Consider the following 57,671-nt stretch of genomic DNA (forward strand, 5'->3'; position numbering starts at 1 on the left):
ATGATCGCGGCTGGCGGCGGCCCGCCGGCATCGAGTTCTTCCGGTTCCTGCATCAGATAATAGGCAAAACCGGCATGAACGCTCAGCATGAGCAGCGCCGCGGCGGACCACAGCGTCACTTCCCCCAGACGGGAATGTCGGGACTGCGGGTAGCCGTTTTCAGTCATGGCGCGGTTCCTGGCGCCGTCGGCGCGGCAGGTTGGGCGGCATTGGCGGGCGACGACGCCGCACCGACATTTTCCAGACCCACCAGGGCGATCTTCAGGTAACCGGCATCCCTGAGCAGGTTCATGATTTCCATGAAGTGACCGTAGTCAACGGCCTTGTCGGCGCGCAGGAAAATGCGCGTATCCTTCTTGCCGCCCGTCTGCCTGTCGATTGCGGCCGCCAGTGCTTCCCGGGCAACGACATCATTGCCGAGGTTGAGCGAGAGATCGTCCTTGACCGTCAGATAAAGCGGTTCTTCCGGACGCTCCGCCGGCTTGGCGGTGGATGCGGGGAGATCGACATTCACATCCACCGTGGCCAACGGCGCAGCCACCATGAAGATGATGAGCAGAACCAGCATCACGTCGATGAAGGGCGTAACGTTGATCTCGTGGTTTTCGGAGAGATCGTCTCCGCTATTTTCGCGAATACCGCCAGCCATGACCGATCACCGTCCAACCAGCGACACTGCGGGCTTGCTGGTGCTGCCCGGCGGAATGCGGCGGAAATCGAGATCGCGGCTGACGAGGCGCTCCACGCCAGCGGCGGCATCCGCCAGCAGATGACGGTAACCGGTGATGGAGCGGGCAAAGACGTTGTAGATCACCACCGCCGGAATAGCGGCGACGAGACCGATGGCGGTGGCGAGCAGCGCCTCGGCAATGCCCGGCGCCACGACGGCGAGGTTTGTGGTCTGCGATTCCGAAATGCTGATGAAGGAGTTCATGATGCCCCAGACCGTGCCGAACAGGCCGACGAAGGGAGCGGTGGAGCCGATTGTCGCCAGAGCACCGGTTCCGCGCGACATGCGGCGACCGGCATGGGTTTCAATACGCGACAGCGCCGAGGAGACACGCTCCTTGATGCCACCGCCGTCCGTGTGTTCGACCACAGCATCGGAAAGCTGCATTTCATGGGTTGCCATGCGCAGCATGAGTGCCGCCGGTCCGCCCTTGTTTTCGACGGCATCGGTCGCTTCAGTCAGGGTTTTTGCCCGGCGAATGACCTTGAGCGTTGCGCCGGCGCGCACCCGCGCACCCGCAAGCTCGATAGACTTCGCCACCCAGACCGTCCAGGTGACGAGCGACGCAAAGGCAAGGCCGATCATCACGCCCTTCACGACCCAGTCTGCAGCCATGAACATGCCCCATGGCGACAGGTTGTGCGGGATATCCGCACGATGTTCGGCACTAGTAGGTTGGGCGCTGGCGGGCTCGGGGCTGACCGGCTCTACCGGAGTGGAGACTTCGTTCGGCGCAAGTGTTCCGTTCGTCTGAGGCGGCTGCTCGGTCTGCGTCGGCTGCGGCGCAGCACCTTCAGATGCGGACTGAGCGGGTGCAGGCTGGTTCGATTGCGGCTGGGCGGGTGCGGCAGCCGGCTGTTCCGGTGCGGTTGCGGACGGCGGCGTGACAGGCTGAAGTGCCGGAGCGCTTGGCGTCGCGGGCGTTTCCACCGGCGGCTGGGCGGGCTGAACCGTTTCCGCCTGAGGTGCAGGCTGGGCCTGGGGGTCGGATGCTGTCTGAGCTAAAACCGCGCCGGCACTCAGCCCGGCCAGCAGGGTAACTGCCGCAGCAAGGGAAACGTGCCGTGTTTTGTTTGCCCTGTTGAAGGATGCGGAAGAAGTGGAGGTCTCAGCTGACATAATTTTTATCCCGGATTTCCGTCGATGAACTCATCCGCAGATTGGCCGGTTCCTGAAAGCCGGGGTCATGAACGGATGCCGTCGTGAAAGCTTGACGTTCCGATAATAAACCTGAGTTCTTTTGACAACTATTATATTGTCAAAAGACGACTCGCAAACTCTTCTTTACAAAAAAGTGACCGCTCGGGTGGCTTCAGGTGTTTTGCGAAGGCGAAAATTGCGCCACCAGGGCATGCCGGTCGCCGGGATAGGTCACCCTAACGCTCGTAACATAGTCCGTCCCGTGCCAGGTGCGGCGATCTATGACCAGACAGGCCGCACCGGATGCGATGCCCAGCGCCACCGCATTCTTGCGATCGGCGGAGACAGCACTGATGCGATGTTCGGCAGCACTCCAGGGCACCATCTTCAACAGCCAGGTGCCCGGACCGGTCTGCGAAAAATCCGCAACTTCCGCCTCCGGGACGGCAGTGACATTTATAATGCGTTCTTCAAGGCAAAAGGGAACGCCGCCGGCAAAATGCGTGCAGGTGAGTTCCAGCACACGGGCATCGGCGGCAAGCGCCATTGCCGCACCGTCTTTTTCACCCGCGGGGCGCAGACGTCGCTTGTCGAGACGGTATCCGTAAACGAGGCCGAGCGCCTGAACTTCCCGCTCGATATCATGGATTTCCAGCACGGCCGATTGCGCATGGGGCTGGCGAACGAAGGTGCCGAGGCGTCGGCGTCTTTCGATCAGGCCGCGCTGCACCAACTCACCCAACGCCTTGTTCACCGTCATGCGCGAACAGGCATATTGCCGGGTCATCTCGTGTTCGAAGGGAATACGGTATCCCGGCGGCCATTCGCCCGACATGATGTGGCGCTCGACATCGTTGCGGATGCGCTCGTGCAGTGATTTCTCCTGAAGATCGGCACCTGTACTCCTCATCCCGATGCTTCTCTCCTCCCGGTTCGCTGGATCAACTATCCATGAGCAGCGGCGGCGATCGCCTCGCTGCGAATTTCCTCCGTCAGCTTCGCGCGCAGCTGCGAAAATTCCGGGCTGGCCTTGACGGTGTAGTGACGCGGATGCGGCAGGTCGACCGTCGTGATCGACTTGATGCGGCCCGGCCTTGCGGACATGGTCACCACACGCGACGCCATGAAGACCGCTTCTTCGATGTCATGGGTGACGAAAATGACGGTCTTCTGCTCGCGCTCCCAGATGCCGAGCAGCAATTCCTGCATCAGCCCGCGCGTCTGATTGTCGAGCGCGCCGAAAGGCTCATCGAGCAGCAGGATTTTCGGGCCGTTCGCCAGGGCGCGGGCAATCGCCGTTCTCTGCTGCATGCCGCCGGACAGCTGTTTCGGCCAATGGTTCTCGAAACCGTTGAGGCCGACCTTATCGATATAACTATCAACGATCTCCCATTTCTCCTTCTCGGCCACGCCGCGTTCGCGAAGGCCGAAGGCGACGTTTTCGCGGATCGTCAGCCAGGGAAACAGCGTGTAGGACTGGAATACCATACCGCGATCCGCACCCGGTCCGGTCACCGCCCGGCCGGACAGCAGGACCTCGCCTGTCGTCGGACGATCAAGCCCGGCGATGATGCGCAGCAAAGTCGATTTTCCGCAGCCCGACGGGCCGAGAATGGTAACAAAATCGTTGCGCGGGATTTCCAGATTGGTCGGCTGCAAAGCCAGCGTCGGCTGCCCGCCCTGCACGCCCGGAAAGGTGCGGCTGACGCCCTTGATAACGAGTTCATTCATCAGGCAAGCCTCCAGGCGAAAAGCTTCCGGTTCAGCGATTTGAACGCGAAATCGGAAATGAGGCCTATAACACCGATGACGATGATGCCGAAGATGATCTGCCCGGTCGCCATCAGCGCCTGACTGTTGATGATCATATAACCGATGCCAGAGGAAGCACCGATGAGTTCGGCGACGATGACATAGGTCCAGGCCCAGCCAAGAACGAGGCGGAGAATTTCGGCAATGTCAGGCGCATTGGCGGGAATGAGGACACGGCGAACGACACCCCGGTCTTTTGCGCCGAGTGTATAGGCGGCCTCCACCAGATCACGCCGCGTGCCGGCAACCGCCACGGCCACCATCAGGATGATCTGGAAGACCGCGCCGATGAAGATCACCAGCAGTTTCTGCATTTCGCCGATACCGGCCCAGAGAATAAGCAGCGGTATGAAGGCGGACGCGGGAAGGTAGCGTGCGAAGGATACGAAGGGCTCGAGCAACGCTTCGATCGGCTTATACGCCCCCATGGCGATGCCAAGCGGCACGGCGACGAGCGATGCCAGCACAAAACCGCCAACGACACGCCAGATCGTCATGCCGATATCGCCGGCAAAGCCCTGATCGGTCAGCAGATAGATGCCGTCTTTCAGCATGGTGATGGGGTCGGCCAGAAAGGTCGGCGATACGAAGCCGCCCAGCGTGGCAAGGCCCCAGGCGGAGAAAAACAGCACGAAGAACAGAATGCCGAGGGCAATTCTCGTACTGTTCCTGATGGGTTGAAGAGGTTGCATTCTGTCGCCTGTCTGGGAGAATTGGCGCGGCAACTGCGCCGCGCCCTCAAAGCGCCTTCACGCCTTTCATGACGTAGAAGATACGTGTTTGTCATTGGCGGCAACACTCCCGGCAAGGAGCGCAGCCGCCTGGGCGCGTTACTTGATGAAGGTCGTATCCGCGAGCGTCGAAAGATCGGGCTTCGACTTGATCACGCCGATTTCCAGAAGCAGATCGGCCGATTTTTCAGAGAAGGTCTTGAATTCACCCTCGAAGAATTTTTGATTAGCAGCCTTGTCCTGCCATTCCAGGAACTTTGCCGAAGCCGCAAAGGCCTCGCCTGCCTGCTTCACATCCGCGCCCATCGTCGCATAGGATTTCTCGGGGTCTGCCTTGATGAGGTCGAGCGCCTGGAAATAGCTGTCCGCCAGTGCTTTCGCCGCCTGCGGATTATCCTTCAGGAAATCCGGCGTGCAACCGAACGTGTCCATGACGGCGGGATAATCCAGCGTCGTGGCAAGGATTTTACCCTTGTCGGGCGCGGCGCGCACGGTGGAGAGATATGGCTCATAGGTCATGGCCGCATCGTTCTGGCCGGCGACGAATGCCTGCGCGGCCGGACCCGGCTCAAGGTTGACGACCTTCACATCTTTCAATGTCATGCCGTTTTCCTTGAGGATCCAGGCAAGGAAGAAATAGGGGGACGTGCCCGGTGTGGAAGCAGCAATCGTCTTGCCCTTGAGGTCGGCGACCTTTGAGACGTCGCTGCGCACCGCGATACCATCGGCACCGTGCGATTTATCCATCTGGAAAATCTGGGTGGACTTCACGCCATTGGCGTTCCAGGCGATCCATGTTTCCACCGTGGTGGCGGCGCACTGGATATCACCTGATGCGAGAGCCAGATGGCGGCTCGCCTGCGGTATCTTCTTGATATCGACCTTCAGGCCATTCTTTTCGAAAATGCCCGCCTGCTTGGCAAGTGTCAGCGGCGCAAAACCAGTCCAGCCGGACATGCCGATGGTCACCGATGTTTCCGCATGGGCGGAAGCGGATGAGACAAGCGCTGCAATTGCGGCGATAACCCAGGTATTTTTCATGATCTGACCCCTTTTGATTTATTTTTGTGCGACATTTTTTATCGCTTTATTTGAGGCATCGTAGGCAGGGTTTTTAGATTTGTCTAGACAAAGTAGAGGCACTTGGGCGCTTGCGGAAGGATTGCAAAAAGGTCGTCCGCCATCCTACACATAGAATGATACGGAACCGCATTGGCCCGCTATTTTCCTCTCGAGCTTTCCATGACCAGACAAAGACGTCGTAACATCATCAAGGCAAGGCGCACCGGAACCGGCATTGCGCTGGTTGCCGCCATTTCCTTCATCGCCGGCATGACGGATGCGGTGGGTCTTTACGTTTCTGGAGATTTCGTTTCCTTCATGACCGGCAACACGACGCGCGCCGCAGTCTCGATGGAGTCAGGCATATACTCCCACGCCGTCAAACTGCTTTTCGCCATCGTCGCCTTCGTGGCGGGCAACGCCGGCGGCATCGTGGTGGCGCATAAATTCGACCGGCGCATCTTTGCGGTTCTTATGGCGGTGGGCGGGCTGGTGGCGATTGCGGCACTGCTGCGCGACGAGGCTTCCGGTCTCGTGCAATTTTATCTCGTCGTTTTCGCCATGGGCATGGTCAATGCCGCCGTGGAGCATATTGAAGGCCTGCCGATCGGCCTCACCTATGTGACCGGCGCCCTTTCCCGTTTTGGTCGCGGCATTGGGCGTTTTCTTCTTGGCGAACGCAGCCTCGACTGGGGCATCCAGATCGTGCCATGGCTCGGCATGATCACTGGCGCAATCTGCGGCGCCGTGTTAGGCGCCACGTTGCATTCGGATGCGCTATGGGTGGTTGCGGCTTCGGTTTTCGCCATAGCCTGCGCTACCCTCGTCATTCCGCGCTCGCTTCGCCAACGCTATAATCAGAGGGTCAAAATCCGGCGGATTGCGCCGTAAAGGCTCCCACCATTACTTTCGCGAAATGGTGACGAATTTCGTGCCGCGCACGCGCACCGTCATCAGGCAGGGCTCCTTGTCGGTGCGTTCGCAATAACGCGGATGCATTTTCAGCACGAAGACCATGTTGCCGAAACGCTTGATGAAATCGTAGCCGTAAATCCGGGCCGTGGCGATCATCAGATAGCCGCCCTCTTTTACCTGGACGTAGAAATTGTAGGGGCATCCCTCGTCGTCACAGGCGCGGCCTTTTTCGCCGTCGCAATCCAGAACTCCGTGATTGACGACGGCATCCATCAAGCCGTCATTATTGATATCCAGCCGTGTGACGAAATCATCGCCGAAGGCAGCCACCTTGCACTCCTTGCGGAAATGGTCCTTTTCATAAATCTCGGGATCGTTCACCAGCTGCTGCTGTGCTGCCAGCGCCACCGGAAACATCAGGAGCACCAGTGTCTGAAGAGCGACAACGATAGCGATTCGCACGGCATTTTCCTTTGCATCCGTTTCGGTTATGGATGTTGCGATCATCCGGGCGGCCAGCCTAGAGTTTAGTGCTTGCGCGACACTGACGTGTTCGCGGCCCGTTGTTCCGGGGGGAACCTTTTCATGACACTTCTGGGTTTTCTCGACTATGCCGGTGTCGCCATCTTTGCCGCAACCGGCGCTCTGGCCGCCTCCCGCAAGCAGCTCGACCTGATCGGCTTCCTGTTTTTCGCAGCCGCGACCGGGATCGGCGGCGGCACGGTGCGTGACCTCGTGCTGGGCAGGGCGCCGGTATTCTGGGTGGTGAACCCAACCTATATTCTGGTCTGCGTATCGGTCGCGGTCCTGCTGTTCTTTACAGCTCATCTTTTCGAATCCCGATACCGGGTGCTGCTTTGGCTCGATGCCCTCGGCCTTTCAGCCTATTGCGTGATGGGGGCGGCCAAGGGTCTGGCCGCCAGCGGCTCCGCAACCGTTGCCATCGTCACCGGTGTTCTGACGGCCACATTCGGCGGCGTGCTGCGCGATATTCTCGCCGGAGAACCTTCCGTGCTTCTACGACCGGAAATCTACATCACCTGCGCACTTCTGGGGTCTTCCACCTTCATTGTCGTCTATTTCCTCGGCGCACCGCTTTATGCCGCGTCAGCCGCCGGTGTATTGACGGCTTTCGGCGTCCGGTCCGGGGCGCTGATCTTCGGATGGACTTTCCCGCCCTACAAGGGCAAGCCCGGCAGACGGCCGGAAGATATAATGAAATAAGCTACCAAAACCCTCTGAAACAGAAATGGCGCCCATGGGCGCCATTTTCATTTCAGGTATCAGCCAGAAGCTTCAGCCGCGCTTGCGACGAAGGCGGATGACCACGTCCACATGGGCGATTTCCATGCCTTCGGGCGCTTCCGGCAGATTGCCGATGTGGAGATTATTGACGGGAATGTCGAGAACCTCGTTCTCACCTTCAACGAAGAAATGGTGGTGGTCCGACACGTTGGTGTCGAAATAGGTGCGGGCACCTTCTACGGCCAGAACGCGGATCAGACCGGCTTCGGTGAACTGATGCAGCGTATTGTAAACCGTGGCCAGAGAAACAGGCACGCCAGCGGTAACCGCCTCGTCATGCAGTTCCTCAACCGTCAGGTGACGATCACCCTTTGCGAAGAGAAGATCGCCCAGAGCCACACGCTGGCGCGTGGGCCGCAGCCCCGAGCGCCGCAGCCTTGTTCCGATATCCAATGTGGCGTCAAATGCCATGCAATCCCATTCCAAGCACAGGGGTGAAATTCACCAATTGCATTAGCATATATCTTTTGCAGCGAATGCTTTCAATAGTTTCAGCGTCGCCGAGTGTCGCAAATGGCTGCAAACCGGCCATTCTTGCAAATTTCCTCTGGTTCCTTCCCGATGGTTCCTGTATGCGGACGGCACATTGAGGTAATGACTTCTGCAAAGAAGGTTCTGAAGACAAAGAATTGGGGCGAAACGGCCTTTGCCCTTGCAGCGCTTCATTTTGAACCTAACTTGCTCTAGTGAAGTCAATCAACACCAGTAACTGGGGAAGTGAAAGCGGTATGGCAACGAGGCAATCAAGTTACAATTACGAGGAGATCCTGTCCTGCGGTCGCGGCGAATTGTTCGGCCCGGGAAATGCCCAGCTCCCATTGCCCCCCATGCTCATGGTTCACCGCATCACCGAAATTTCCGAGACCGGCGGCGCGTTCGACAAGGGTTTCATCCGTGCGGAATACGATGTCAGCCCCGACGACTGGTATTTCCCCTGCCATTTCCAGGGCAACCCGATCATGCCGGGGTGCCTGGGCCTTGACGGCATGTGGCAGCTGACCGGCTTCTTCCTCGGCTGGCTGGGTGAGGAAGGCCGCGGCATGGCGCTTTCCACCGGCGAAGTGAAATTCAAGGGCATGGTTCGCCCCGAGACCAAGCTTCTCCAATACGGCATCGATTTCAAACGCGTGATGCGCGGACGTCTCGTCCTCGGCACCGCCGATGGATGGCTGAAAGCCGACGGAGAAACCATTTATCAGGCGACAGACCTTCGTGTAGGACTGTCGAAAGAAAAGACCGCCTGAAACAGACGGAATAAGTCTTGGCAAGGCCGGGCGGCTTCGGTCATCCAGCCGAAATCTTAAGAAAAGGTCCCTTTCATGAGACGAGTTGTTGTCACCGGCCTCGGTATTGTTTCTTCCATCGGCGGTGATGCCGCCGAAGTCACCGCATCGTTGCGCGATGCCAAATCCGGCATTTCATTTTCGCCGGATTTTGCTGAACACGGTTTCAAGTGCCAGGTATGGGGCAAGCCGTCTCTCGACCCGACCGAGCTGGTCGACCGCCGCGCCATGCGCTTCCTGTCGCAGGGCGGTGCGTGGAACCATGTCGCCATGAAGCAGGCGATCGCCGATTCCGGTCTCGAAGAGAGCGACATCAGCGGCAATGAGCGCACCGGCATCATCATGGGTTCGGGCGGTCCCTCCACCCGCACCATCGTCGAAGCTGCCGATATAACGCTGAAGAACAACAGCCCGAAGCGCATCGGCCCCTTCGCCGTGCCGAAAGCCATGTCGTCCACCGCGTCTGCAACGCTCGCCACCTGGTTCAAGATCCACGGCGTCAACTATTCGATCTCGTCGGCCTGCTCCACCTCGGCGCATTGCATAGGCAACGCCGCCGAGATGATCCAGTGGGGCAAACAGGATGTGATGTTTGCAGGCGGCCACGAAGACCTAGACTGGTCGATGTCCAACCTCTTCGACGCCATGGGCGCAATGTCGTCCAAATATAACGAAACACCTTCTCTCGCTTCGCGGGCCTATGACGTCAACCGCGACGGTTTCGTCATCGCCGGCGGTGCGGGCGTGCTGGTTCTCGAAGAGCTGGAGCATGCAAAGGCACGCGGCGCCAAGATTTACGCCGAAATCGTCGGTTACGGTGCAACCTCCGACGGTTACGACATGGTGGCTCCATCAGGCGAAGGTGCGATCCGTTGCATGCGGCAGGCGCTTGCCACCGTTAAGGGCGATATCGACTACATCAATACCCACGGCACCTCGACGCCGGTTGGCGACAGCAAGGAAATCGGCGCGATCCGCGAAGTCTTCGGCGACAAAATCCCGCATATCCAGTCGACCAAGTCCCTCACGGGCCACTCGCTGGGCGCTGCCGGCGTGCAGGAATCGATCTATGGCCTCTTGATGATGCAGGAACGTTTCATCGGCGAAAGCGCGCATATTTCCGAGCTCGACCCGGAATTTGCTGGCGTTCCGATCGTGCGCAGCCGCATCGACAACGCCAAGATCGACACCATCCTTTCCAATTCCTTCGGCTTCGGCGGCACCAACGCCACGCTGGTCTTCCAGCGTCACAACGGATAATTGCCAATGAACGGCATCATGCAGGGTAAACGCGGCCTCATCATGGGCGTCGCAAACAATCACTCTATCGCCTGGGGTATTTCCAAGGCACTTGCGGCGCAGGGCGCAGAACTGGCCTTCACCTATCAGGGCGAAGCGCTCGGCAAGCGCGTAAAGCCGCTCGCCGCAGAACTGGGGTCTGACTTCATCGTGCCTTGCGATGTCGAAGATATCGCCTCGGTCGACGCGCTGTTTGAGGCGATCCGCGAAAAATGGGGCTCGCTGGATTTCGTCGTGCACGCCATCGGCTTTTCCGACAAGAACGAGCTGAAGGGTCTTTACGCAAACACGACCCGCGACAATTTCAGCCGCACCATGGTCATTTCCTGCTTCTCATTTACGGAAATTGCCAAGCGCGCCGCCGAACTGATGACGAATGGTGGCTCGATGCTGACGCTGACCTATAATGGTTCGCAACGCGTCATCCCGAACTACAACGTCATGGGCGTCGCCAAGGCGGCACTCGAAGCGTCCGTGCGTTATCTCGCTGCCGACTACGGCCCGCGCGATATTCGCGTCAACGCCATCTCGGCCGGTCCGGTCCGCACGCTGGCCGGTGCCGGTATTTCTGATGCACGTGCGATTTATGCGTGGAACCAGAAGAACGCGCCGCTGAGACGGACGGCGGATATCGAGGATATCGGCGGATCGGCGCTTTACCTGCTATCCAACCTGTCGCGCGGTGTAACCGGCGAGTGCCACTATGTGGATTGCGGCTTCAATATCACCTCGACACCTACACTCGAGGTTCTGTCAAAAGCTGACGCGGAATAATAACCCGTTTCTTCCCTTCGAAAAAGCCTGGCAATATGCCGGGCTTTTTTACATTTGGAGCCTGTGTCATTTTCGTGAATTGCTAAAGTAGAAACTGTCCGGGTAACTGAATTTAAACACCGGCTGGTTATGGTCTGCAACAAATTCAACGGTTGCGCTTGCCGCATATTCTAGAGATCGACACATATGCGACTGGCCAGACTGACGCCATTGCTGAAAAAACTCGGGGTCTCGCGCGAAGGGACAGCGGCTATTGAATTCGCGATCCTCGCCATTCCCTATTTCCTCGTCGTTTTTGCGATTATCGAGACCTTCATCGCCCTGATGGCGGAACAGGTCGTCGTGAATGCTACGGAAACCATGGCGCGGCGTCTGCGCACCGGACAAATCAGCAGTTCGATTTCGAAAGAGGATTTTCGCAAGAGCTTCTGCAACGAAGTTTCGGTCATGATCACCTGCTCGCTGGATGAGATCAAAACCGAACAGAAACTTTATATCGACCTTCGCTCCTTCACCGCCTTCAAGGATATTCCGACCACGGTACCCCTGAAAGCTTATGGTGAATATTACGATCTCGATACGGCGCAATTCGGCTTCAAGCCGGGCGGGCCGGAAACAATCAATATGCTGCGCGTTTATTATCGCTGGCGTGTCATCGCCGATATCATCCGCCCGTATCTCACAAAAATACGTCCAGCTGACGGGTCCATGCCCTCGCATTTCCTTATTGTCGCGACCGACGCTTTCGTGAACGAGAAATATACTACAAGCGGGGGCTCATGATGGCAGGGCTGATAGCCGCCGTGGCGAACGGCAGACTTCATTTTACCGCGCTCGTCACACGCTTCGTAAAAGATCGCCGTGGTGTGGGCGCCGTGGAATTCGCAATTCTCTTCCCGATATTGCTCGCCCTTTATGTGACATCCTTCGAACTCACCATAGGCTACAATACCTATAAGCGGGCAAGCAGCGCTTCGGCGACGATCAACGACCTGATCTCCAAAACGGGCTCCGTCGACAAGGCCTACCTCAAAAACATGCAGAATGTTGCGGCGGCTGTCTTCGCGCCTTACAGCACCACCGGTTTGAAGCTGAAGATCAGCGGCATAACGATCGACAAGCAGAAACAGGCAAAAATTGCCTGGTCCTGGGATGAGAAAGACCAGAGACCATATGCGGTGGGATCGGCAGTGACGGTTCCTAACCGCCTGCTCATCGAAAACAGCTTTCTCATTCACGTCGAACTTTCAATTCCGCATGAATTGCTGATGTTCATGCCCGACATCGCTTCGTCAGGCGTAAGATCGATCACCATCGGCCGTGATTATTTCTTCAAGCAGCGCGATGCGGAGGTCACCTGTACCAATTGCTGAGCCATAAGGCGCGGCAAGGGTGACCACCCGCATAATCCGTTTCTAATAAACGTCACGCAGATAACGCTTTTCGCGCTTCAGGCGGTTCACATAATCGGCTGCCGCTTCGGCAGAAATGCCGGCTTCGTCAGCGACAATCTGATGCAGGGCGTCATCGACATCCTTCGCCATGCGGGTCGCATCACCGCAGACGTAGAAATAGCCGCCCTCTTCAAGCCATTGATAAAGCGCCTTGCCATTCTGCCGCATGCGGGTCTGGACATAGATTTTTTCTGCCTGATCCCGCGAAAAAGCGAGATCGAGGCGCGTCAGCACGCCATTACGGCTCATTTCACCAAGCTCGCTTTCGTAGATGAAATCCGACTGCCGGTGCTGATCGCCGAAAAACAGCCAGTTCTTGCCGGCAGCACCCCTTGCCTGCCGTTCCTGCAAGAATGCCCGGAATGGTGCGATGCCGGTGCCCGGTCCCACCATGATAGCAGGTGCATCATTGTCCTGCGGTACGCGAAACGCCTTGTTGGGTGAAACGAAAATACCGGCATTCTGACCCGCCTCCACCCGGTCCGCCAGATAGGTGGAGCATACGCCACCACGCTCGCGGCCCTCGGCACGATAACGCACGCTGGCGATCGTCAGATGAACGCTGTTTTCCGCGACCAGCGGGCTGGATGAGATGGAGTAAGCGCGATGCTGCAGCGGCTTCAGGAAGGTCACGAATTCGGCGACGTCGAATACGGGTTTTCCGCCGAGATTGAGCAGGTCGAGAATGTCCTTGCTCCAGAGAAAGGCGGCAAGCTGCTCCCTGTCTCCATTGGCAAGGATATGGCTCAACTCGTCATGTCCCGCACGCTTGCCGATTTCGGCCACCAACTCACGCGAAGGCGTCGATATCTCGAACATGTTCAGAAGTGCATCGCCGATCGGCCGGTCGAGCCCGGCGACCTCGCCATCCGCACTCGCTCCAAAGCATTCGAGCAGAGCGCCGACCAGTTTCGGGTCGTTAAGAGGGACGACACCAAGGGCGTCACCGGCCTCATAGTCGAGGCCGCTTGCCCCAAGATCGAATTCGTAGTGGCGAATCTCCTTGGACGAGGCCGGGCTGGAAAGAAGGCGATTGACGCTCACCCGTGACGAATAGGGATTCTTGCGACCCCAGCCCTGTTTTGCCCGCGCGGGCGGCTCGGCGACCACAGGCGCGGCAATGGCTGCATTGTCCCCACCGATGGCGAGGGCAAGCGGAAGCGTCTCGCCGATCCAGGCGGCGGCCGCATACTCAAAATCGATATCGCAATCGATACGCGTCTTCATGCGCCTGCCGCCGAGTTGTTCGAAACGCGTATCGATGAGCTTGCCCGCCTGGCAGAAGCCGTCATAACCGGTATCACCGAGCGCAAGAACAGCGAAATTCATCTCGTCGAGACGCGGCGCGGCGTCAGTGGCAAGCGCCTCCCAGAACAGCTGGGCATTATCCGGCATCTCGCCTTCGCCATAGGTCGATGTGACGACGATGACGCGCTTCATGGAGCTGAGACTATCCATGGAAACGTCGTCCAGCGCCGTTACAACGGGCTGCATTGCCTGCACACGAGCGGCGGCGGCGATATCCATCGCCAACGCCTCGGCATTGCCGGTTTGAGTGCCGACAAGGATGTTCAGCACGCTGGCCGCCGCTTTGGGGGTAGCAGCGGCCACCGATGTCTCCAGACCCATGGCCGTGCGGGAGTGGAGCCCGGCCAAAAAGCCGGCGAGCCAGACGCGCTGGTCGCCATTGAAGGGCGCATCCTGTGAAATGTAAGGTATCTTCATCATGCTGCCCTGTTCTGGCTAGATGCGGTGGCAAGGTCTGGAATGGCGCGAGCGGCGAAAAGCTCCTCAAAGCCCGGCAGGCGGCCGATCTTCTCGATGTTTTTGCGGTTCTGCTGAATGATCCAGCCATAGGTGCCGGGGCTGTCCAACGACCAGATATTCCGGCGCGCCAACGCCTGCTTGTAATCATCGAGCCGCTTGGCGGCGATCATCACCGCAAGCTGTTCGTCACTGTGGTCGGAAAGCGCCTCGCGGGCATATTTCAGCAATCGCTGCATCAGCGCGTAATCTTCCGTGAGGATGAGATTGCGCACGGCTTTTTCTACTGCCAGATCAGAGGGGCCGGACGCCATCGGCAGCCGTTGCAGGGCGATGGTCTGCGCCATGCTCAACACTGTGTAATTGTTGATGAGCGCATACATGTCTTGCGTGTCGGTCTCACTGTGACCCGGCACCGTTCCATTCAACACGGCCTTACGGTCGCGATAGGCGAGCTTGAACTTGCGCAGTTGATGGGCGGCAAGCGCAGATGCCAGTTCCTCCAGCAGTTCCTTGCGGGGCTTGGCCTTCAGAATTTCGTCGCTGTCCTGATAAAGCAGCAAAGCGCGCGGCATGCCGTAGACGAAATTGTGCTGTTCGCTTTCCCAGTTTTCCAGAAGCCATGCGGCCTTGGCCGAGCCGGTTTCCGCGACATGCCAGGTCAGAAGCTGGTGAACGGCCAGATTGTGGATCGCTGCCTGTTCATCTTCACCGGTGATCGAGCCGAGCAGGATGGAATCGTGGCTGACCTTCTTCGGCAGATCGCCATAGGGATCGTACTGATAAACGAAGCCGCCGCTCATGCCGTTGCCAAAACCCTTGCCGAAACTGCCGAGGTTGAGAACCGCGCCGTTGGTCATGTATTCGCAGGCGAAATCGCCCACACCTTCGACCACGGCGGTCGCACCGGAGTTACGCACCGCAAAACGGTCACCCGCCTGCCCTTCTACAAAGGTGCGGCCGCCGGTTGCGCCGAACAGCGCGAAATTACCGACCAGCACATTGCCGCCCGCCTCTTGCGAACCGCCACCGGGCGAGCGCACAACAATTGTGCCGCCGCAGGCGCTTTTGCCAACACCGTCATTGCAGGTGCCGGTATGCACCATGACCATGCCGTCATTGCAGAAAGCGCCGAAGGACTGGCCGGCGGAACCTGACGTATCGATGCGCACCGAACCCGCTTCCAGAAAACGACGGCCGCGTGCATCCCGCTTGACAGCCGGAAGCGCATCCAGCTGCTCGTCGGAAAGCTCATGGTTCAGCATGCGTTCGATATCGACGGCAAGCTGGCCGCCGACGCTCTTGTTGCAATTATTGAGGAAACGGTTGCCACCAAGCTCGATGTTTTCACGGCGGCTGTCGACCAGCGCCGAACGCACAAGATCGATGAAGGCATCGTCGAGTGCGAAGTCTTTTTCCATGTAGACGGGGCTGTCGATCTTCACCTCTTCGACCACCGCAAGCATCGCCCGGAGGTCAAGCTGGCCGACGCTCGCCGGATGATCGAGGAGGTGAAGAAGATCGGAACGGCCACGGGCGTCCTGCAGCGAAGCGACCCCAAGCCCTGCCAGAATCTCGCGCGTTTCATGGGCGATGTTCATGAGGTATTGCGCCAGCGCTCGCGGATCTCCGTTGAAGGCTTCCTGATTGGTGGTGAGACCGGCCGGGCATTTGATGTTGCAATTCTTCGCCATGACGCATTTCAGCATCATCAGCGCCGTCGTGCCGAATTCGAAACTGTCACCGCCGAGAAGCGCTGATTTCACCACGTCGCTTGCCGTCTGGTGCGCGCCGGAGCAGCGCAACAGCACTTTGGCGCGCAGGCCGGTGGCGCAGAGCGCCTGATGCACCTCTGCGATGCCGATTTCCGCAGCGCGGCCGGTATATTTGAGGCTGGTGACGGCTGCGGCACCGGTGCCGCCGGTATTACCGGCGACGTTGATGACATCTGCCCCCGCCTTGGCGACGCCGACTGCAATCGTGCCGATGCCTTCGGACGACACGAGCTTGACAATGACGCGCACGCGCGCCGCCTTGGCGTCGTGGATAAGCTGGGCGAGATCCTCGATCGAATAGGTATCGTGATGCGGCGGCGGCGAGACCAGCTCGACGCCCGGCGTGCCGCCGCGCGCCGCCGCAATTTCCACCGTGACCTTGGGAGACGGCAATTGCCCGCCTTCGCCGGGCTTTGCGCCCTGGCCGATCTTGATCTCGATCTCTTCCAGCATCGGATCGGCAAGATAACCGGCCCAGACACCGAAGCGGCCGGAGGCGAACTGCTTGATGCGCGAGGCACGGATGGTCCCGTAACGGGAGATGTGCTCGCCGCCCTCGCCCGAATTGGACATGCCGCCGACCATATTGGTGCCGTGGGCAACCGCCTCATGGGCAGCCGCGACCAACGCTCCATGGCTCATCGCACCCGATGCCAGCGTCTTGGTGATCTCGCTTGCCTTCTGAACGGCACCGAGCGGAATGCTGTTCGGTGCGGTGCGGATCAGCGACAGATAGGCGGAGGCTTCACCCTTCGCCTGAACCATGAGCGCGCCGCCTTCCAGCCAATGGCCGGGAATATCCGCCCCGAAGCGGTCGAGCAGCGATTGGCCAAGTGCGGCCAAGCGGGCAAGTTCGTGGCCGTGTGGCCCGGTCAATTGCAGCCGGAACGAGCCGTCCCCCGCCTCTTCGCAGCACAATCCGCGCACCATAAAGCTGTTATTGCCCTGCCGGGAAAAACGACCCATTTCCCGGCGGAATTCTTCGGCCGAACCGGCAAAGGTCACATCGGCCGGCAGTTCCAGAACATCGCGCAGGGCGGCGGGGCGGCGCGCCCGTTCTTCCGCCATCATGCGGGCGAAGGCGCGGTAACCGGGCGTGACCTCGAATTTATCGATCGCCTCCGGGGTCAGCCGGTCGAAGCTGTTGTGATAATAGGCAGCATCGTTGAGCCCAAAGGCATCCTCCAGCCGGTTGAGCGGCAGGAGGCGCAGCGCCTCCTCGTTTTCGGTTCCCTTGTCAAAAGCGATCTTTTCCTCGGTCATATCAACGAAGCCGCGAACCGCCGTGGTTCCATAGGAATGGCCGGCACCTTCGGCGCGCTCCTTGAACAGACCGAGCAGCGGAATGTCGTTTTCATCCTTCACCGACAATGCTTTGCGGTGCCAGTCGGCGACAGTCTGAGCGATGACGGCGAAGGTGACGCCGCCGACCGGCGTCTTCACATTCGGGAAATAACGGTTCAGCACCGGATCGCTGGTATCGAGGAAGTTCGGCTCGAAGAATTCGCCGCCGATATAACTTTCCGCGGTGCACAGGCCGACTTTGCCCATGGTCTTCATCAGCGACTTTTCAGCCGCCTTGGCAAACCGCATAAACGCCTTGTCGGCATCGGCGCCGAATTTCTCCTCTGCACGGAACTGCACGCCGAGCGGATAGACAGCCGACGCGCCAAAGCCGAGACCGGCTGCGATGTGATGCGAGGAGGAAAACTGCCCGCTTTCGACGATCAGGGAAACGCGCAGCCGCAGACCTTCCTCGATCAGCCGCTGATTGATGGCGGAAACGACCATGATCATCGGCAGAGCGGCGCGGCTTGCCGAAACATGGCGGTCGGTGATGACGGCAATGCCGCCTTCTTCCACCGCGAAAGCCGAAACCTCGTCGCAGAGGCCATCTATTGCCTGCCGCAAGGCTGCTTCATTGGCGTCCGGTGCATCGAAGACCGGCGTATAGAGCACCTCGAAACGACGAACGGGTGTCTCGGGCTGTTCGCGAATGCGCAGCATATCGAGGTGGGTGAGGATCGGGGACCGTACGACGATCTGGCGGGCCTTGGCCGCACCGCTGTTCGGCTTTGCACCGAGAGCAACGCGTAGCGTCATGCCGTCAGCCTCGCGGATGCTGTCGAGCGGCGGATTGGTGACCTGTGCGAAACGTTGCGAGAAATACTTCGCGACGCCACCTTCCTGATCGGAAAGCGCATTGATGGCATTGCCGTAACCCATCGCCGAAATCTTTTCCGCGCCGGATGCCAGCATCGGATCCATCAGGAACTTGAAGCTTTCCTGATTGTGCGAATAGGCGACATAACGCTGATGTCGTTCCAGATCGCCATTGTAGCGAAGCGGTGAGCCCTGTTTGTCGGCGGGCACCTCCGGCAGATCGCCAAGCATTATGCGCGCTTCAGATAGTAGCGACGAATAGTCCCGCCGCGATGCCAGAAGCTCCAGCGCCTCAACGGTGGAAAAGGCGCGACGTTCGGCGTGGTCGTAATAAAGCATGCCGCCCGCCTCGATACGACCACGGCGGATGACGCTTTCAGCCGGAAAGGCGATCTGCCCGGCCTCAGACATGACACAGAGATACTCTTCCGTCTCGACGGTGCGCAGCGGGCGCAGGCCGAGGCGGTCGAGCCGCGCGCCGATGATGCTGCCGTCGCCGAAGATCAGCGCGGCCGGGCCGTCGTTCTTTTCCTCATAGAGCGAGAAATATTCCAGCATCGCCTTGACGTCCGGCGACAGCGTGTCGTCATTTTCCCAGGCCGGCGGCATCATCGAGACCACGGCGGTCACGAGGTCGAGACCGTCCTCCATCACTCGCGCCTGCAAGGTCTGGTCCAGACGGCAGCTATCCGACTGACCCTTGGGCCTGACGATGCTGGCATTCTTCGCCAGAGCCACCGCCGCTTCAGAGAGCCGGTTCTTCTTGTCGGTATTGAGTTCGCCATTATGCGCCATCAGGCGGAAGGGCTGCGCCATGGAAGGGTGCGGATCGGTATTGGTAGAGAACCGCGTGTGGAAATACATTGTATGCACTTCATGACGCGGGTCGGTCAGGTCGCAGAAATAGGGCATGACCTCCTGGGCGTTCAGACGGCCTTTCAGAACCTGCGTGCGCGCGCTGAGCGACAGCGGGTAAAAACCCGCAAGCTCCGGCACGGTGTAAGCGAGCGCTTCGATGGCGAGCAGTGCCTTGTGGATGCGCCAGTCGAATTCAGCAATGGTCGCGCATTCCGCTGGTGCCGAAAAGACCCATTGGCGGATCGGCAACTGATAAGGAATAGCGGCGGGACGGATCGCCGTATCATTCACCGGCACATCGCGCACCAGCAGGACCGAAAAGCCCTGCTCTTTAAGAGCGCTGCCGATGATACCGACGGCCTCATCGTGGAAAGCGGGGTTCTGCGGCAGGAAAAAATTGCCGACGCCGAAGCGGCCGGCCTGCAGCGTATCGTACCCCGTCAGCTCGCGGAAAAATGAGAGCGACAGATCGAGCGACACGCCCGCACCATCCCCCACACCTTCCGCCGACATGCCGCCGCGATGCGGCACGGCACAGAGCGCTTCATGGCCACGCTTGAGCACATCATGCGTCTGCACGCCGTCCTTGCGGGTGATGAAACCGACGCCACAGCTGCTTTTTTCAAAAGCCGCATCGTAAAGGCCGAATTTTTGCTCCGTCACACTCAAGGCACTCTCCTCTCGTTGCGCATTCCGCGCGGCATCGCCCTCTTTTCCCGAAACCCGGCGCGTCAGCCGGCACTCTGCGGGCGGAGCCGCAGGCGACCTGGCTGCTCCTCTTTTTTTGGCTATCGGCGTTTAATGGCGCGAACGGTCGTTTTGCGGCCGTCAAACGGCGTGGCGGCAATGGCCGCTTTTTCGCAAATAATGATCGTCGTCGTTCGCATCGCGTTCCCTGGTGGCCGGCATTTCCGGCAATGAGACACACTGAATTACGTCAGTATTGCTTACATAATATTTCATGATGGGTCGAGTCAAGATTAAAATCGGCCGCGCGCAATAAAAAAACAAAAACGCCGCGAAATCCGACAGGATTCCGCGGCGCGATGGCTGCAGGGATTGTTAAATTGCCCGGTTCACTCCGAAGGCATCTCCAGCGTTCGGCTGAACCATAGGGCAACCAACGTACAGAGCGCGCCCGACATCAGGTAAATTCCGACCGCGATCAGTCCGAATTTGGACGAAAATCCAAGCGCGACGAGCGGCGCGAAACCCGCGCCGATTAGCCAGGAAATATCCGAGGTAAGCGACGCGCCGGTATAACGGTATTCGCGGCTGAAGCGGGATGCGAGTGCGCCGCCCGCCTGACCGAAGGAGAGGCCAAGCAACGCGAAGCCGATCAGAACAAAGAAATAGCGGCCGATATCGCCCGAGCCGAGAAGAACGGGCGCCACGAGGCTGAAAAGACCGATAAGGACGGCCGCAATGGCCAGAAGCTTCCGCCGGCCGATCCTGTCGGCCAGAATGCCCGACACGACAATCATGCCGCCAGCAATGATGGCGCTGACGAATTGCACAAACAGGAAGTCCGAAACGCGCTGATTGGTGTTGAGGGAGACCCAGCTCAGCGGGAATACCGTGACGAGGTGGAAGAGCGCAAAGCTTGCAAGCGGCACGAAGGCACCCGTGACCACCACCGGAAACTGCGAGCGCAGCATCTTGAACATCGGGCGCGGTTCCAGCTCATGCTGTTCCAGCATGGCCTGGAATTCCGGCGTGACGATCATGCGCAGGCGGGCAAAAAGCGCGAGAACATTGAGCGCCAGCGCCACGAAGAAGGGGAAACGCCAGCCCCAAGCGAGGAATTCCGCATTGGAAAGCTGTGTAACGAAAACGATGAAGAAGGCGCTGGCGAGACCGAAGCCCATGGCTGCGCCAATCTGCGGCATCATCGCATACCAGCCGCGCTGCTTCTGCGGGGCGTTCATGGCGAGCAGCGAAACGAGACCATCCCAGGCACCACCAAGGCCGAGACCCTGACCGATGCGGAAAACCGCCAGAAGGACGGGAGCGAGCATGCCGGCTTCCGCATAGGACGGCAGGAAGCTGATCGCCATCGTGGAGCCACAGAGCGTGAACAGAGCCGCCATCAGCTTGACGACGCGGCCGAACTTGCGGTCGATCTGGAGGAAGATCAACGAGCCGATCGGTCTTGCGATAAAGGCCAGAGAAAACACCGCAAAGGAATAAAGCGTCGCGGTCAGCGGATCGACGAAGGAAAAGAAGACATGCGGAAAAACGAGCGCGGAGGCGATGGCATAGATGAAAAAGTCGAAAAACTCCGTCATTCTCGCAAGAATGACCGCAATGGTGATGCGATCCGGATCGACCTTGACCGGATCGGTTCCATTTCTGTTCGCTTCCGGCGCCTGCCCAAAAGATGGGGCAGCATTGGTATAACTCATAATATTCCTCCTGCGTCATGGACGAACCATTCCCTGTAACGCTCCGGCTCCTCTTCCGTTGCGTTACGATGCGACGGATTGTCACACGCACCCTCCGTAACGTCAATTGAAGTTTGATAAGAAAGGCTTGCCCCGCAAGCGCGCTATGCGATAATGCACCCGCTCCGCCTACGAACGCAGCTCTGCCCCGCACATGGTGCATCGCGAAAATTTCGCTGCACCGCGACAATATACCTCATTCAAAAAATGATGTTCGGCAATTAATCGCAGCATAATCCAAACTGTACGAGTTCAGAGAACGTGCGCATGATCAAAAAATTCCCGTCTGCCCTTCTGGCAATCCCGGTACTGCTGCTGCTCAGCGGCTGTAACCTCGTGGTGATGAACCCTTCAGGTGACGTCGCCATCCAGCAGCGCGACCTCATCATCACGTCCACGGTGCTGATGCTGCTGATCATCGTCCCGGTGATCGTCCTGACGCTGTTCTTCGCATGGAAGTACCGTGAATCGGCGAAAGCCGAGGATTACGATCCCGAGTGGCACCACTCCACGCGCCTTGAAATGGTGATCTGGTCGGCCCCGGTCGCCATCATCCTGATGCTCGGCACCGTGACCTGGATTGCCACCCACCGTCTCGACCCCTATCGTCCGCTGGAGCGCATCGACGAGAACCGTCAGGTTTCCGCCGATATCAAGCCGATCACGGTGGAAGTGGTGGCCATGGACTGGAAGTGGCTGTTCTTCTATCCCGAACTCGGCATCGGCAGCGTCAATGAATTCGCAGCCCCGGTCGATGTGCCCATCAATTTCAAGATCACCGGCACGACCGCGATGAACTCCTTCTTCGTTCCCGCACTCGCCGGCCAGATCTACGCCATGGGCGGCATGCAGACCAAGCTGCACGCCGTCATCAACAAGGAAGGCGTCTATGACGGCTTCTCGGCCAACTTCTCCGGCCCCGGCTTCTCGCACATGCGCTTCAAGTTCCATGGCCTCAGCCAACAGGGCTTCGACCAGTGGGTTGCCAAGGCGAAGGAAGGCGGCAAGGGCTTCGGCCGTCAGGAGTATCTGGAATTCGCCAAGCCTTCGGAACGTGAGTCGGTGCAATATTTCGCCTCGGTCGATCCGCAGCTTTACAGCGCCATCCTCAACCGCTGTGTCGAGCCCAACAAGCTTTGCATGCGCGACATGATGCATATCGACGCCAACGGCGGCGGCGGCAAGGAAGGCATCGACATCGCCAAGGCGCTGAACTCCGTCATCTGCACGCCGCTTGCGCCTTATGGCATGGCCAGCGGCCCGCAATCCACTCCGGCTGCCATCAAGGGTCAGATTTTCGAACCTGCGGCGCTGCCTGAAACGAAACAAGTCGCTGGCTGACGATACGTCCCGGCATTCTTCGGCGCGGCCTGGCTGCGCCGACCTTACGTCTTAGAATCGCAAGAGGCTGAAAATGATCGTCAATTCCGATCAAACGTCGTTCCTGTTCGGGAAGCTGACATGGGAGTCCATCCCGCTTCACGAGCCCATTCTTGTCGCCACCTTCGCGGCTGTGGCTCTGGGCGGCATCGCCGTCGTCGGCGCCCTCACCTATTTCCGGCTGTGGGGTTATCTCTGGAACGAATGGTTCACGAGCATCGATCATAAGAAGATCGGTATCATGTACATCATTCTGGCGCTCATCATGTTGCTGCGCGGTTTCGCCGACGCCGTCATGATGCGTGTCCAGCAGGCGATCGCGTCGGGCGGATCGGAAGGGTATCTTCCGCCGCACCATTACGACCAGATCTTCACGGCCCACGGCGTCATCATGATTTTCTTCATGGCCATGCCGATGATCACGGGTCTGATGAACTTCGTTGTGCCGCTGCAAATCGGCGCCCGCGACGTTTCGTTCCCCTTCCTCAACAACTTCTCCTTCTGGATGACCACGGCTGGCGCCGTCATCACCATGATCTCGCTGTTCGTGGGTGAATATGCGCAGACCGGCTGGCTCGCCTATCCGCCGCTTTCCGGCATCGATGGCAGTCCGGGCGTCGGGGTGGATTATTACATCTGGGGTCTGCAGATCGCCGGTGTGGGAACGACACTCTCAGGCATCAACCTGATCGTGACGATCATCAAGATGCGCGCGCCTGGCATGACCATGATGCGCCTACCGATCTTCGTCTGGACATCGCTGTGTTCGAACATCCTGATCGTGGCGTCCTTCCCGATCCTGACCGGCACGCTCGCGCTTCTCACCCTCGACCGTTACGTTGGCACCAATTTCTTCACCAACGATCTCGGCGGCAACCCGATGATGTACGTCAACCTCATCTGGATCTGGGGCCATCCCGAAGTTTACATTCTGGTGCTGCCGGCATTCGGCGTCTTCTCGGAAATCGTTGCGACGTTCTCCCGCAAGCGTCTCTTCGGTTATGCCTCGATGGTTTATGCAACTGGTGTCATCACCATCCTCGCCTATATCGTGTGGCTGCACCACTTCTTCACCATGGGTTCGGGTGCGAGCGTCAACGCCTTCTTCGGCATCACCACGATGATTATCTCGATCCCGACGGGCGCAAAAATCTTCAACTGGCTCTTCACCATGTATAAGGGCCGTATCAATTTTGACGTTCCGATGCTGTGGACGATCGGTTTCATGATCACCTTCGTCATCGGCGGCATGACCGGCGTTCTTCTTGCTGTTCCGCCTGCGGATTTCGTGCTGCACAACTCGCTGTTCCTCATCGCCCACTTCCACAACACCATCATCGGTGGCGTGGTGTTCGGTGTGCTCGCGGGTATCGTCTACTGGTTCCCGAAGGCCTTCGGTTACCGTCTCGATCCGTTCTGGGGCAAGCTGTCCTTCTGGTTCTGGTTCATCGGCTTCTACTTCGCCTTCATGCCGCTCTATATTCTCGGCCTGATGGGCATCACCCGCCGTATCAGCCAGTTCGAGGACAATTCGCTGCAGATCTGGTTCCTGATTGCCGCCTTCGGCGCCTTCCTGATCGCGCTCGGCATCGCCTCCTTTGTCATCCAGCTCATCGTCAGCTACCTGAAGCGCGATCAGCTGCGCGACGTGACCGGCGATCCCTATAATGGCCGCACGCTGGAATGGTCGACATCATCGCCGCCGCCCGCCTACAACTTCGCCTTCACGCCGGTCATTCATGACGTGGATGCCTGGGCGGACATGAAGAAGCGCGGTTACAGCCGTCCTCTGGAAGGTTACATCCCTATCCATATGCCGAAGAATACCGGCACGGGCGTCATCATCAGCGCCATCAGCGTCGTCCTTGGCTTCGCTCTGGTGTGGCATATCTGGTGGCTTGCGGCTCTTTCGATGCTCGCCATCATCGCAGTCTCGATTGCCCACACCTTCAACTACAACCGCGAATACTACATTCCCGCCTCCGACGTTTCGATCGTCGAGACTGAACGTAGCAAGCTGCTTGCGGAACAGGCGTAACGAATATGGCTCATGCACCTGCACAAAGCGTCGATGGCGCTGAACCACCGGTCTTCTACCTGAAGGAAGACCACCACCCGGAGAACGGCACGTCGCTGGGCTTCTGGCTCTACCTGATGAGCGACTGCCTCATCTTCGCGACGCTGTTTGCCACCTATGCCGTTGTCGGCCGCAACTATGCGGCCGGCCCTTCGGGTGCCGACCTGTTCGACCTGAAGCTCGTTGCCATCAACACCGGCTTCCTGCTTTTTTCCTCCATCACCTATGGCTTTGCCATGTTGGAAATGGAAAAGAAGAAGGTGAAGACGACGCTGATATGGCTCGGCGTTACCGGCCTCTTCGGCCTCGCCTTCCTCGCGGTCGAAATTTACGAGTTCCATCACCTGATCGCGGAAGGCGCCGGCCCGCAGCGTTCGGCCTTCCTGTCCGCGTTCTTCGCGCTGGTCGGCACGCACGGTCTGCACGTCACCTTCGGCGTCATCTGGCTCGTCACGCTGATGGTTCAGGTCGGCAAACACGGCCTCATCCCGGCGAACAAGCGCCGTCTGATGTGCCTGTCGATGTTCTGGCACTTCCTTGACGTCATCTGGATCGGCGTCTTCTCCTTCGTTTACCTCATGGGAGTTCTTTGATGAGTTCCGAAGCACACGCACATCACGACGCGCATGGCGACGACGACCATCATCATGATGGCGCAAGCCACGGCACGTTCAAAAGCTACATGATCGGCTTCGTCCTGTCGGTCATCCTGACGGCGATCCCGTTCTGGCTGGTCATGGGCGACGCTCTGGAAAACAAGACGCTTCTGGTCATCGCGATCATGGGTCTCGGCGTCATCCAGATCTTCGTGCACATGATCTACTTCCTGCACATGGACACCAAGTCAGAAGGCGGATGGACCTTCATGGCGCTGATCTTCACCGTTGTGGTGCTGCTGATCACGCTCTCGGGTTCGCTCTGGGTCATGTACAACATGAACAAGAACATGATGCCGCTGCACATCGAGGATGTGAAAAACCTGCCCTGAGCAGCCATAATCAGCGGCCTGCCGGACCTCCGACAGGCCGTTCCGCGCCAACACATAACCCCATGAATCCTGGCGCGATTTATGGGGTTATTTGCTGGAGGAAGCGCATGCGGGTGCCAAGCGCCCGCCGGAGCCGACGATCCTGCTGCCAGAGGCGCTTCGCAAGGACCATGAGATGAGCGAAATCGCACCCCAAAACCGGCGTATCCGCCCTGCGGCAATCGTCGTTCTGTTTTTGACCGTTGTCCTGACGGGCTGCCTGCTGGCACTTGGAACATGGCAGGTCCAGCGCCTTTTCTGGAAGCTCGACCTGATTGAGCGTGTCGAGGCCCGCGCCCATGCCGAGCCTGTCGATGCGCCTGCCCCCAGTGAATGGCCGGCCCTCACCGATCCCGCCGATTATGAATATCGCCGTGTGAAACTGTCCGGCACGTTTCTCAACGACAAGGAGGTTCAGGTCTACACGGTCACGGATCTTGGCCCCGGTTACTGGGTCATGACCCCGCTACGGCGGGCCGATGGCTCAAGCATCATCGTCAATCGCGGCTTCGTACCCTCCGACAGGCGCGATCCGTCCTTGCGGCCGGAAGGTGAAGCGGCCGGAAACGTCGAGATCGTCGGGCTGATGCGCGCGCCGGAAACCGGCGGGCTTTTCCTTCGAACCAACGATCCTGCAAATGGCCGGTGGTATTCCCGCAATATTCCCCAGATCACGCAGGCATCCGGCGTCTCTGACGTGGCGCCGTTTTACGTCGATGCGGATGCCACGCCCAATCCCGGCGGCCTGCCGGTTGGTGGCAAAACCATGCTCACCTTCCCGAACAGCCACCTCTCCTATGCCGTCACCTGGTATATTCTCGCCGCCATGGTGGTTGCGGCCGGCTGGTACGTGCTGCGCAACCTCAACGCACCGAAATCGAAACGGGATGCTGATTGAACCACTGGTTTTACCGGATGGTTCATAAAAGCGCTTCCTTCTTCACGTTTTGCTGATCTATAACGATAGTTCGGCCTGACATTGCCCGTCGGCGCATTTTGTTTCGGTGAGTTATGGCAAGAGCATTTCTTCTCGTTCTGGATTCCTTCGGTGTCGGCGGTGCGCCTGACGCAGAGCACTATGGCGATCTCGGCGCGAACACACTCGGTCACATCGCCGAGTTCTGTGCCGCAGGTGCTGCCGACAGGGCGGGGCTTCGATCCGGGCCGCTGAAGCTGCCTAACATGTGCTCGCTTGGCCTTCTGGAGATCGCGCGTCAGGCAAGTGGCGACATTCCCGCCGGCATGGAGCCCCCGGAACGTATTTTCGGCCTGCATGGCTCAGCCAGCGAAGTCTCGAAGGGCAAGGACACACCATCAGGTCATTGGGAGATTGCCGGTACGCCTGTGACCTTCGACTGGGGTTATTTCCCCACGGAGGGCGACGCCTTTTCCCCGGAACTGGTTGAGGCCATCTGCAAGCAAGCCGATATTCCCGGTATTCTCGGCAATTGCCATGCTTCCGGCACTGACATCATCGCGCAATTCGGCGAAGAACATATCAGGAGCGGCAAACCAATCTGCTACACCTCTTCCGATTCCGTGTTTCAGATCGCCGCGCATGAAACCCATTTCGGGTTACAACGCCTCATCGCGCTCTGTGAGACCGTGCGGAAACTGCTCGATCCGCTGAATATCGGCCGCGTCATCGCCCGCCCGTTCATCGGCGAGACAGTCGCCTCCTTCGAACGCACCGGCAACCGCCGCGACTTCTCCGTGCCACCGCCCGAACCGACGCTGCTCGACCGGTTGGTAGAGGCGGAGCGCAAGGTGCACGCGATCGGCAAGATCGGCGATATCTATGCGCATCAGGGCGTCTCGCGCATCATCAAGGCCAATGGCAACGCCGCCCTGATGGATGCGACATTGCAGGCCATCGACGAGGCCGAAAATGGCGATCTCGTCTTTACCAATTTCGTCGATTTCGACATGCTTTATGGCCACCGTCGTGACGTTGCCGGTTATGCGGCTGCCCTTGAGGCTTTTGATGCGCGCATCCCGGAAATTCATCGCAAGATGAAACCGGGAGACATCGCCATTCTCACCGCCGACCATGGTTGCGACCCCACCTGGCGGGGCACGGACCATACACGCGAACGGGTGCCGATCATGGTTTTTGGGCCGGGCATCCGTTCCCGCGATGTCGGCATCCGTTCAAGCTACGCCGATATCGGCGAAAGCATCGCCCACCATCTTGGCATCGAGGCCGGTTCACACGGCAGGAGCTTCATTTGACATCGCATTTGCTGAAAGCGGAAATCCACTGCCATCTTGAAGGTGCGGCACCGCCTGCCCTCGTCGCGAAACAGGCGGAGAAATACGGCATAGACACCAGCCGCTTCCTGCGTGACGGCCAATATGTCTGGTCGGATTTCGCCGAGTTCATCCAGTGCTACGATGCGGTGGCGCAGGTGTTCAAGACGGATGAGGACTATGCGGTCCTGACCGAGACCTATCTGACCGAACTGGCGCAAGCCAACACGATCTATAGCGAGCTGATCATCTCGCCCGACCATGGCGACCGTATCGGACTTGGTGCAGACGCCTATCTCGCCGGTATTGCCGAAGGCATCCGGATCGCAAAGGAAAAGACCGGCATTGAAACGCGCATCATCGTCACAGGCGAGCGGCACTTCGGTCCTGAACGGGTTATCGCAGCGGCCGAATATGCGGCGCGTGCGCAACATCCGCTGGTGACCGGCTTCAACATGGCAGGCGAAGAGCGTATGGGTCGGGTTGCCGATTATGCGCGTGCCTTCGATATCGCCCGTGATGCGGGCCTCGGGCTCACCATCCATGCGGGCGAGGTCTGCGGGCCGGAAAGCGTTGCCGATGCACTCGATCTCGTTAAACCGGCCCGCATCGGCCATGGCGTGCGCGCCATCGAAGATGCCGCTCTGGTGGCCCGGCTTGTCGAAACGGGCACGGTTCTGGAAGTCTGCCCCGGGTCGAATATCGCGCTCAGTGTTTATCCGGATTTCGCCAGCCATCCGCTGAAGGCGTTGCGTGACGTCGGGGTGCGCGTCTGCATCAATTCCGACGACCCGCCGTTCTTCTTCACCTCGCTTGTGCGGGAATACGAGCTGGCCGCAGACACGTTCGGTTGCAGCGATGCCGAGATCAACCGCATGACCCGAACCGCGCTGGAAAGCGCCTTCGTGGACGAGACGACGCGCGAGCAGCTGCTATCGAGACTGGATCGCGCCTGACGCGGCGGTTGGCGGGGTAAAACCGCGAAGAAGGCTTGCGAAAAGCCCACTTTCGGTGAATGACAGGGGCACAAGATCAAAAAGGAAGGCCAGTTTCATGGACGGCGTCACAGTCATCGAACATCCGCTGGTGCGGCACAAACTTACCATCATGCGCAAGAAGGAAACGTCCACGGCCGGCTTCCGTCGCCTGCTCAGGGAAATTTCGACGCTGCTCTGCTATGAAGTGACGCGCGACCTTGAAATGACGATGGAAACCATCGACACGCCGCTCGAAACCATTCAGGCTCCGGTTCTGGAAGGCAAGAAGCTGGTTTTCGCCTCTATCCTGCGCGCTGGCAACGGCCTTCTGGAAGGCATGCTCGAACTGGTGCCCTCGGCGCGCGTTGCCCATGTCGGTGTGTATCGTGACCACGATACGCTGGAGGCCGTCGAATATTACTTCAAGGCTCCCGAAAGTCTCGACGCTCGTCTGGTCATCGTTGTGGACCCGATGCTGGCGACCGGCAATTCCTCGATTGCCGCTGTCGAAAAGCTGAAGGAACGCGGCGCAAAGAACATCCGCTTCCTGTGTCTGCTGGCAGCACCGGAAGGCATCAAGAATTTCCGCGAGGCGCATCCCGATGTGCCGATCTATACCGCCGCAATCGACAGACATCTGAACGAGAAGGGTTATATCGTCCCCGGCCTCGGTGACGCCGGCGACCGCATGTACGGCACCAAATAACGCCGTTCATCTTCGCTTAACCGTTTGAGCCATTCGCCGTCCGATACGCGGCGAATGGCTTTTTCTTTTAAGATTTCAGCATGTTTTGCGCCTATTCTGTCCGAGGATAACCTTGGACTTTGAGGAGCAACGACTTGCTGGCGCGCACGATTTTTCTGCTTATCGGTCTTTCGGTCAGCGCCACGCAAATTCCGGCGCTGGTGGAAAAGTTTCAGCCGCGCCCCGAAACCAGCGTGGAAAAATCGGAAGCCACACCCGAACCCGCCAAGCCGGAGCCGATTTCGCTGGGCGGCGTTAATTTGAAGGCAGATTCCCGCGGCCATTTCAACGCTGCCTTCCGCATCAACGGCAAGTCTTTCGACGGCCTTGTCGATACCGGCGCTTCCATGGTCGCCATCAACGAGACGATCGCGAGGCGTCTGGGTTTTGGCGTCAACAGCCTCGATTTCAAATATGCGATCTCAACGGCGAACGGCCAGACCATGGCGGCGCATGTGAAGCTGGACCGCGTGGAAATCGGCCCGATCCGCGTTCAGAATGTCGATGCCATGGTTCTGAAAGACAATGCGTTGAGCAACATGCTGATCGGCATGAGCTTTCTGAAACAATTGTCGTCCTTCAAGGTATCGGGCGGCGAATTGCGGCTTGTCAGGTGATCCGCTCGAGGATCGGCGCGCTGGTTTCCGGTGCGCTGTCAGCGATCTCAAAATAGGCAGCTATGCTTTTGACGGCACGTTCCGCCTCTTCCTTTGAAGCCGCATGGACAATGGCAATCGGCTCGCCCTTTTCCACCTTAACGCCAAGTGGCAGGATGTTCGAAATACCGACTGCCGGATCGATCATATCCGACGGCTTTCTCCTTCCCCCACCAAGCTCGACGACAACCATGCCAAGATCACGCGTATTGCAGGATGCAAGCCAGCCGCTTCGCGCAGCCGGAACCGTGAGAACGACCGGCGCGGACGGCAGATAACGGGTTGGATCCTCAACGAAATCCGAAGGCCCGCCCAGTGCTGAAACCATCCGCGCAAAGATTTCCATAGCCCGACCGGAGGACAGAGCGACCGCAGCCAGCGCCTCGCCTTCCTCCAGCGTGGCAGCCTTTTGAGCCTGTACCAGCATTTCTGCGGCGAAGGACAGGACGACCTTTTCAAGACGGGTTCCGGTCTTGCGACCGGCCAGAAAATCAAGGCAGTTGACGATTTCGACCGCATTGCCGGCGGCATCGCCAAGCGGCTGGTTCATGTCGGTTATCAGGGCCGTCGTCGGAAGACCTGCACCATTCGCCACATCGACCAGCGCACGGGCCAGATTGCGGGCATCCTCCACGCTCTGCATGAAAGCACCGTTGCCGACCTTCACGTCGAGAACCAGCGTCTCAAGCCCCGCCGCAAGTTTCTTCGAAAGGATGGAGGCAGTGATCAGCGGGATGGAATCGACGGTCGCGGTCACATCGCGAATGGCATAAAGGCGCTTATCGGCGGGTGCGAGATCACCCGTCTGGCCGATGATGGCGCAACCGACCGCCTTCACCGTCCGGCGGAACAAAGCCTCGTCAGGCATGACATTGTAGCCGGAGATGGCTTCCAGCTTGTCGAGCGTGCCGCCGGTGTGGCCGAGGCCCCTGCCGGAAATCATCGGCACGGCGAGACCGCAGGCGGCGACGATCGGCGCGAGCATCAGGGAGACGTTATCACCAACACCACCGGTCGAGTGCTTGTCCGCCACCGGCCTGCCAATATCGCTCCATGAGAGGACATCGCCGCTATCGCGCATGGCGAGCGTCAGCGCTACCATTTCGTCGCGGTTCATGCCGCGGAAAAACACCGCCATGGCAAAGGCGGCCGCCTGCCCTTCCGATATGCCATCTTTCGACAGCGCTGCGATGAAAGCCGCAATCTCCTGCGGCGCCAGTGACAGGCCATCGCGTTTGCGGCGGATGATCTCCTGCGGGATCAAGCTCAATACCCGCTGGCGGCCTTGGCCGGTTCGCCGCCAGCCAGCACGTTCAGCACATCGTCAAGAACGCCCGAAGCGCCGAAACGGAAGGTTGATGGCATGGCCCAGTTGGGTGCCATGATGGTTTCCGCCAGCCGCAGGTAAAGCGTGGCGTCTTCCACCGTACCGATGCCGCCGGCGGGCTTGAAGCCCACTTTTTGGCGGCTGTCACGGATGGCCTGCAACATGATGTCGGCGGCTTCCAGCGTGGCGTTTATTGCAACCTTGCCGGTCGAGGTCTTGATGAAATCGGCCCCTTCGGCAATGGCGAGTTCGGAGGCGCGGCGGATCAGGGCTTTGTCTTTCAACTCACCCGTTTCCAGAATGACTTTGAGCAGTACGGGCGCGGCACAGGCTTGACGCACGGCCGCTACCATCTCTGAAACTGCCTTTTCATCGCCTTCTATGAATTTGCGGTAGGGAATAACCAGATCGATTTCGTCGGCGCCGTCGCGGATCGCAGACTCGGTTTCCGCCACGACAGTGGCGACATCCAGATCGCCAGAGGGAAAGTTGACGACAGTGGCAATTCGGATCGCGTGTTCTTTTCCGAAAGCAGCGCGTGCCTGCGCCACGAAACGCGGCCAGATGCAGATCGCGGCCGTGTTGCCATAGTCCGTATGCGCCCGCTGGCACAAAGCGGCAATCTGCTGCGGCGTGCAGTCTTCCCTAAGATTGGTCAAGTCCAGCAAGGACAGAGTGAGGGCAGCCGCTTCGCGCGGACGCTGGAGTTCCATGGTCACGCTCCTCCTGCGATCATTTCCTTCAGAATAGCGGCAAGTCGCTTGCCGCCCACGGGAGCCATGTCCTTGGTTTCTTCATGGCTCAGTTCCGCGCCAGTCATGCCGGCACCGTAATTGGTAATAACCGATGCGGCGGCAACGCGCATCCCGAAAAAGCGCGCAAGGATGACTTCCGGGACCGTGGACATGCCGACGGCATCCGCCCCGAGAAGCCGCGCCATGCGAATTTCCGCGGGCGTTTCGAAGCTCGGGCCGGAGAACCACATATAGACGCCGCCGAACAAAGGCACCGTCGCCCGGATCGCGGCATTGCGCATGGCCAGCATCAAGTCCGGATCGTAGGCCGTGGTCATGCCGACGAAGCGGCGGTCGCTTTCCTCGCCAATCAGCGGGTTCATGCCGGAATAATTGATATGGTCAGTGATCTGCATGACGGAGCCGGGCGGCATATCCTGCCTGACCGACCCTGCCGAATTGGTGAGGATGACCGATTGCACGCCGAGGCCGGCCAGCGCCTCGATGACCGGGCGCATCGCCGCCGGATCGCCCTTTTCGTAGAAATGCACCCGACCGGATAACATCATGACCGGCTCGCCACCGAGATAACCGGCGACCAGTTCTCCAGCATGGCCGGAAACGCCACCGGCGGGAAACCCGGGAAGATCGGCATAGGGCACGCGGACGGGGTCGCTCACCTCTTCCACAAGCGACCCCAGGCCGGAGCCGAGAACGATGGCGACGCGCGGCATCAGGCCATTCAGGCGCTCCACCAGAATATCGATCAAACCATCCGTCATCAGGGCAGCTCGGTCTTGAAGACGGAGGGCAACAGCTCTTCCATGGTCATGACCTTCTGGACGCCGGTTTCGTCGCAAAGATAGATCTTCGTCTCCGGCGTGGCGAATTCGGCGATCTTCTGGCGGCAGCCGCCACAGGGCGAGCAGAGCGGCAGCTTTTCGGCGATGACGGCGACTTCGCTGATCTTTTTCGCCCCGCCCATGATCATGGCGCTGATGGCTGATGGTTCCGCGCACCAGCCCTGTGGGAAGGAGATATTCTCGATATTGGCACCCTTGTAGATTTTTCCATCTTCGGCGCGGATCGCCGCGCCGACCGGAAATTTCGAATAGGGCGCATAAGCGAAGGCCATGGCCTCCACCGCAGCCTCGAACAATTCGTGGGACTTGGGGTTAGAAGACATGGGTTTAACGCTCCTTCGCATAGGCAACGCCACCGGCCTTGGGTGGCTTGGCGACGCCGATGAAACCGGCAAGCAGGATGCAGGTCAGGATATAGGGCATGGCCTGGAAAATCTGCACCGGTACTTCCCCAATACCCGGCACGGATTTGCCCTGCATGAAATTAGCGAAGGCATCGAGGAAACCGAACAGCAGGCAGGCGAACATGACCGGCACCGGCTTCCATTTCGCAAAGATCAGCGCCGCGAGCGCGATATAACCCTTGCCGGCAGACATGTTGGCGATGAAGGCTGCCGACTGCGCGACAGCCAGATAGGCGCCTGAGAAACCGCAGAGGAAACCGGCGACGATGACGGCGCGGTAACGCATCCACGTCACCGAAATGCCCGCCGTATCGACAGCACCCGGATTTTCACCGACAGCGCGCAGCCGCAGGCCGAAGCGAGTGCGGTAAAGCACCCACCAGGAGAGCGGCACCGCCAGAAAGGCAAGATAGGTGAGGATATTGTTGCCGGAAATGACATTGGCATAAAGCGGGCCGATGAACGGCACTTCGCGCATCGCATCCGCGCCGGGCAGAATAATCGGTGTAAAACGGCCCTCGCCCGGCAATTGCGGCGTGCGGCCGCCCTGCCCGAACCACGCCTGGCCCAGCACCACCGTCAGACCGGCGGCAATGAAATTGAGCGCGACGCCAGACACGATCTGGTTGCCGCGATTGGTGATCACGGCAAAGCCGTGGATCAGCGAGAACGCGATCGAGACGCCAATGCCGGCCAAAAGACCGGCCCACGGGTTTGCCGTGAGATAGGCGACACAGGCGGAAGCGAAGGCCGCCGCCAGCATCTTGCCTTCAAGACCGATATCGAACACGCCGGCGCGTTCGGAAAACAGCCCGGCAAGTGCGGTGAACAGAAGCGGGATGGTGAGACGGACGGTCGAGCCGAGAATGCTGACCAGCATATCGAAAAAATCCATATCAGCTCACCCCTTTGCCAAACGCTGGTAGATGTGGACGATCGTCGGCCGGTACATATATTCCAGCGCACCGGCGAACAGGATCACCAGACCCTGGATGACCACGATCATCTCGCGGGTAATGTTCGGCATTTCGAAGGAAAGATCCGCACCGCCCTGATAGAGAATGCCGAACAGTAATGCCGAGAAGATGATGCCGAGAGGATGGCTTCGCCCCATCAGCGATACCGCGATGCCGACGAAGCCCGCACCTCCGACGAATTCCACCTGCAGTCGCGCTGAAGCGCCCATGACCGGGTTCAGGGCCATCATGCCCGCCAGACCACCGGAAATGAGCATGGCGATGATGACGGTGCGTGCGTAGGGAATGCCGGCATAAATGGCGGCGGAAGGGCTGACGCCGAGCGTGCGCATCTCATAACCAAGCTTGGTGCGCCAGATCAGTACCCAGACGAGAAAACACATGACCAGAGCGATAAGGAAGGAGACGTTGAACGGCGCCGGCCCGAGCTTGAGGCCAAACCACGCCATCAGCCAGTCCAGCTTCGGCAGTTGGCCGCCAGGCAGGAAGGTGCGCGTTTCCGGCGCCATCTTGCCCGGCACGATCAGCACATTCACCAGCAGGTAAACCATCAAGGCCGCAGCGATGAAGTTGAACATGATGGTGGTGATGACGACGTGGCTGCCGCGTTTGGCCTGCAGCCAGGCCGGAATAAAGGCCCAGGCCGCGCCGAAAACCGCAGCGCCGATGACGGCGAAGGGCATCGTCACATACCATGGCACGTAACGATCAAGCGCCAGCGCCACCAGCGCCGCACCCAGCCCGCCAATATAGGCCTGACCTTCGGAGCCGATGTTGAAAAGGCCGGCATGAAAGGCGACCGCAACAGAGAGGCCGGTGAAGATGAAGCTCGTCGTATAAAACAGCGTGAAGCCGATGGCATCGCCGCGGCCGAGCGCGCCTTCGATCAGCAGACGAAGTGCTGCCAGCGGGTTTTCGCCGATGGACCAGACGACGAGCCCGGAAATCAGAAAGGCGGTTATGACATTCAGCAGCGGCAACAGGCCGTAGCTGATCCAGTTTGGTAGGGGTGCGGAAGCGGTGCTCATTCATGCCTCATGCGGCGATGCCGGCCATCATCAGGCCCAGCGTCTGTTCTTCGGCTTCCGCCGTTTTTTCTCCAACGACCCGGCCAGCGAACATCACCATGATCCGGTCCGAAAGGGAACGGATTTCATCGAGTTCGACTGAAACCAGTAAAATCGCTTTGCCGGCATCACGCATTTCGATGATGCGCCGATGGATGAATTCGATAGCGCCGATATCCACGCCGCGCGTCGGCTGGCCGATGATCAACATCTTCGGGTCGCGTTCGATTTCGCGGGCGACGACAATCTTCTGCTGATTACCGCCGGAAAAATTGGCGGTCTTCAGCTGCGGGTTCGGCGGGCGGATGTCGTATTTCTCGATCTTTTCGACGGCATCCTTGCGGATGGCCTCAGGGTTCAGGAAAGGCCCCCTGCCGTAACGCTCGTCATGGTGATAACCGAGGATGGAGTTTTCATATTCCTCAAATTTCAGCACCAGCCCCATATGATGGCGGTCTTCCGGGATATGCGCGAGGCCGAGCTTGCGCAGGATCGCCGGATCCGGACGATCCACCTTCTGGCCATCCACCCATATCTCGCCCGAAGAGGGCTTGCGTATGCCGGCGATGGCTTCCAGCAGTTCCGATTGACCATTGCCGGCGACCCCGGCGATGCCGACGATTTCACCGGCGCGGACATCGAGCGAAACATCGTCGACCATGGTGACACCACGGCTGTCCTTGACGGTGAGATTGCGGATGGAGAGAAGAACCTCGCCCGGCGTCGTCTCGCCCTTTTCCACCCGCAGCAGCACACGGCGGCCGACCATCAATTCGGCCAGTTCCTCGACGCTGGTTTCGGAGGTCTTGCGGGTCGCTACCATTTCGCCGCGGCGCATGACGGAGACGGAGTCCGTGATCGCCATGATTTCGCGCAGCTTGTGGGTGATGAGGATGATGGTCTTACCCTGCTCACGCAGAACACCGAGGATCTTGAAAAGGTGATCGGCCTCAGCCGGCGTCAGAACGCCGGTCGGCTCGTCGAGGATCAGGATTTCAGCGCCACGATACATGGCCTTGAGGATTTCGACGCGCTGCTGCAGACCAACGGGCAATTCCTCGATCACCGCATCCGGATCGACTTCCAGCCCGTAATCATCCTCCAGGCGCTTCAGCTCCTTGCGTGCACCGGCCCGGCCTTTGGCCAGCAATGCGCCGCCCTCAGCACCCAGCATCACATTTTCAAGCACGGTGAAATTTTCCACCAGCATGAAATGCTGATGGACCATGCCGATACCGGCACTGATCGCGGCCTGACTGTCACGGATCGTAACGGGTGCGCCGTTCACGCGGATTTCGCCGGCATCTGCCTGGTAAAAACCATAGAGGATCGACATCAAGGTCGATTTTCCGGCGCCATTTTCCCCGATGATGCCGTGGATCGTGCCCTTGGCAACGGTCAGATTGATATTCTTGTTGGCGTGAACGGCACCGAATTTCTTGTCGATGCCCACGAGTTCAATTGCTGGGTCCATATTCAAACCGAAACCTCTCCGAAGGCTGGATATGAAAAGGGCGCAAGATGAAAATTCATCATGCGCCCCAGTTGCATATCATATCATTTCGGGCAGGAATTGTCCGCCATATAGTCGTGGACCTTGACTGCGCCGGAGATAATGTCGGCCTTCGCCTTGTCCACGGCGGCAATCATCTCAGGCGTGATCAGCGCCTTGTTGTTGTCGTCCAAAGCATAGGCCACGCCGTCTTCCTTGACGCCGAGCGCCACGATACCGGGGGTGAACTTATCGTCCTTGGTATCCTTATAGGCATTATAGACGGCCAGATCGACACGCTTGACCATGGATGTCAGAACGGAACCCGGATGCAGGTGGTTCTGGTTGGAATCGACGCCGATCGAGAACTTCTTGTTGTCGGCGGCGGTCTGCAGCACACCGATACCGGTCGCACCGGCTGCCGCGTAGATCACGTCCGCACCCTGGTCGATCTGGTTTTTGGTGAGTTCGCCGCCGCGCACCGGATCGTTCCAGGCAGCACCCGTGGTGCCGGTCATGTTCTGGAAGACTTCGATCTTGTCGTTGGCCGCCTTGGCGCCCTGTGCATAACCACAGGCGAATTTACGGATCAGCGGAATATCCATACCGCCGATGAAGCCGACCTTGCCGGTCTTGGAAGCCATTCCCGCCAGAAGACCGACGAGGTAGGAACCTTCATGCTCCTTGTAGACGACGGAGCGGACATTCGGCAGCTCGACAACGGAATCGACAATCACGAATTTGGTGTCTGGGAATTCGGCTGCAACCTTTTCCATGGCCGAGGTCCAAGCGAAGGACACGGCGATGACGGGGTTGAAGCCCTTGCTGGCGAAGTTGCGGATGGCCTGTTCACCCTGCGTGTCGCTGGTCGGCTCAAAGTCACGGTACTCGATGCCCGTTTCCGCCTTGAACTTTTCAGCGCCGGCCGCAGCGGCTTCATTGAACGACTTGTCGAACTTGCCGCCCGTGCCATAGACCAGCGCCGGCTTGACATCCGCAGCGAGCGCAGAAGCCGACATTGCGGCAAGCGCAAAAAGCGTCAGAAGGGATTTTTTCATTGTGCAGCCCTGTTGTTGCAATTGATATTATAAGGGTCCTCCCGCAAACCCGTTTACCGGGAATGTCTGCGGAACCGCCAGCCGTTATACCGGCTGTGCTTGCCTCATATCCTTGCATGGCTCAATGAAAAATTCATCCGGTTTTTTTGACCCGGTGGAAAAACTTTTATCTGGCGCTTTTTTGGTCTTTCCACCGGGTCAATCTGCAAAAAATCTAGTCGATATTGCAACTTACGCCGGTTCCGCGCAGGCCGCAGTAACCACCCGGGTTCTTGGCAAGATATTGCTGATGATAGTCCTCAGCATAATAAAATGTTTCAAGCGGCCCGATTTCGGTGGTAATGGCCCGGCCATGGCCTGCCGCCTCCAGAGCCTGCTGAAAAGCGTCGCGCGCCTTTTGCGCCTGCTGCAGCTGGCCTTCGGTCGTTGCATAAATGGTCGAACGATAGGTCGTACCCACATCGTTGCCCTGCCGCATCCCCTGGGTCGGATCATGCTCCTCGAAGAATATCCTGAGCAGGCCCGACAAAGAGATCACAGCCGGATCATAGACGACCTTGACGACTTCAGCATGGCCTGTCTGGCCGGTCGTCGTCTCCTGATAGGTCGGATTCTCGGTAAAGCCGCCGGCATAACCCACCGCCGTTACCCACACGCCCGGCGTCTGCCAGAACAACCGTTCCGCGCCCCAGAAACAACCCATACCGAGATAGATGATTTCCAGACCGTCGGGATAAGGCCCCTTCAACGGCCGACCATTGACGAAATGGTTCTCCGGCACGACAAGCGCCTCTTCACGACCCGGCAAAGCAGTCTCTTCGGTCGGCATCGTCGTCTTTTTTGAAAGCGTATCGAACAGGAACATCGGGACCTCCGTGCGGCCAATATCGCCGCTTCTCATGGTTCACATCTGCGGGCGCCAACGTCGTTCAGGCTGACAAATCAGACCGGCAAGCGCCTCATCACCTTGTGCTTCCTGTAACCGGCCATCCAGCAAAGCAGCGACAGGACGAGGAAAAAAGCAAATGCGGGCAGCGCCGACAGCGCATTTTCAATGAAGCGCCACGCTTCAGGGTGAATATAGTGACCCACGGCGGCTTCCACCATGGTGCGCGAGGCAGGAAGAAAATAATTCCAGACGGACAGGATGCCGGTAATATTGACCGAGGATGTGGAAACCGAGCGGATCGAATCAAGCACACCCAGAAAAACCGCCGCGAGAAGGAGAAGAAAGCTCAAAAACCGCAAAAAAGCTTTCATCGGGACACCTCGGTTATGGTCCGCCTCTTCAACGAACATGTTTTGAAACATATAGTGCATCGATAAAGGTGGTAAAACCCGTTTGCAACCGCATCTAAATGCAGGAAATTGCCGACATTTCAAAAAACTGTCAGATTCGTGTTGATCCCTGCGAATTCATCGGTATATATCGCGCCGTTCCAGTGATTTGCATTCTTCAAAACATGCAGATTTGAAAAAAGGACAGGTGGCCGAGTGGTTTAAGGCGCACGCCTGGAACGCGTGTGTGCGTGAAAGCGTACCGTGGGTTCGAATCCCACCCTGTCCGCCATTTCACCTCATCTTTAGCCGCCGGCGTTGCTCCAAGCCATTACCGGATCTATCTTCAGGATATCCGGCCACGCGTAACGTCAAAGTCGCGTTTTCCCGCTTCCGCAAGCGTTGACGCCTATGCTTCTGCACATACTGAGGTTTCCTGCGCTTTTTGCTGCGCTTCCCCCTCTCTTGCGCCTTGCAGCAGGAAAAATCGCTCCTTATATACGCCGCAGAACTGCAGCGAATGTTGCAAATCCAAGTCAAGGAGTTGCCACAAGAATGCCTCACGGGGTTCCGGCAGCTCGCTTCAAGGAGAGAAGAGCATGGCAAAAGTAATCGGTATCGACCTTGGCACGACCAATTCCTGCGTCGCAGTGATGGACGGCAAGGACATCAAAGTCATTGAAAACGCGGAAGGCGCACGCACCACGCCGTCCATGGTGGCATTTTCCGACGATGGCGAACGCCTTGTCGGCCAGCCGGCCAAGCGGCAGGCGGTCACCAACCCGACCAACACCCTGTTTGCGGTCAAGCGCCTCATCGGTCGTCGTTACGAAGACCCGACCGTCGAAAAGGACAAGCACCTCGTCCCCTTCGAAATCGTCAATGGCGACAATGGCGACGCATGGGTGAAGGCACAGGACAAGAATTATTCCCCTTCGCAAATTTCCGCGATGATCCTTCAGAAGATGAAGGAAACGGCTGAATCCTATCTCGGCGAGAAGGTCGAGAAGGCCGTCATCACCGTTCCGGCCTACTTCAACGACGCCCAGCGCCAGGCAACCAAGGATGCGGGCCGCATCGCCGGTCTTGATGTTCTGCGTATCATCAACGAGCCGACTGCTGCCGCACTCGCCTACGGTCTCGACAAGAAGGACGGCAAGACGATTGCCGTTTACGACCTTGGCGGCGGCACCTTCGATATTTCCGTTCTGGAAATCGGCGACGGCGTCTTCGAAGTGAAATCGACGAACGGCGACACTTTCCTCGGCGGTGAAGACTTCGACATGCGTCTGGTCGAATATCTGGCCGGCGAGTTCAAGAAGGATCAGGGCATTGACCTGAAGGGCGACAAGCTGGCTCTGCAGCGCCTCAAGGAAGCTGCCGAAAAGGCGAAGATCGAACTTTCGTCTTCGCAGCAGACCGAAATCAACCTGCCGTTCATCACGGCTGACGCCACCGGTCCGAAGCATCTGACGCTGAAGCTGACCCGCGCCAAGTTCGAAAGCCTGGTTGACGATCTGGTGCAGCGCACCGTTGCACCGTGCAAGGCTGCGCTCAAGGATGCCGGCGTTACCGCAGCCGAGATCGACGAAGTCGTTCTGGTTGGCGGCATGAGCCGCATGCCGAAGGTGCAGGAAGTCGTCAAGCAGCTGTTCGGCAAGGAGCCGCACAAGGGCGTGAACCCTGATGAAGTGGTTGCCATGGGCGCCGCCATTCAGGCGGGCGTTCTGCAGGGCGATGTCAAGGACGTTCTGTTGCTTGATGTGACCCCGCTGTCGCTCGGCATCGAAACGCTGGGTGGCGTCTTCACCCGTCTGATCGATCGCAACACGACGATCCCGACGAAGAAGAGCCAGACCTTCTCGACCGCCGAAGACAGCCAGTCGGCCGTGACCATCCGCGTTTCGCAGGGCGAGCGTGAAATGGCGCAGGATAACAAGCTGCTCGGCCAGTTCGACCTCGTCGGCCTGCCGCCATCGCCGCGCGGCGTTCCGCAGATCGAAGTGACCTTCGACATCGACGCCAACGGCATCGTGCAGGTTTCCGCCAAGGACAAGGGCACCGGCAAAGAGCAGCAGATCCGCATCCAGGCCTCCGGTGGTCTGTCCGACGCCGACATCGAGAAGATGGTCAAGGACGCCGAAGCCAATGCCGAAGCAGACAAGAAGCGTCGCGCCGGTGTAGAAGCCAAGAACCAGGCCGAAAGCCTTATCCACTCCACCGAGAAGTCGGTGAAGGAATATGGCGACAAGGTTTCCGAGACCGACCGTAAGGCCATCGAAGACGCCATTGCCAGCCTGAAGACATCGGTTGAGGCTTCCGAGCCTGACGCCGATGACATTCAGGCGAAGACCCAGACCCTCATGGAAGTGTCCATGAAGCTCGGGCAGGCGATCTACGAAGCGCAGCAGGCCGAAGCCGGCGATGCTGGCGAAGACGGTAAGGACGACGTCGTCGACGCCGACTATGAGGAAATCAAGGACGACAAGAAGTCCGCCTAATCGCGTGACTTCTAGTCTCCTGTCTATATATGCAAGACATCCGGCTGCCGACGTGCAGCCGGAAATCCATTTGCGAGGCTTGTTATCTTAATGGCGAAAGCAGACTTTTACGAAACACTTGGCGTCAGCAAGACCGCGGACGAAAAAGAGCTGAAAAGCGCCTTCCGCAAACTCGCGATGAAATACCATCCGGACAAAAACCCTGATGATGCCGATTCCGAAGGGAAGTTCAAGGAAATCAACGAAGCCTATGAAACGCTGAAGGATCCGCAGAAGCGCGCGGCCTATGACCGTTTCGGCCACGCCGCGTTTGAAAATGGCGGCATGGGCGGCGGTGGCGGTGGCGGCGGTTTCGCCAATGGCGGCTTCTCCGATATCTTCGAAGACATCTTCGGCGAGATGATGGGCGGTGGACGGGCGCGCCGCTCTTCGGGCGGGCGGGAGCGCGGGGCCGACCTTCGCTACAATATGGAAATCACGCTGGAGGAAGCCTTCGCCGGCAAGACGGCGCAGATCAGGGTTCCGACATCGATCACCTGCGACGTCTGTTCCGGCTCTGGCGCCAAACCCGGCACGCAGCCCAAGACCTGCGGCACCTGCCAGGGTTCCGGCCGTGTGCGCGCGGCACAGGGCTTCTTTTCGGTGGAGCGCACCTGCCCCACCTGCCACGGACGCGGACAGACGATTTCCGATCCCTGCGGCAAGTGCCACGGTCAGGGCCGCGTGACGGAAGAGCGTTCGCTTTCGGTCAACATTCCCTCGGGCATTGAGGACGGCACCCGCATTCGCCTGCAGGGCGAAGGCGAAGCCGGCATGCGTGGCGGCCCGGCGGGCGATCTTTATATCTTCCTGTCTGTGCGACCGCATGAGTTCTTCCAGCGCGACGGTGCCGACCTTTATTGCTCCGTGCCGATTTCGATGACGACGGCAGCGCTTGGCGGCACCTTTGATGTCACGACGCTCGACGGTACGAAGTCACGCGTCACGGTTCCGGAAGGCACCCAGCCGGGCAAGCAGTTCCGTCTGAAGGGCAAGGGCATGCCGGTGCTGCGTTCGGCGCAGACCGGTGATCTCTATATCCAGATCCAGATCGAGACGCCGCAGAAGCTCAGCAAGCGTCAGCGCGAGCTGTTGCAGGAATTCGAACAGCTCTCCTCCAAGGAGAACAATCCGGAATCAACCGGCTTCTTTGCCCGGATGAAAGAATTCTTCGACGGCTGATTGCCACCGATTACGTCCATTAATAACGCCGCCATCCTTCGGGACTGGCGGCGTTTTCATTTCGCGCTCAGCCGGAAAAGCCGCCTTCCTCCAGATATTGCAGTTCTTCCGGCGTCGTCTCCCGCAGCAATATGTCATTGCGATGCGGAAAGCGGCCGAATTGCTCGACGATATCGCGATGTTCTTCGGCATGATGGAGATAAAGCCCGCCAAGCGGCTGATTGAGGTCGCAGGCACGCCGCTGGGCCGCGATATCCTCCGCATGGGAAAAAGGCAGGTAGAAGAAAACGCGCAAATCCTCACTCACCGCCTGATCGTGGCCACGGCGGATGGCCTCATCGGCGAACAGGCGTGCCAGCGGATCGGTGGCATACATATGGGCGGTGCCGCGAAAGCAATTGCGCGGGAACTGATCCAGCAGAAGCATCAGCGCAAGACTGCTTTCCGCACCCGCGAGCCAGCCGTCCAGCTCGCGCCTTGCGGCAGCGAAATGGGCGTCGCGAAAACGGTCATGAAAGTGATTGTCGAAGGCGGCGTCCTTGTCGAACCATTTGTCCGGGCCGGCCTTTTTCCAGAAATTGGTGATTTCGGCGGCAAGTGCGGCTGTGTCGTTTTTCATCGGGTACTCCCTGTCAGTAATGCGGTGGCCGGGTGATGGCAGGCGCATCCAGCGATTGCTCCTCGAGGCTCAGGAACCTTTCCGTCAACCGGTCGAGCTTGGCGCGCGTCTGCTCCACCACCTTCCACTGTTCCGTCAGCTGGTCGGACAGTTCCTCGATGGTCTTTGCCTGATGCGCGATCGTTTCCTCGAGCGCAATGATCCGTTTTTCGGTTTCCGACGTCATATCGACCTCTCTTTCCCGCCCTTCCTTGGGCTTAAAAGCGCGTGAGTCAACCATATGTCGCTTTCGTGAAGCGAATTCGTTCCGATCGATCCAAACACAAAAAAACCGGCGATGTTTCCATCGCCGGCTTATGACGTTTTGATATTGCTCAGTCTTCTTCCACGAAAACCTCTTCACGCTTCTTCTTCACGCTGGGCAGGAAGACGATGATCAGCACGGCCAGAGCAATGAAAAGCAGGGTGGCGCTGATCGGGCGGGTGACGAAGGTGGTCGGATCGCCGCGCGACAGGATCATGGCGCGGCGCAGGTTTTCTTCCAGCAGAGGCCCAAGCACAAAGCCCAGAAGCAGCGGGGCCGGCTCGCAGCGCAGTTTCACCAACACGTAACCGATGAAACCGAAGAAGGCGACGGCGTAAAGATCAAAGACGTTGGAATTGACGCTGTAGACCCCGATGGCGCAGAAGGCCATGATGATGGGGAACAGCACATAATAGGGCACCGTCAGCAGCTTCACCCACAGCCCGATCAGCGGCAGGTTAAGGATGACGAGCATCAGGTTGCCGATCCACATGGAGGCGATGATGCCCCAGAACAGCGCCGGCTGTTCGGTCGCTACGTTTGGACCCGGCACGATGCCCTGAATGATCATCGCGCCGATCATCAGCGCCATGACCGGGTTGGCCGGAATGCCGAGCGTCAGCAGCGGGATGAAGGAGGTCTGCGCGCCGGCGTTATTGGCCGATTCCGGACCGGCAACACCGGCCACCGCGCCATGCCCGAATTCTTCCGGGTTCTTGGAGACGCGTTTTTCCACCGTGTAGGAGGCAAAAGCCGCAAGGATCGCTCCGCCACCCGGCAGGATGCCGAGAGCCGAACCGATGGCCGTGCCGCGCAGCACCGGGCCGATCATGGCCTTGAAATCTTCCTTCGACGGCATCAGGCTGCTGACCTTGGCGATCAGCACCGACCGGGTGCGTTCGTTCTCGAGATTGCGCAGGATTTCCGCGATACCGAAGACGCCCACAGCAACCGCCACGAAATTGAGCCCGTCGGCATATTCGCGGATGCCGAGGGTGAAGCGCGGCGTGCCGCTGTAGATATCCGTGCCGACCAGACCGAGCAACAGGCCGAGCACGACCATAGCCAGCGCCTTGACGATGGAGCCATGGGCAAGCGCTATGGACGAGACAAGGCCGACGACCATCAGCGAGAAATATTCAGCGGCACCGAATTCCAGCGCGATCGCCGTCAAAGGCGGTGCGAAGATCGCCACCAGGAAGGTGGAAACCGTACCCGCGAAAAACGAGCCGATGGCGGCGATTGCAAGTGCAGCACCAGCCTTGCCCTTGCGCGCCATCTGGTAACCATCGATGGCGGTGACGGCGGAGGAGGACTCCCCCGGCATGTTGATGAGGATGGCTGTGGTGGAACCGCCATATTGCGCGCCGTAATAAATGCCGGCGAGCATGATCAGCGACGACACGGGCTCAAGCTGAAAGGTGATCGGCAGCAGCATGGCGATGGTCGCCGTTGCGCCGATGCCCGGCAACACGCCGATGAGGGTGCCGAGCAGCACGCCGATCAGGCAGAAAAAAAGGTTTGCCAGCGACGAAGCGGTGACGAAACCGAGAGCGAGATTATTAAGCAAATCCATCGGGGCGCCTCAAAATTTAAGCCAGGGGCCGAAGCGCTGGAACGGCAGGCCGAGACCATAATTGAACACAGCAACGGAAAAGACCGTGATGGCGGCGGAAATTACGACGGCCATCAGTGGGCTCATCTTGTGCGAGGCGAAGGCTGCGATAAGCGCGCTGAAAAACAGTGCCGGGACAAAACCCAGGCCCCGCACCGTGAAGCCGAAAAAGATCGGCGCGGGCAGAATGAAAAAAATCCCTCGCCAGGCGATGGCCCCGATGACATCACCCTGCACGCGGGTGGCGCGAAAGAATATGACGCTGCCCAGCAGGATCAGCACGATGGCCAGCACAAGCGGAAAATACCCCGGCCCCATGCGAAATGTGGTTCCTAAATCCAGCCCGAAAGACTGCAGCGCGAAAAAAGCGCCAAAACCGATGAATATCGCCCCGCAGGCTGCTTCGGCAGGGTCAATGAAAAACGACTTCATGAAAGATGCCCCTCCACTGCGGCCGGTAACACACCGTTCCGCGCGTTAAAATGATAGCAGGAAACCGGCGGCAAGGTGCCGCCGGTCACGTCCTGATCATCAGTCGGCATATTGGCCGGCGGTTTCGATCACCGGCTTCCAGCGGGCGATTTCGCTTTCGAGCTTGGCCTTGAGTGCCGCCGGCGTCGCATCGCTTTCAGAAGAAGGCGTCGTGCCGAGTTCGGCAAAACGAGCCGCGACGTTCTTGTCCTTCAGCGCGACCTGCAGCGACTTGGAGAGCTTTTCGTTGATTTCGGCAGGCGTGCCCTTCGGCGTATAGATGCCGTGCCAGATGCCAACTTCGAGTTTCGGCAGACCTTCTTCGGCGACCGTCGGCACGTTCGGAAGCACGTCGAGCCGCTTGGCCGAGGTCACGGCATAGGCTTTCACGGTTCCGCCCTGGATCTGCTTGGTGGTGTTGGTGGTCTGGTCACACATGATATCCACCTGGCCGCCGAGCAGGTCGGTCATGGCCGGGCCGGTGCCCTTGTAAGGGACGGTGACGAGCGGTGTTTCGATGGCGCTCATGAACAGCATGCCGCAGAGGTGCGAGGCGGCACCGATGCCGGCATTGGCAACGGTCACCTTGTCCTTGTTCGCCTTGGCATAGTCGATCAAACCCTTAAGGTCCTTGGTCTCGAGGGTCTTGCGCGACAGGATGGTCATCGGCACTTCGGTGACCAGACCGACATATTCGAATGCGTTTGTCGTATCATAAGCGAGCTTGCGATAGAGCGTGGCGCTCGTCGCCATGCCGATATGGTGCAAGAGAACGGTGTAACCGTCCGGGTCCGCCGCCGCCACGCGGCCAGCGCCGAGCGTGCCGCCCGCGCCGCCGACATTTTCGACGATGATCTGCTGACCGAGATCCTTCGACATGGATTCGGCAACAAGGCGCGCAACCGTATCCGTCGGGCCACCGGCAGCAAAAGGCACGACCATGGTGATGTTACGCTCGGGATAATTCTGAGCGGATGCGGATAGCGCAAAAAGGGATACGGCAGCGGCGGCAGCAAGGCCGGTGACTGTCTTCAGTATTTTCATCGATTCCTCCCGGATGAAAATTTTCGCCACTTCAGCCGCGCATACTCCTCTATGGCGGCCGGGGTGAGCTATTTGCGATCCGGGATTGTCGTTCAGCAACGGCGGTCTTGCCGAGAGATGCGCTTTTATCGCCGTCACAAACGGTAATGGGTGGATTTCTACCCATAGGGGTTCATCCGTGGGTGGAAATCCACCCATCACACCTCTGTCATATGCCGGTGCAGCTCGTATTTCTGCATTTTTTCGTAAAGCGTTTTGCGGGAAATGCCGAGGCTCTCATAGACGGATTTCAGATTGCCGCCATGGACGGCTATCGCGCGCGCAATCAGGCTTTTTTCATAGGCTGCGACCCTCGTGGCAAGCCCTTCCCTGCCATCATCCTGAAACGGCGGCGAGGCTTCGGAAGCATCGCTTTCCAGGCCAAGGACGAAGCGGTCCGCCGCATTGCGCAGTTCACGCACGTTACCGGGCCACTCGCGAAGGGAAACGACTGAGAGCAGTTGTTGCGGCACGTCCATGTCCTCCCGCCCGTAACGGGCGGCAGCCTCCCGCACCAGATGCAGGAACAGCAGCGGTATATCGGCGCTGCGCTGCGACAGGGAGGGCACGAGGATTGTCGCGACGTTCAGGCGATAAAGAAGATCGGCGCGGAACCGGCCTGCGGCAACTTCCTGTTCCAGATCGACCTTGCTGGTGGCGATGAAACGGACGTCGAGTTCAACGGTTTCATTGGAGCCGAGGCGGGTAATCACCCGCTCCTGCAAAACACGCAGAAACCGGCCCTGCAATTCGAACGGCATGGAGCCGATCTCATCCAACAGGATCGTGCCGCCGCGGGCATGCTCGAACTTACCGTAGCGCGGGCGCAGCGCACCCGGAAAAGCACCGGCCTCATGGCCAAAGAGTTCGCTTTCGATCAGCGTCTGCGGAAGGGCGGCGCAATTGATCGCCACGAAGGGCCGGTTGGCTCTGGCGCTGATATCATGCAGCGCCCGCGCCACCACCTCCTTGCCCGCCCCGGTATCGCCGACGATCAGCGTATCGGCATCCGTTGCGCCGATGGCGCGGATACGATACCGCAGATCGACCATGACCTGGGTTCGGCCGGGCAGACGCGTTTCGAGATCGTCATGTTTGCCCGCAACCGCCTTCAGGCGGCGGTTTTCCAGTACCAGCGCGCGTCGATCATTGGCCCTTTTGATGATCCCGGCGAGATATTGCGGCGTGAATGGCTTTTCGATGAAATCATAGGCGCCGTTGCGCATGGCGTTGACAGCCAATTGCACATCGCCATGGCCCGTCATAAGGATCACAGGTATTTCCGCATCAAGCTCCCGCACCTTCTGCAGCAGCGTCATGCCATCCATGCCGGGCATGCGGATATCGCTGACCACGACCCCATCAAAGCTGTAACCGATGAGTTCGAGCGCATGTTCGGCGCTCGCCAGCATGGTGACGGCGAAACCGGAAAGCTCCAGCGCCTGTGCGGTGGAAAAGCGCAACTCCTCCTCGTCATCGATCAACAGAACCCGCGACATGGTCATTCCGCAGCCGCCTCCATACGCCAGGCGGCTGCCGGCAATTCGATCTCGAATTCCGCCCCGCCCTCTTCATGGTTTCGGACACGCAACTGGCCGCCGAAATCCTTGATGATGTTGTAGGAGATGGAAAGGCCAAGGCCGAGGCCGCGCCCTACCCCCTTGGTGGTGAAGAAGGGATCGAAGATGCGTTCGGAAATCGCCGGCGGCACGCCGGGGCCACGGTCGCGAATGAAGATCGACACCGTCTGGTCATGCTGCACAGCCTTGAGGGCAATGCGGCGATCCTCTCGCCCTTCCACGGCATCGGCGGCATTGGAAATGATGTTGACGAGTACCTGCTGCAGCCGCACTGAGCCTGCCTTCACCGCAAGCGGCACCGGGCCGAGATCGACCTCCAGCACCGCATTGGCGGCATTCAGCCGCGCACCGACGATTTCCAGCGTATCGCGAAGCACGGCCTCCAGACCGACCGCCGCCATTTTTTCGTTGGGCTTGCGGGCGAAATTTCTCAGGTGTTTGCTGATGGACGCCATGCGATCGATGAGGCCCGAAATGCGTCTGAGATTTTCCGTCACGTCGTCCAGACGCCCGCGCTCCACCAGAAGCGAGGCGTTTTCCGCATAGTTCTTGGCAGCAGCAAGCGGCTGGTTGAACTCATGCGACAGCGCGGCCGACATCTGACCGAGTGCGGCAAGCTTGCCCGCCTGCACCAGATCATTCTGCATCTTGCGCAATTGTTTCTCGGTCTGGCGGCGTTCGGCGATCTCGTGCTTGATCTCCTGGTTGACCCGCGCCAGATCAGCCGTGCGCTCCTCCACCCGGCGCTCCAGTTCCGCCTGCGCCTCCGCCTGATGGGTCAGTCGCTCACGCAGACGCCGCCGTCTCTGTAGCATGGCGGCAATGAGGGCAGCAGCGAGGCACAGACAAAGGATGATCGCGATCATCGCCGTCTTGACCTGTGTTCTGACTGAACCCGTATCCATCAGCACGCTGACAGTCCAGCCGGCATCCGCCATCGGCTGCGACAGGACCATATATTCCCTCTCACCGTCATTCTGGGCGATCGTCATCAGTTGATGGGAGCCGAAATTGCCGTTTTTCAGCGGCAGTTCCTTCAAGCCGGCGTTTGCGTAACGGCGCGATGTCTCCGTGCGCGCCAACCTTTCAGGGGTCAGCGGCATCAGGCCGGAATAAAGCCATTGCGGCGTTCCGGTCATGAAGATGATGCCTTCCGGATCGGAGACCAGAATACGGTTTTCACCATCACCGAAGGAGGCCTCTATGCCTTCAATATCGACCTTGAAGACGATGACGCCCTTGATCTCCTGATTAAAGAGGATCGGCGCAGAAAAATAATAGCCGCGTTTGTGAGAGGTGGTGCCGAGCGCGAAGAAGCGTGACTTGAAGCCTTTGGCCGCATCCTGAAAATAGGGACGATAGCTGAAATTCTCGCCGACGAAGCTCGTGGGTCCATCATAGTTGCTGGCCGCGATAGTCTCGCCATCCAGCGTGATGATGTAGATATCGGAGGATTCCAGCAGGGTGTTGATGGATTTGAGGTAGACATTGGCACGCTGGCGCAGCGTCTCATCCTTCGGATGCGCAACCAGCTCTTCAATGTCGTCGTGGTCAGCAATCAAAGCCGGCAGCGGCTCATAACGGCTCAAAAGCCCGCCGAGGGCCGAGACGGCCAGCCGCAGAGTGGTGCGGCCCTGATCGGAGACTTCGCCGAAATAGCTTTCCGCGATGATGCCGCCGCCCCTTGTAACGGCGCCATAACCGAGGCCGAGGCTGAGAAATATCAGCAAAATCCAGCGATATTTCACCGAAGCTCCTCTCCCACATCAGGCTCCCGCTAACTCCCACAGAGAGTGTAAGAGGTGTTATCTTATTTTCCAAGTGACCCGCCTTTGACTGACGCCACCTTCAGAAAACAAAAAACCGGCCACGAGGGCCGGTTTTTTGCAAATAAGATTTCAGAAAAGCTTATGCGCTTTCCTTCGGCGTCAGAACCTGACGGCCGCGATACATACCGGTCTTCAGATCGATATGGTGCGGACGGCGCAGTTCGCCGGAGTTCTTGTCTTCAACGTAGGTTGCAGACTTGAGACCATCAGCCGAGCGACGCATGCCGCGCTTGGACGGGCTTGTTTTTCTTTTAGGTACAGCCATTTTTGTTACTCCACTTTAGCGGCGAAACAACGTAACCGGCCAGAACCAAAGGCCGAATGTCGGGTGTCTCGATATCGGAAATTTGGCGCGCTTATACATGCCCAAACGGGCTTTGACCAGCCCTGACACGCATTTTTTCCGATTCAGCGGAATTGGTGCGAAGGGCCGCCGTCAGGCGTAGCAAATCGTGCCTCACCTCTTATCGAAAACAACAAGCTCCTTGAAGTGGTTCATATCCTTGAATTCACAGAAAGCCGGTGGGCGCATCTCAATGACCGGCGCTGCCGCCCGCAGTTCTTCCAGTTCTTCATCAAGCATCGCCTGCCAGCGCTGCAGGCATTCCGGATCGAACCAGCGTGTGACGTAAGACAGCGTAATGTGGAACTCATAACTTTCATGGTTGGGATGCCGGTAACCGAAGGCTTGGGCAAATGCATCCCGCCACAATGCAACGATCCGGTCGTCTTCGGCTGTAACACCCTGCATCACCAGCCCTGTGGGCTTGAGGCCAGTCACCTGCATGTTGAAAACCGGAAGGGCGGGAAAGGCCGAAAGACGGTCGCGATAATGGTCCGTCATCGTGTCGATCGGCGTATCGAGCGGCATGTTCTCCGGCCAATAGGGCAGCGCGCGCCGGAACTCGATGATGCCCTGAAATACCGTCATATGCAGGCTGGAAACCGGCGTGAAGGCAAGCTGCGATGCCTCGGGCATATCCAGGAAACGCTGGCGCGTCTTGATGATAGCGCTTTCGCTCTGCGATGCTTCGAGCAAATGGCAAACTACCGTATTGCCCGGCTCGGGCAGAAATTCGCCATCCAAATTATAACGGCTACCGAGATGGCGCGGTGGCTTATCGTGGCTGTTGGCGGAGAAATATTCCAGATCTTTTGAGACGAGCGGGGCGTGCATCGGGGACTCCTTGTGGGAGGTTTCCCCTAGTCCCCGCACGCAACAAATCAATGACATTGACCGATCAGATGGCCGGTCAATGCGCCTCGTCCCAATTCTCCGCAGCACGCGCATCCACCTGCAACGGCACCTTCATGGAAATTGCAGGCATCGCGGCATTCTCCATCACCGAGACGACGACGGGCAGGGTCTTTTCGATTTCCGCTTCTTCGACTTCGAAGATGAGTTCGTCATGCACCTGCAAGAGCATGCGGGCGGAGAGCTTTTGCTCTTCCAGTACCGGCTCGATACGGACCATCGCACGGCGAATGATATCGGCGGCAGAACCCTGGATCGGGGCATTGATGGCCGCACGTTCGTTGAAGGCTTTCACCGAAGGATTGGAGGAGCGGATTTCCGGATAATGCGCGCGGCGGCCGAAAATCGTTTCGACATAGCCGTTTTCGCGGGCGAAAGCTTTGGTCGCTTCCATGTAATCGCGAATGCCGGGGAAACGCTCGAAATATTTCTTGATATATTCACCGGCTTCCGAACGGGCGATGCTCAGCTGGTTGGCGAGACCGAAAGCGGAAATGCCATAGATGATACCGAAGTTGATGGCCTTGGCGCGGCGGCGCACTTCCGAGGGCATGCCCTCCACCGGCACGCCGAACATTTCCGATGCGGTCATCGCATGGATGTCGATGCCGTTTTCGAAGGCGTTGCGCAGCTGCGGAATATCGGCGACATGGGCCAGCACGCGCAGCTCGATCTGGCTGTAGTCAGCGGACAGTAGCTTGTGGCCGAGCGTGGAGATGAAGGCCGTGCGGATTTTGCGGCCTTCGGCTGTGCGCACCGGGATGTTCTGAAGATTAGGCTCCGAGGATGACAGACGCCCCGTCGTGGTCGACGCGAGCGCGTAGGAGGTGTGCACGCGTTTCGTTTCAGGATGGATATATCCCGGCAGCGCATCCGTATAGGTCGATTTCAGCTTGGTCAGCTGCCGCCAGTCAACAATCTTGCGCGGTAGTTCGGCACCTTCCGCCGCCAGATCTTCCAGGACCTGCGCCGATGTCGACCATTGGCCGGTCTTGGTTTTCGAGCCACCGGGCAAGCCCATCCGGCCAAACAGAATATCACCAAGCTGCTTTGGTGATCCGATATTAAAGCGTTCGCCCGCCAGCTGGTAGACTTCCTCTTCGAAGGCCCCCGCTTTCTGCGCCAGTTCACCGGAAAGACGCGACAGGATCTGTCGGTCCACCGTGATGCCTCGCTCCTCCATATGCGCGAGGACCGGCACCAAAGGGCGCTCCAACCGCTCGTAGACGCTGGTGAGGCGAGCTGCGGCAAGCTGCGGCTTCAGCACCATCCAGAGGCGCAGGGTGACATCCGCGTCTTCCGCTGCATACGCCGTCGCCTTGTCGATGTCGACGAAATCAAAGGTGATGCTCGACTTGCCCGAACCTGCCACGTCCTTGTAAGCAATAGGTGTGTGGCCCAGCCAGCGTTCAGACAGCGAATCCATGCCATGCGTGGCCTTGCCGGCCTCAAGAACATAAGAAATCAGCATCGTATCGTCGAAGCTCTGCATGACGACGCCATGGCGTTTCATCAGCAGATAGTCATATTTGAGGTTCTGGGCGATTTTCAGAACCGCCGGGTCCTCAAGGAGGTTTTTCAAACGCGCCAGCGCCTCGGCAAACGGCACCTGCCCTTCGGCAAGCTTGATACCATCGCTGAAAAGATCACCGCCGGAACCGGTCTTGTGCGTCAAGGGAACATAGGCAGCGCGGATATCGGTGCCCGAGGCGTCCTTGCCATTATCGGCAATGGCCAGCGAAAACCCGACGAGTTCCGCCTGCATCGGATCGAGCGAGGTCGTTTCGGTGTCGAATGCGACGACGCCGGTCTCACGGGCCGCAGCAACCCAGCGGTCCAGTTCTGCAAGGTCTCTGATCGTCGTATAAGCGGTCGTATCGATTTTGGCGGCTGAAAAAAGCGCCTGGCGCGCGGCGGTGAGGTCGGCAGGCGCGCTGCCTTCCCCGGTCAGCTTTCTCGCCGGAGCAGCGGGCGAAGCCGAGGCGGCAGTTGCGCCAGCGGCTACGTCACCCGCCGTAACGGCGGCAGCGGGCGCATCGAGATCAGGACCATGGGCATCGGCGCCCCATTGCACCGGCACATTGGCGGGGTCGATGGCAGAGGCGTCGCTGTCGGTCGCTTCGGCAACGCGGCGGGTCAGCGTCGTGAATTCCATCGCCTTCAGGAAAGCGATGAGCTTCGGGCCGTTCTGCGGTTCGAGCACCAGTGCCTCGAGAGACTGCTCCAGCGGCACATCGGTCCTGAGCGCCACGAGTTGTCTGGAAAGACGGGCAAGATCGGCGTTGGCGATGATGTTTTCCCGACGCTTCTGCTGCTTGATTTCGCCCGCCCGTTCCAGCAACGTATCGAGATCGCCATATTCCTCCAGCAATTGCGCCGCCGTCTTCGGCCCGATGCCGGGAATGCCGGGAACATTATCGGTGGAATCGCCAGTCATCGCCTGAAGATCGATCATCTTTTCCGGGCCGACGCCCCATTTTTCGATGACATCAGGAACGCCGATCTGCTTGTCCTTCATGGCGTCGTACATATGCACATTGGCCGTGACGAGCTGCATCAGATCCTTGTCGGAAGAGATGATGGTGACGTCAGCGCCGATCGCCTCCGCCTGCCGGGCGTAAGTGGCGATGATATCGTCCGCCTCGAAACCTTCCGTCTCGATGCAGGGAAGGTTGAAGGCGCGCGTCGCCTCGCGGATCAGGCCAAACTGCGGAACCAGATCTTCCGGCGGTGCAGAACGGTTGGCCTTGTAGAGATCATAAAGCTCGTTGCGAAATGTTTTCGACGAATAGTCGAAAATCACGGCGAAATGCGTGGGCGTGACGCCGACATCGGTGTTGCGCGCATCCTTCAACAGCTTCCACAACATGTTGCAGAAGCCGGAGACGGCGTTGACCGGCAGCCCGTCCGACTTGCGGTTCAGCGGCGGAATGGCATGGAAGGCCCGGAAAATGAAACCGGAACCGTCAACGAGGAAGAGATGATCGCCTTTTTTCATGGCGATATGGATAGCGCGGGGCCGTTTTGGCGTCCACCGAAACTTCGCACAACACACCGCAAAGCACTGGAAACGAGGCGGCGCGAATCGGCCGGAAAATTCACCTGAACGTTACCGATTTGTAATCAGCCCTTCCCTTGAAAAGCCGCATTTGCAAACACATTTCATAAGGGACGGCGCCTGATCACGCCGTAGTCTGATTGCTGGCTCGTCCCCCGCCGCATCAGACCGGACAAAGGCCTTTCCCCCTCTCCGGGCCTTTGTCCTCCAATATGACCGCCATGGCCGATCCCTCCCGGCCATGGCGGTTTTATTTTGTGCCGGCCGCCGGGCTGGCATAAACATATCATACGATATATATCGCGCTATCGAATTGCCGGAATGTGCCGGCGGAAATGCTCTACGGACGGAAGAATGGGATTTTCCCGGGACGAATCGGCAATTTATCTCGCTACGAAAATGGCGCGGGAATTCACCATGGCGCTGCAAAAAAGAGCCGCTGCCCTGGGTTTTTCCCCCGGGCAATTCCCCATTCTCATCGAGCTATGGCATGAGGAAGGCCTGACGCAGCGGCAATTGCTTGATAGAATCGACGTCGAACAGGCAACGCTTGCCAATACCCTCTCACGTATGGAGCGTGACGGGCTGATCATCCGCAAGTCTCATCCCAGCGACCGCCGCGCCCAGATCATCGAACTGACCCAGCGCGGCAGGGATCTGGAGGCGAATGCCATTGCAGCGTCCGAGGCCACCGAAGACACGCTGCTTAAGGATTTCCGTCGTTTCGAAAGACAGCTCCTGCTGGAATATATGCGCCGGGCGATCGAAAGCGCGAAAAAAGCGAAATAGCATTTGCACCTTGAAACCGCTGCTTATTGCTCCGCGACCCGTCATTGCTGAGGGCTCCGGGTTTTGTTGATGCGTAATTTCGGATGTAAAACCGCTTCGCAGTTTTCCTGAACTGCTCTATCGTTCCGGCGGCTGCACGTTTGGCGATTCACGACACGTCAGCCCCTTGTTCCCACGCGATGCGCGATGCCCGGATGCCTCGTCCATCGCCGGGTCACGACAGACATGACAGGATCAGCGATGACAGACGTTTCCCCCATTCTTTCCACCGCCGACGACAATCTCACATCCAGCCTCGAGCGGCTGTTCGAACTGGTGCGCATTCCGTCGATTTCCACGGATCCGGCCTATAAGGCGGAGTGCCGCAAGGCGGCGGAATGGCTGGTCAGAACGCTCTCCTCACTGGGATTTGAGGCTTCCATTCGCGATACGGCCGGTCATCCGATGGTGGTGGCGCATCACGATGCAGCCACCAAAGACGCACCACATGTGCTTTTTTACGGCCACTACGATGTGCAGCCCGTTGATCCGCTCAATCTCTGGGAAAACGACCCGTTTGAGCCGACCGTGAAAGATATCGGTGCCGGTCGTCAGGTGATTACCGGACGCGGAACGGCTGACGATAAGGGCCAGCTGATGACCTTCGTGGAAGCCTGCCGGGCTTACAAGGGCGTCAATGGCGGCCTGCCGGTGCGCGTCACCATTCTCTTTGAGGGCGAAGAGGAATCCGGCTCACCCTCGCTGAAGCCGTTCCTCGAAGCCAATGCGGATGAGCTGAAGGCCGATTATGCGCTGGTCTGCGATACCGGCATGTGGGACCGCGATACGCCCGCCATCGCAGCTGCGCTGCGCGGCCTCGTCGGTGAAGAAATCGTCATCACTGCAGCCGACCGCGATCTGCATTCGGGTCTTTTCGGGGGTGCGGCCGCAAATCCGATCCACATTCTGACGGATATTTTGGCTGGCCTGCATGACGAGACCGGCCGCGTCACGCTTTCCGGCTTTTATGACGGCGTGGAGGAAACTCCTGCCAACATCAAGGCCTCCTGGGAGACGCTGGGGCGCACGGCGGAAGCCTTCCTCGGTGAGGTCGGCCTTTCGGTTCCCTCAGGCGAAAAGGGCCGCACCGTGCTGGAGCAGACCTGGGCGCGGCCGACGGCGGAAGTCAACGGCATCATCGGCGGCTATACCGGCGACGGCTTCAAAACCGTAATCGCCGCAAAAGCTTCCGCCAAGGTGTCTTTCCGTCTGGTTGGCGAACAAAACCCAGCGACCATTCGTGAGAACTTCCGGGCTTATGTGCGCTCGAAAATCCCGGCGGATTGCTCGGTGGAGTTTCATGAGCATGGCGCATCGCCGGCCATCCAGCTTTCCTATGATTCACCCGTACTGACCAAGGCTAAAAACGCGCTTTCGGACGAGTGGCCAAAGCCCGCGGTCGTCATCGGCATGGGCGGCTCGATCCCGATCGTCGGTGATTTCCAGAAGATGCTGGGCATGGATTCGCTGCTTGTCGGCTTCGGCC

General features: G+C 58.9%; 52 protein-coding genes and 1 tRNA gene (2 of these 53 cut by a window edge). 21 read left to right on the plus strand and 32 right to left on the minus strand.

Annotation, left to right across the window (positions count from 1 at the left end):
* The 7 genes from DXT96_RS14485 to DXT96_RS14515 all read right to left on the minus strand — a co-directional run.
* Positions 1 to 167 carry the start of a TonB family protein gene (locus DXT96_RS14485; RefSeq protein WP_149898249.1) on the minus strand. The gene continues 760 nt to the left of window position 1, outside the view, so only the first 167 of its 927 coding nucleotides appear in the window; its start codon is at positions 165 to 167; the stop codon falls past the left edge of the window.
* Positions 164 to 649, minus strand: a complete 486-nt coding sequence (gene exbD / locus DXT96_RS14490) for a TonB system transport protein ExbD (protein WP_149898248.1) — start codon at positions 647 to 649, stop codon at positions 164 to 166. The genes DXT96_RS14485 and exbD overlap by 4 nt, the downstream gene beginning before the upstream one ends.
* A gap of 6 nt (positions 650 to 655) precedes the next feature.
* Positions 656 to 1,849, minus strand: coding sequence for a tonB-system energizer ExbB (gene exbB, locus DXT96_RS14495; protein WP_194287644.1), 1,194 nt, complete (start codon positions 1,847 to 1,849; stop codon positions 656 to 658).
* 193 nt (positions 1,850 to 2,042) lie between these two features.
* The gene (hutC, locus tag DXT96_RS14500) at positions 2,043 to 2,780 is read right to left on the minus strand and encodes a histidine utilization repressor (RefSeq protein ID WP_149898247.1); all 738 of its coding nucleotides are present in this window, start codon (positions 2,778 to 2,780) and stop codon (positions 2,043 to 2,045) included.
* A 35-nt stretch (positions 2,781 to 2,815) separates the two neighbouring features.
* Entirely contained in the window at positions 2,816 to 3,601 is a 786-nt protein-coding gene (locus DXT96_RS14505) for an ABC transporter ATP-binding protein (protein ID WP_149898246.1), read from the minus strand.
* A complete protein-coding gene (locus DXT96_RS14510) occupies positions 3,601 to 4,374 on the minus strand; it encodes an ABC transporter permease (protein ID WP_149898245.1) in 774 nt (257 codons plus the stop codon). The genes DXT96_RS14505 and DXT96_RS14510 overlap by 1 nt, the downstream gene beginning before the upstream one ends.
* 138 nt (positions 4,375 to 4,512) lie before the next feature.
* Positions 4,513 to 5,454 carry an ABC transporter substrate-binding protein gene (locus DXT96_RS14515; protein ID WP_153515300.1) on the minus strand — a complete coding sequence of 314 codons (942 nt, stop codon included), beginning with the start codon at positions 5,452 to 5,454 and terminating at the stop codon, positions 4,513 to 4,515.
* Positions 5,455 to 5,655: 201 nt separating this feature from the next.
* Here DXT96_RS14515 and DXT96_RS14520 point away from each other — a divergent pair, with 201 nt between their 5' ends.
* Positions 5,656 to 6,366 (plus strand): YoaK family protein, encoded by a 711-nt coding sequence (locus tag DXT96_RS14520; protein ID WP_153515301.1) that lies wholly within the window; start codon positions 5,656 to 5,658, stop codon positions 6,364 to 6,366.
* A 12-nt stretch (positions 6,367 to 6,378) separates the two neighbouring features.
* Here the strand turns inward: DXT96_RS14520 and DXT96_RS14525 are convergent, their stop codons facing one another.
* A complete protein-coding gene (locus tag DXT96_RS14525; RefSeq protein WP_046799158.1) occupies positions 6,379 to 6,897 on the minus strand; it encodes a hypothetical protein in 519 nt (172 codons plus the stop codon).
* Positions 6,898 to 6,975: 78 nt separating this feature from the next.
* Here DXT96_RS14525 and DXT96_RS14530 point away from each other — a divergent pair, with 78 nt between their 5' ends.
* The gene (locus DXT96_RS14530; protein WP_149898242.1) at positions 6,976 to 7,614 is read left to right on the plus strand and encodes a trimeric intracellular cation channel family protein; all 639 of its coding nucleotides are present in this window, start codon (positions 6,976 to 6,978) and stop codon (positions 7,612 to 7,614) included.
* 72 nt (positions 7,615 to 7,686) lie between these two features.
* Here DXT96_RS14530 and irrA read toward each other — a convergent pair whose 3' ends face one another.
* Complete coding sequence (gene irrA / locus DXT96_RS14535; RefSeq protein WP_046799156.1) at positions 7,687 to 8,106, minus strand: iron response transcriptional regulator IrrA; 420 nt, start codon at positions 8,104 to 8,106, stop codon at positions 7,687 to 7,689.
* Between the two features lie 317 nt (positions 8,107 to 8,423).
* On the opposite strand from irrA, the gene fabA reads away from it, so the two are divergent.
* The 5 genes from fabA (at position 8,424) to DXT96_RS14565 (ending at position 12,424) form a co-directional block, all read left to right on the plus strand.
* A complete protein-coding gene (gene fabA / locus DXT96_RS14545; RefSeq protein ID WP_003514441.1) occupies positions 8,424 to 8,939 on the plus strand; it encodes a 3-hydroxyacyl-[acyl-carrier-protein] dehydratase FabA in 516 nt (171 codons plus the stop codon).
* 75 nt (positions 8,940 to 9,014) lie between these two features.
* Positions 9,015 to 10,238 (plus strand): beta-ketoacyl-ACP synthase I, encoded by a 1,224-nt coding sequence (gene fabB / locus DXT96_RS14550; RefSeq protein ID WP_149898241.1) that lies wholly within the window; start codon positions 9,015 to 9,017, stop codon positions 10,236 to 10,238.
* A 6-nt stretch (positions 10,239 to 10,244) separates the two neighbouring features.
* The gene (fabI, locus tag DXT96_RS14555) at positions 10,245 to 11,051 is read left to right on the plus strand and encodes an enoyl-ACP reductase FabI (protein ID WP_153515302.1); all 807 of its coding nucleotides are present in this window, start codon (positions 10,245 to 10,247) and stop codon (positions 11,049 to 11,051) included.
* Positions 11,052 to 11,237: 186 nt separating this feature from the next.
* A complete protein-coding gene (locus tag DXT96_RS14560; protein WP_153515303.1) occupies positions 11,238 to 11,834 on the plus strand; it encodes a TadE/TadG family type IV pilus assembly protein in 597 nt (198 codons plus the stop codon).
* Positions 11,831 to 12,424, plus strand: coding sequence for a TadE/TadG family type IV pilus assembly protein (locus tag DXT96_RS14565; RefSeq protein WP_149898238.1), 594 nt, complete (start codon positions 11,831 to 11,833; stop codon positions 12,422 to 12,424). The genes DXT96_RS14560 and DXT96_RS14565 overlap by 4 nt, the downstream gene beginning before the upstream one ends.
* A 42-nt stretch (positions 12,425 to 12,466) precedes the next feature.
* On the opposite strand, the gene DXT96_RS14570 is transcribed toward DXT96_RS14565, so the two are convergent.
* The 3 genes from DXT96_RS14570 to DXT96_RS14580 form a co-directional block, all read right to left on the minus strand.
* Positions 12,467 to 14,233 carry a sulfite reductase subunit alpha gene (locus DXT96_RS14570; RefSeq protein ID WP_153515304.1) on the minus strand — a complete coding sequence of 589 codons (1,767 nt, stop codon included), beginning with the start codon at positions 14,231 to 14,233 and terminating at the stop codon, positions 12,467 to 12,469.
* A complete protein-coding gene (locus DXT96_RS14575; protein WP_153515305.1) occupies positions 14,230 to 19,734 on the minus strand; it encodes a glutamate synthase-related protein in 5,505 nt (1,834 codons plus the stop codon). Before DXT96_RS14575 ends, DXT96_RS14570 begins: the two co-directional genes overlap by 4 nt.
* Positions 19,735 to 20,141: 407 nt before the next feature.
* Positions 20,142 to 21,470: an MFS transporter gene (locus DXT96_RS14580; RefSeq protein ID WP_153515306.1), complete on the minus strand. Its 1,329-nt coding sequence runs from the start codon at positions 21,468 to 21,470 to the stop codon at positions 20,142 to 20,144.
* Positions 21,471 to 21,776: 306 nt separating this feature from the next.
* On the opposite strand from DXT96_RS14580, the gene cyoA reads away from it, so the two are divergent.
* The 9 genes from cyoA (at position 21,777) to DXT96_RS14625 (ending at position 30,582) form a co-directional block, all read left to right on the plus strand.
* Positions 21,777 to 22,850 carry a ubiquinol oxidase subunit II gene (gene cyoA, locus DXT96_RS14585; RefSeq protein ID WP_153515307.1) on the plus strand — a complete coding sequence of 358 codons (1,074 nt, stop codon included), beginning with the start codon at positions 21,777 to 21,779 and terminating at the stop codon, positions 22,848 to 22,850.
* Between the two features lie 73 nt (positions 22,851 to 22,923).
* On the plus strand, positions 22,924 to 24,927 hold the full coding sequence (gene cyoB, locus DXT96_RS14590) for a cytochrome o ubiquinol oxidase subunit I (RefSeq protein WP_153515308.1): 2,004 nt from the start codon (positions 22,924 to 22,926) through the stop codon (positions 24,925 to 24,927).
* A gap of 5 nt (positions 24,928 to 24,932) precedes the next feature.
* The gene (gene cyoC, locus DXT96_RS14595; RefSeq protein ID WP_149898232.1) at positions 24,933 to 25,559 is read left to right on the plus strand and encodes a cytochrome o ubiquinol oxidase subunit III; all 627 of its coding nucleotides are present in this window, start codon (positions 24,933 to 24,935) and stop codon (positions 25,557 to 25,559) included.
* Entirely contained in the window at positions 25,559 to 25,954 is a 396-nt protein-coding gene (gene cyoD / locus DXT96_RS14600; protein WP_153515309.1) for a cytochrome o ubiquinol oxidase subunit IV, read from the plus strand. The genes cyoC and cyoD overlap by 1 nt, the downstream gene beginning before the upstream one ends.
* Before the next feature lie 175 nt (positions 25,955 to 26,129).
* Positions 26,130 to 26,891 carry an SURF1 family protein gene (locus DXT96_RS14605; RefSeq protein WP_194287646.1) on the plus strand — a complete coding sequence of 254 codons (762 nt, stop codon included), beginning with the start codon at positions 26,130 to 26,132 and terminating at the stop codon, positions 26,889 to 26,891.
* A gap of 113 nt (positions 26,892 to 27,004) precedes the next feature.
* Positions 27,005 to 28,225 carry a phosphopentomutase gene (locus DXT96_RS14610; protein ID WP_153515310.1) on the plus strand — a complete coding sequence of 407 codons (1,221 nt, stop codon included), beginning with the start codon at positions 27,005 to 27,007 and terminating at the stop codon, positions 28,223 to 28,225.
* The gene (locus DXT96_RS14615) at positions 28,222 to 29,199 is read left to right on the plus strand and encodes an adenosine deaminase (RefSeq protein ID WP_153515311.1); all 978 of its coding nucleotides are present in this window, start codon (positions 28,222 to 28,224) and stop codon (positions 29,197 to 29,199) included. Before DXT96_RS14610 ends, DXT96_RS14615 begins: the two co-directional genes overlap by 4 nt.
* Positions 29,200 to 29,296: 97 nt before the next feature.
* Positions 29,297 to 29,926: a uracil phosphoribosyltransferase gene (gene upp / locus DXT96_RS14620; protein ID WP_004439188.1), complete on the plus strand. Its 630-nt coding sequence runs from the start codon at positions 29,297 to 29,299 to the stop codon at positions 29,924 to 29,926.
* A gap of 134 nt (positions 29,927 to 30,060) precedes the next feature.
* Positions 30,061 to 30,582 (plus strand): TIGR02281 family clan AA aspartic protease, encoded by a 522-nt coding sequence (locus DXT96_RS14625; protein ID WP_174374053.1) that lies wholly within the window; start codon positions 30,061 to 30,063, stop codon positions 30,580 to 30,582.
* On the opposite strand, the gene deoA is transcribed toward DXT96_RS14625, so the two are convergent.
* The 10 genes from deoA to DXT96_RS14675 all read right to left on the minus strand — a co-directional run bounded on the left by deoA (position 30,575) and on the right by DXT96_RS14675 (position 39,803).
* The gene (gene deoA, locus DXT96_RS14630) at positions 30,575 to 31,891 is read right to left on the minus strand and encodes a thymidine phosphorylase (protein WP_153515312.1); all 1,317 of its coding nucleotides are present in this window, start codon (positions 31,889 to 31,891) and stop codon (positions 30,575 to 30,577) included. The two genes, DXT96_RS14625 and deoA, sit on opposite strands and share 8 nt — an antisense overlap.
* Positions 31,888 to 32,661, minus strand: a complete 774-nt coding sequence (gene deoC, locus DXT96_RS14635; RefSeq protein WP_153515313.1) for a deoxyribose-phosphate aldolase — start codon at positions 32,659 to 32,661, stop codon at positions 31,888 to 31,890. Before deoC ends, deoA begins: the two co-directional genes overlap by 4 nt.
* Positions 32,662 to 32,663: 2 nt before the next feature.
* Positions 32,664 to 33,464: a purine-nucleoside phosphorylase gene (locus DXT96_RS14640; RefSeq protein ID WP_153515314.1), complete on the minus strand. Its 801-nt coding sequence runs from the start codon at positions 33,462 to 33,464 to the stop codon at positions 32,664 to 32,666.
* Entirely contained in the window at positions 33,464 to 33,868 is a 405-nt protein-coding gene (locus tag DXT96_RS14645; protein WP_153515315.1) for a cytidine deaminase, read from the minus strand. The genes DXT96_RS14640 and DXT96_RS14645 overlap by 1 nt, the downstream gene beginning before the upstream one ends.
* 4 nt (positions 33,869 to 33,872) lie before the next feature.
* Complete coding sequence (locus DXT96_RS14650) at positions 33,873 to 34,844, minus strand: ABC transporter permease (RefSeq protein WP_149898222.1); 972 nt, start codon at positions 34,842 to 34,844, stop codon at positions 33,873 to 33,875.
* Positions 34,845 to 34,850: 6 nt separating this feature from the next.
* Complete coding sequence (locus DXT96_RS14655) at positions 34,851 to 35,954, minus strand: ABC transporter permease (protein ID WP_149898221.1); 1,104 nt, start codon at positions 35,952 to 35,954, stop codon at positions 34,851 to 34,853.
* A 7-nt stretch (positions 35,955 to 35,961) separates the two neighbouring features.
* Positions 35,962 to 37,467 (minus strand): ABC transporter ATP-binding protein, encoded by a 1,506-nt coding sequence (locus DXT96_RS14660; RefSeq protein WP_153515316.1) that lies wholly within the window; start codon positions 37,465 to 37,467, stop codon positions 35,962 to 35,964.
* An 83-nt stretch (positions 37,468 to 37,550) separates the two neighbouring features.
* Positions 37,551 to 38,543 (minus strand): BMP family protein, encoded by a 993-nt coding sequence (locus tag DXT96_RS14665; RefSeq protein ID WP_149898219.1) that lies wholly within the window; start codon positions 38,541 to 38,543, stop codon positions 37,551 to 37,553.
* Between the two features lie 214 nt (positions 38,544 to 38,757).
* Positions 38,758 to 39,408 carry a peptide-methionine (S)-S-oxide reductase MsrA gene (gene msrA, locus DXT96_RS14670; RefSeq protein WP_149898218.1) on the minus strand — a complete coding sequence of 217 codons (651 nt, stop codon included), beginning with the start codon at positions 39,406 to 39,408 and terminating at the stop codon, positions 38,758 to 38,760.
* 77 nt (positions 39,409 to 39,485) lie between these two features.
* Positions 39,486 to 39,803: a hypothetical protein gene (locus tag DXT96_RS14675; RefSeq protein WP_153515317.1), complete on the minus strand. Its 318-nt coding sequence runs from the start codon at positions 39,801 to 39,803 to the stop codon at positions 39,486 to 39,488.
* 220 nt (positions 39,804 to 40,023) lie between these two features.
* Here DXT96_RS14675 and DXT96_RS14680 point away from each other — a divergent pair.
* The 3 genes from DXT96_RS14680 to dnaJ all read left to right on the plus strand — a co-directional run bounded on the left by DXT96_RS14680 (position 40,024) and on the right by dnaJ (position 43,543).
* A tRNA-Ser gene (locus tag DXT96_RS14680) sits at positions 40,024 to 40,113 on the plus strand.
* A gap of 307 nt (positions 40,114 to 40,420) precedes the next feature.
* Positions 40,421 to 42,322, plus strand: a complete 1,902-nt coding sequence (dnaK, locus tag DXT96_RS14685) for a molecular chaperone DnaK (protein ID WP_149898216.1) — start codon at positions 40,421 to 40,423, stop codon at positions 42,320 to 42,322.
* 90 nt (positions 42,323 to 42,412) lie between these two features.
* Positions 42,413 to 43,543: a molecular chaperone DnaJ gene (gene dnaJ, locus DXT96_RS14690; RefSeq protein ID WP_153515318.1), complete on the plus strand. Its 1,131-nt coding sequence runs from the start codon at positions 42,413 to 42,415 to the stop codon at positions 43,541 to 43,543.
* A gap of 67 nt (positions 43,544 to 43,610) precedes the next feature.
* On the opposite strand, the gene DXT96_RS14695 is transcribed toward dnaJ, so the two are convergent.
* The 10 genes from DXT96_RS14695 to polA form a co-directional block, all read right to left on the minus strand.
* Positions 43,611 to 44,162 carry a DUF924 family protein gene (locus tag DXT96_RS14695; RefSeq protein WP_153515319.1) on the minus strand — a complete coding sequence of 184 codons (552 nt, stop codon included), beginning with the start codon at positions 44,160 to 44,162 and terminating at the stop codon, positions 43,611 to 43,613.
* A 13-nt stretch (positions 44,163 to 44,175) separates the two neighbouring features.
* Positions 44,176 to 44,388: a SlyX family protein gene (locus DXT96_RS14700; RefSeq protein ID WP_013635242.1), complete on the minus strand. Its 213-nt coding sequence runs from the start codon at positions 44,386 to 44,388 to the stop codon at positions 44,176 to 44,178.
* A 148-nt stretch (positions 44,389 to 44,536) separates the two neighbouring features.
* Positions 44,537 to 46,042 (minus strand): tripartite tricarboxylate transporter permease, encoded by a 1,506-nt coding sequence (locus tag DXT96_RS14705; protein WP_006309942.1) that lies wholly within the window; start codon positions 46,040 to 46,042, stop codon positions 44,537 to 44,539.
* A gap of 9 nt (positions 46,043 to 46,051) precedes the next feature.
* A complete protein-coding gene (locus tag DXT96_RS14710) occupies positions 46,052 to 46,513 on the minus strand; it encodes a tripartite tricarboxylate transporter TctB family protein (RefSeq protein WP_153515320.1) in 462 nt (153 codons plus the stop codon).
* A 99-nt stretch (positions 46,514 to 46,612) separates the two neighbouring features.
* The gene (locus DXT96_RS14715) at positions 46,613 to 47,596 is read right to left on the minus strand and encodes a tripartite tricarboxylate transporter substrate-binding protein (protein ID WP_153515321.1); all 984 of its coding nucleotides are present in this window, start codon (positions 47,594 to 47,596) and stop codon (positions 46,613 to 46,615) included.
* Positions 47,597 to 47,793: 197 nt separating this feature from the next.
* A complete protein-coding gene (locus tag DXT96_RS14720) occupies positions 47,794 to 49,140 on the minus strand; it encodes a sigma-54 dependent transcriptional regulator (protein WP_149898211.1) in 1,347 nt (448 codons plus the stop codon).
* The gene (locus DXT96_RS14725; protein ID WP_371418868.1) at positions 49,137 to 50,963 is read right to left on the minus strand and encodes an ATP-binding protein; all 1,827 of its coding nucleotides are present in this window, start codon (positions 50,961 to 50,963) and stop codon (positions 49,137 to 49,139) included. Before DXT96_RS14725 ends, DXT96_RS14720 begins: the two co-directional genes overlap by 4 nt.
* 160 nt (positions 50,964 to 51,123) lie before the next feature.
* Positions 51,124 to 51,309 carry a 50S ribosomal protein L32 gene (gene rpmF / locus DXT96_RS14730; RefSeq protein WP_003507205.1) on the minus strand — a complete coding sequence of 62 codons (186 nt, stop codon included), beginning with the start codon at positions 51,307 to 51,309 and terminating at the stop codon, positions 51,124 to 51,126.
* A 192-nt stretch (positions 51,310 to 51,501) separates the two neighbouring features.
* A complete protein-coding gene (locus tag DXT96_RS14735) occupies positions 51,502 to 52,221 on the minus strand; it encodes a DUF1868 domain-containing protein (RefSeq protein WP_153515322.1) in 720 nt (239 codons plus the stop codon).
* A gap of 76 nt (positions 52,222 to 52,297) precedes the next feature.
* On the minus strand, positions 52,298 to 55,297 hold the full coding sequence (gene polA / locus DXT96_RS14740; RefSeq protein ID WP_153515323.1) for a DNA polymerase I: 3,000 nt from the start codon (positions 55,295 to 55,297) through the stop codon (positions 52,298 to 52,300).
* Between the two features lie 414 nt (positions 55,298 to 55,711).
* On the opposite strand from polA, the gene DXT96_RS14745 reads away from it, so the two are divergent.
* Entirely contained in the window at positions 55,712 to 56,146 is a 435-nt protein-coding gene (locus DXT96_RS14745; RefSeq protein ID WP_153515324.1) for a MarR family winged helix-turn-helix transcriptional regulator, read from the plus strand.
* Positions 56,147 to 56,386: 240 nt separating this feature from the next.
* Positions 56,387 to 57,671: the 5' portion of a dipeptidase gene (locus DXT96_RS14750; protein WP_153515325.1), read on the plus strand. Its footprint extends 107 nt past the window's final position; 1,285 of the gene's 1,392 nt are visible here — the first part of the coding sequence; it begins with the start codon at positions 56,387 to 56,389; the stop codon falls past the right edge of the window.

This window comes from Agrobacterium sp. ICMP 6402 (assembly GCF_009498615.1).
Lineage (GTDB): Bacteria > Pseudomonadota > Alphaproteobacteria > Rhizobiales > Rhizobiaceae > Agrobacterium > Agrobacterium burrii.

Excerpts from the sequence above, each read along its gene's own strand:
- exbD (WP_149898248.1), bottom strand. The coding sequence starts at position 649 with ATGGCTGGCGGTATTCGCGAAAATAGCGGAGACGATCTCTCCGAAAAC.
- exbB (WP_194287644.1), bottom strand. The coding sequence starts at position 1,849 with ATGTCAGCTGAGACCTCCACTTCTTCCGCATCCTTCAACAGGGCAAAC.
- hutC (WP_149898247.1), bottom strand. The coding sequence starts at position 2,780 with ATGAGGAGTACAGGTGCCGATCTTCAGGAGAAATCACTGCACGAGCGC.
- DXT96_RS14505 (WP_149898246.1), bottom strand. The coding sequence starts at position 3,601 with ATGAATGAACTCGTTATCAAGGGCGTCAGCCGCACCTTTCCGGGCGTG.
- DXT96_RS14510 (WP_149898245.1), bottom strand. The coding sequence starts at position 4,374 with ATGCAACCTCTTCAACCCATCAGGAACAGTACGAGAATTGCCCTCGGC.
- DXT96_RS14515 (WP_153515300.1), bottom strand. The coding sequence starts at position 5,454 with ATGAAAAATACCTGGGTTATCGCCGCAATTGCAGCGCTTGTCTCATCC.
- DXT96_RS14520 (WP_153515301.1), top strand. The coding sequence starts at position 5,656 with ATGACCAGACAAAGACGTCGTAACATCATCAAGGCAAGGCGCACCGGA.
- DXT96_RS14525 (WP_046799158.1), bottom strand. The coding sequence starts at position 6,897 with ATGATCGCAACATCCATAACCGAAACGGATGCAAAGGAAAATGCCGTG.
- DXT96_RS14530 (WP_149898242.1), top strand. The coding sequence starts at position 6,976 with ATGACACTTCTGGGTTTTCTCGACTATGCCGGTGTCGCCATCTTTGCC.
- irrA (WP_046799156.1), bottom strand. The coding sequence starts at position 8,106 with ATGGCATTTGACGCCACATTGGATATCGGAACAAGGCTGCGGCGCTCG.
- fabA (WP_003514441.1), top strand. The coding sequence starts at position 8,424 with ATGGCAACGAGGCAATCAAGTTACAATTACGAGGAGATCCTGTCCTGC.
- fabB (WP_149898241.1), top strand. The coding sequence starts at position 9,015 with ATGAGACGAGTTGTTGTCACCGGCCTCGGTATTGTTTCTTCCATCGGC.
- fabI (WP_153515302.1), top strand. The coding sequence starts at position 10,245 with ATGAACGGCATCATGCAGGGTAAACGCGGCCTCATCATGGGCGTCGCA.
- DXT96_RS14560 (WP_153515303.1), top strand. The coding sequence starts at position 11,238 with ATGCGACTGGCCAGACTGACGCCATTGCTGAAAAAACTCGGGGTCTCG.
- DXT96_RS14565 (WP_149898238.1), top strand. The coding sequence starts at position 11,831 with ATGATGGCAGGGCTGATAGCCGCCGTGGCGAACGGCAGACTTCATTTT.
- DXT96_RS14570 (WP_153515304.1), bottom strand. The coding sequence starts at position 14,233 with ATGATGAAGATACCTTACATTTCACAGGATGCGCCCTTCAATGGCGAC.
- DXT96_RS14580 (WP_153515306.1), bottom strand. The coding sequence starts at position 21,470 with ATGAGTTATACCAATGCTGCCCCATCTTTTGGGCAGGCGCCGGAAGCG.
- cyoA (WP_153515307.1), top strand. The coding sequence starts at position 21,777 with ATGATCAAAAAATTCCCGTCTGCCCTTCTGGCAATCCCGGTACTGCTG.
- cyoB (WP_153515308.1), top strand. The coding sequence starts at position 22,924 with ATGATCGTCAATTCCGATCAAACGTCGTTCCTGTTCGGGAAGCTGACA.
- cyoC (WP_149898232.1), top strand. The coding sequence starts at position 24,933 with ATGGCTCATGCACCTGCACAAAGCGTCGATGGCGCTGAACCACCGGTC.
- cyoD (WP_153515309.1), top strand. The coding sequence starts at position 25,559 with ATGAGTTCCGAAGCACACGCACATCACGACGCGCATGGCGACGACGAC.
- DXT96_RS14605 (WP_194287646.1), top strand. The coding sequence starts at position 26,130 with ATGAGCGAAATCGCACCCCAAAACCGGCGTATCCGCCCTGCGGCAATC.
- DXT96_RS14610 (WP_153515310.1), top strand. The coding sequence starts at position 27,005 with ATGGCAAGAGCATTTCTTCTCGTTCTGGATTCCTTCGGTGTCGGCGGT.
- upp (WP_004439188.1), top strand. The coding sequence starts at position 29,297 with ATGGACGGCGTCACAGTCATCGAACATCCGCTGGTGCGGCACAAACTT.
- deoC (WP_153515313.1), bottom strand. The coding sequence starts at position 32,661 with ATGGAACTCCAGCGTCCGCGCGAAGCGGCTGCCCTCACTCTGTCCTTG.
- DXT96_RS14640 (WP_153515314.1), bottom strand. The coding sequence starts at position 33,464 with ATGACGGATGGTTTGATCGATATTCTGGTGGAGCGCCTGAATGGCCTG.
- DXT96_RS14645 (WP_153515315.1), bottom strand. The coding sequence starts at position 33,868 with ATGTCTTCTAACCCCAAGTCCCACGAATTGTTCGAGGCTGCGGTGGAG.
- DXT96_RS14650 (WP_149898222.1), bottom strand. The coding sequence starts at position 34,844 with ATGGATTTTTTCGATATGCTGGTCAGCATTCTCGGCTCGACCGTCCGT.
- DXT96_RS14655 (WP_149898221.1), bottom strand. The coding sequence starts at position 35,954 with ATGAGCACCGCTTCCGCACCCCTACCAAACTGGATCAGCTACGGCCTG.
- DXT96_RS14660 (WP_153515316.1), bottom strand. The coding sequence starts at position 37,467 with ATGGACCCAGCAATTGAACTCGTGGGCATCGACAAGAAATTCGGTGCC.
- DXT96_RS14665 (WP_149898219.1), bottom strand. The coding sequence starts at position 38,543 with ATGAAAAAATCCCTTCTGACGCTTTTTGCGCTTGCCGCAATGTCGGCT.
- msrA (WP_149898218.1), bottom strand. The coding sequence starts at position 39,408 with ATGTTCCTGTTCGATACGCTTTCAAAAAAGACGACGATGCCGACCGAA.
- DXT96_RS14675 (WP_153515317.1), bottom strand. The coding sequence starts at position 39,803 with ATGAAAGCTTTTTTGCGGTTTTTGAGCTTTCTTCTCCTTCTCGCGGCG.
- dnaK (WP_149898216.1), top strand. The coding sequence starts at position 40,421 with ATGGCAAAAGTAATCGGTATCGACCTTGGCACGACCAATTCCTGCGTC.
- dnaJ (WP_153515318.1), top strand. The coding sequence starts at position 42,413 with ATGGCGAAAGCAGACTTTTACGAAACACTTGGCGTCAGCAAGACCGCG.
- DXT96_RS14695 (WP_153515319.1), bottom strand. The coding sequence starts at position 44,162 with ATGAAAAACGACACAGCCGCACTTGCCGCCGAAATCACCAATTTCTGG.
- DXT96_RS14700 (WP_013635242.1), bottom strand. The coding sequence starts at position 44,388 with ATGACGTCGGAAACCGAAAAACGGATCATTGCGCTCGAGGAAACGATC.
- DXT96_RS14705 (WP_006309942.1), bottom strand. The coding sequence starts at position 46,042 with ATGGATTTGCTTAATAATCTCGCTCTCGGTTTCGTCACCGCTTCGTCG.
- DXT96_RS14710 (WP_153515320.1), bottom strand. The coding sequence starts at position 46,513 with ATGAAGTCGTTTTTCATTGACCCTGCCGAAGCAGCCTGCGGGGCGATA.
- DXT96_RS14715 (WP_153515321.1), bottom strand. The coding sequence starts at position 47,596 with ATGAAAATACTGAAGACAGTCACCGGCCTTGCTGCCGCCGCTGCCGTA.
- DXT96_RS14720 (WP_149898211.1), bottom strand. The coding sequence starts at position 49,140 with ATGACCATGTCGCGGGTTCTGTTGATCGATGACGAGGAGGAGTTGCGC.
- rpmF (WP_003507205.1), bottom strand. The coding sequence starts at position 51,309 with ATGGCTGTACCTAAAAGAAAAACAAGCCCGTCCAAGCGCGGCATGCGT.
- DXT96_RS14735 (WP_153515322.1), bottom strand. The coding sequence starts at position 52,221 with ATGCACGCCCCGCTCGTCTCAAAAGATCTGGAATATTTCTCCGCCAAC.
- polA (WP_153515323.1), bottom strand. The coding sequence starts at position 55,297 with ATGAAAAAAGGCGATCATCTCTTCCTCGTTGACGGTTCCGGTTTCATT.
- DXT96_RS14745 (WP_153515324.1), top strand. The coding sequence starts at position 55,712 with ATGGGATTTTCCCGGGACGAATCGGCAATTTATCTCGCTACGAAAATG.